The following is a 54,204-nucleotide window of genomic DNA, read 5'->3' on the forward strand; positions in this document are numbered from 1 at the left end:
TCGACGCAGAGATCGGCCCGCAGATGCGCCGCATGGTCGATCAGGCGCTGAAGATCACCGTCGTCGGCAATCCCGCCGAGGTGAAGACGCAGATGCAGGGCTTCATCGACCGCTATGCGCCGGATGAGGTGATCCTGACCGGGCATATCCACGATCAGACCGCCCGTCTGCGCAGCTTCGAGATCGGGGCAGAGGTGATGGCGTCGCTGTAACCGAGCCGCCTAACGGGCATGCAGGGTGATTGTCACCCTCAGCCCCGGACCCGCGTTTTCCAGCGCGACCTGACCATCTGCCGCATCGATGATGTCATGCACGATGGCAAGGCCAATGCCCTGACCCTCGCCCGACTGGTCCAGCCTGACACCACGCTTTGTCATCCGTTGCAGATCGTCCGCCGGAACCCCCGGCCCGTCGTCGCGAATGGTGATCTGCACGCTTGACCCGCTGCCGGTGACATCGATCCAGACCGCGCTTTCCGCATGGCGCATGGCGTTTTCCAGCAGTGCGCCAAGCGCCTCGGTCAGGTCGTCGGGGTCGATGCGGGCGCGCAGATGCGATCCCGCGCTGACATGCCAGCCAAGATCGGCCCCGCGCGGCATCCGGCGCAGAACCTGCACGACGCGGTTGATGACGGTCTCTGGCTCTGCTTCGGCGGTGGTCAGGTCGGATTGAATCCGCGCCCGCGTCAATTCGCGGTCAACCAGCCGCCGCATTGATCCGACCACGGTTTCGATACTGCCGGCCAGCCCGTCCTGCCCCTGATCCCGCAGCTTTTCTGCATCGCCCAGCAGCGCCTGCAGCGGGGTCTTGAAGCCATGGGCAAGATCGGCGGCACGGTGGCGGGCGCGAAGCAGTTCGGCATCCCGTGCGTCCAGCAATTCGTCGATCTGGCGGGACAGCGGCACAACCTCATCCGGCAGATCGGTGCCGATCCGCGCCCGGTCGCCCGTTGTCAGCGCACGGACACGGTTGCTGACCTGAGACAGCGGGCGCAGGCCCACGCGGATCTGCATCCAGAAGGCGGTCAGCAGCAAGGCGCCAAGGATTACCAGAAATGGCATCAGGTCGCGCAGAAATCCCTGTTCCGCCAGATCCAGCGCATCGCGGTCGGTCGCGACAAGGATGCGCAACGGCAGGCGGGTGCCGTCGTGATCGACCAGCAGGCTTTGTTCCACGACCAGCAGTGCCTCGCCCTGAGGGCCGGGCAGCGACAGAACGCGCGTCTGGCCGGGGGCGGCCAGATCATCCGGCGCGGGGAGTTGATAATCCCAGAGAGAGCGTGACCGCCGCATCTCATCGCCAAGGCTCACTTGCCAGTAATGGCCCGAGAAGGGCTGACGAAACAGCGGATCGGGCGGTGGATCGACAAGGCGCGGCGGCGATCCGGCCGAGATTTCGACCATCGATGCCAAGGCCATTGCGCGCGATTGCAGATCGTCAACCGCAACCCGTTCGACATGGCGGACAAAGAGATAGGACAGACCGATCGTGGACAGGCCCAGCGTCAGCACGATCGCCACGGCACCGGCAAGGATCAGGCGCAGGCGAAGTGAGTTCCGGCTCACCCTTCGCCGCCCAGATCATAGCCGAAGCCGCGACGGGTGCGGATGACGCCGGTGCCGATCTTTCGGCGCAGGCGGGTGATGACCGCCTCCAGCGCATTGGCGTCCTTGGCGTCGTCGTCACCGTAAAGGTGTTCCAGCAATTCACCGGGCGGAACCGTCCGGTCGCGGTGCAGCGCCAGATAGGCGAGCAGCCGGTATTCAAGCGGCGTCACCGCCACCGGCACGCCAGCAACCGCGACCGTCATCCGGTTCATATCCACCGACAATCCCCCGACCTGCTGGACCGAGGCCGCGCGCCCTCCGGCGCGTCTGACCAGCGCGCGGGCGCGGGCGATCAATTCCTCCATCCGGAAGGGCTTGGGCAGGTAATCGTCGGCACCGGCATCGATCCCCTCGACCCGTTCGGTCCATGCACCGCGCGCGGTCAGCACCAGAACCGGGCTTTCACACCCCTCGGCCCGCCAACGTTTCAGCACGGTCAGACCGTCCAGCCGGGGCAGGCCCAGATCCAGCACGATCAGGTCGTAATTTTCCGTCCCGCCCTGAAACCACGCGGTTTCACCCTCATCGACATGCTCGACCCTGAAGCCCGCCGATTCCAGCGCCCGCCGGACATCTGCCGCGATCTTCGAATCGTCCTCGACCACCAATGCGCGCATCAGAAAAGATCGTCCTCATCCTCGTCCTCGACCGACAGCACCTCGGCGGTGGCGGCGTCCAGATCGACCTCGATCAGCCGACCATCCTCGGTGATCAGTTCGACCTCATAGACGCGGATTCCATAGCTGTATTCAAGCTCGACCTCGACGATATGACCGGGATGCGTGCGGGCCAGAGCCTCCAGCACCTCTGCCAGCGGCAGGATTTCCCCGCGCGCAACGGCATCCTGCGCCAGTTCGAAATCGGGTTGCGCGGTATCCTGGCCGCCAGAGGTGGCAGGGATCAAAAGGAACAGCAGAAGAAGCGATAGGTGTTTCATGCTGCTCCCCTAGCGGATTTCCGCTGACATTCCGCTGACAGGCGCGAAATCGGCCCGCAAAACCTGCTTCCTGACATTTCGCTGACAGATGCCATCAGAACGCTGTCAGCATCGGGTGCGTATAGCCGGTTGCGTAAACAAGGCAGATCCATTCCGGATCGCCGCGAGATTTTCGAAGGAATGATATCATGGCACGCAAGGTTGGCACCAACGGCTCGGATCTGCTGAAGGGGACTTCGCTGTCGGACTGGCTGTCCGGGCTGAGCGGGAACGACACCATCTTCGGATATGACGGGAACGACGACATCTATGGCGGCGACGGCAATGACCGGCTGCTGGGCGGTCGCGGCAATGACGATATCGAGGGCGGCAACGGTCACGATTACATCGATGGCGGTCTGGGCAATGACGAGCTTGACGGTGGCTGGGGCAACGACACCATCTATGGCGGCGACGGAAATGACGAGCTGGACGGCGACGGCGGCAACGATTTCCTCAGCGGCGGCAGCGGCAATGATGAGCTTGACGGCGGCAGCGGCAATGACCGTCTGTATGGCGGCACGGGTCGGGATGAGCTGGACGGCGGTGACGGCGATGATCGCCTGTTCGGCGGTCAGGGCAACGACACGCTGGAGGGCGGTCGCGGCAATGACATCCTGAACGGCGGTCAGGGCGCTGATGTGTTCGAGTTCGAACTGGGCGACGGTCGCGACACGATCAGCGATTTCCAGAACGGCGTGGACAAGCTGGATCTGGATGATTTCAGCCGCGCGGATGTTCAGCGCGTCATCAACGGCGCCCGTCAAAGCGGCGACGACCTGATCCTGCGCCTGTCGGACAACACCACGATCACGCTGGACGATTTCCGCCGCGCCGATCTGGACATCAGCGACTTCACCTTCTGATCGTCAAGCATTGCGACGATCATAACCCCCGCCTTCCATCGAAGGCGGGGGTTTCTTTTCACGCGATCCGGGTCAGCAACCCCGCCGCCAGCCTCGCCCGTTCGGCAAGGCTGTCGATCTGGATATGCTCGTCCAGCGTATGCAGCCCCTTGCCGCGCACGCCGATCGAATCCAGCGTCGGCACGCCCATCGCGCCGGTGAAGTTCCCGTCCGAGCCGCCGCCCGCGCTGCCCGCATTCAGATCAAAGCCGATCTCGGCAGCGATGCCCTTGGCGATCTCGTAAAGCGCCATCGTGCCGGGTTGCGGCTCCCATACCGGGCGGGTGACGCCTCGGGTGACGATGAAATCGGTGCCGTCTTCCTCGCCCTGCAAATCCAGCATCGCCGCCACGCCGCGATCCAGATCTTCCTGACGCTTGGCCATGCTTAGCACCTCGGCATGGCATTCCGAGCTGACGCAGTTGACCCATTGCCCGGCATGAATGACCCCGACCGAGAAGGTGCAATCCTCGGTCGTCATCCCCTCGATCTGCGGGATGCGGCGGGCCATGGCGGCGATGGCCGAACGACCGTCTTTCAGCGCCCAGCCCGCATGGCTGGGGCGGCCCTTGGTCAGAAGGTTGAAGCGCGCGATGGCATAGCGTCCGATCACCGCGCCGCCATCGGGTGAGGCGGGTTCGGGCAGCAGAACGGCGCGCTGGTTGCGGGCGTGATCTTCGATCAAGCCACGGGTGGCGGGGGTGCCGACCTCTTCGTCAGGGGTGAACAGGAAAGTGACAGGCAGCGGCGTCTGGATGCCCGCTTTCAGGATTTGGCGCATCGCCTCCAGGAAGACGTAATTGCCGCCTTTCATGTCCATGATGCCCGGACCCCAAGCCTTGCCGTCTGCGACCCGGAACGGCAGCTTTTCCAGCGTGCCGAGCGGGTGGACTGTGTCCATATGGCCCGAGACCAGAATGCCCGGCTTGCCCTGATCGGGATGGGGGAAGGTCGCGCGGATGGAATCGCCAAAGCCGCCGGTGCCGGGAATGGTTTCGACATGGGCACCGGCCTCGACCAGATCGGCGGCGGCAAGGGCCATCATGCGGCTGACAGCGGCTGCGTCAAAGGTCGGGCTTTCGCATTCGATCCATGGGCGCAGCCCGTCCAGCATCCGGTTGCTGTCGAAGGGCAGGTTATGGGCGTTCATGCGGTGGTCTCCAAAGGCAGGCGGCGTTCGATCAGGCGGGCATAGATCGAGGCGCCGACGGGAAGGATGCCGGGGTCCAGAACAAACCCCGGATTGTGCAGCGGCACGGTTCCGGCATGGCCGAGATTGCCGTAAGCGCCCGGCACCTGTTGCAGCATATCGGCGAAATCTTCCGAGCCGGTCATGGGTTCGGCATTGTCGGTCATGTTCTCGGCCCCGATCACATCCGCCGCCGCCGCCATCCATTCCTCCGACAGGGCGTCGTCGTTCAGCAGCACATCGAAGATCTCGCGGAAATCGATCTGGATCTGGACGCCGTGGGCAAGGGCAAGGCCCGCGCAAATCTCGCGCATGCGGGTCTGCATCAGGTCGCGAACCTCGGGCTTGAAGAAGCGGACGGTGCCCGCAAGCGTGGCGGTTTCGGGGACCACGTTATAGGCGCTGCCCGCGTGGATCTGCGTGACCGACAGCACGCCGGATTCCAGCGGCGGCAGGTTGCGGCCAAGGATGGTCTGGAATTGCCCGACCAGCGCCGAAGCCACCACCAGCGCATCGCGGGATTGCTGCGGCATGGCGGCATGGCTGCCCTTGCCGGTGACGGAGATGTCAAAGAACGACGCCCCGGCCATTGCCGCGCCCTTGCGAATGGTGGCGCGGCCCGGTTTGCCATTGGGCTGGTTGTGCATTCCGTAAACCTCATCGACGGGGAAGCGCTGGAACAGCCCATCGGCGATCATGCCGCGCGCGCCGCCCAGACCTTCCTCGGCGGGCTGGAAGATGAAGACCGCCGTGCCGTCGAAATTGCGGCTGGCCGACAGGTATTTCGCCGCGCCCAGCAGCATCGTGGTGTGGCCGTCATGGCCGCAGGCATGCATCCGGCCCGGATTTTGCGAGGCATAGTCCAGCCCGCTGGTCTCATCGATCGGCAGCGCGTCCATGTCGGCGCGCAAGCCCACGCGGCGGTTCCCCTGACCCTTGCCGCGCAGAATGCCGACGACGCCGGTTTTCGCGATGCCCTCATGCACCTCGTCAAAGCCGAAATCGCGCAGCTTTCCGGCGACGATGCCGGATGTGCGGACCTCTTCGAAGCCGATTTCGGGATGGGCGTGCAGGTCGCGGAAGATCGCCTGCAGTTCCGGGGTGGCGGCGTCGATTTCAGGCAGGTTGGGCATTTTCGGTCTCACTCATCGAACGGAAGTTCTGGAAGTCCCAGTCACGGCCGGGGGCGGCGTCGATCAGGGCGCGGGTATAGGCATGGGCGGGCGCGCCCAGCACCTCGCCGGCGGGGCCATGTTCCACGACCTCGCCGCGCTGCATGACGATCACATCGTCACAAATCTGGGCGGCGACGCGCAGATCATGGGTGATAAAGACGATGGCGATGCCGAATTCCTGCTGCAACTGATCCAGCAGCGCCAGCACCTGCGCCTGAACCGAGACATCCAGCGCCGACACCGCCTCATCCGCGACCAGCACATCGGGCCGCATCATCACCGCGCGGGCAATCGCGATCCGCTGCCGCTGACCGCCCGAAAACTGGTGCGGATAGCGGTTCAGCGAATCTTCGGGCAGGCCGACGACACCCATCAGCCGCTTCGCCTCGGCCAGCGCATCGCGGCGGCTTGTGCCATAGTTCAGCGGCCCCTCGATCAGGCTTTGCGCGATGGTCCAGCGCGGGTTCAGCGACCGCATCGGGTCCTGAAACACCACCTGCAACTTCTTGCGATGCGGGCGCAGCGCGCCGCGCGACAGGCTGGCAATGTCGCTGCCATCCAGCATGATCCGCCCGGAAGACGGGTCGATCAGCCGCATGATGCAGCGCGCCACGGTAGATTTGCCCGAGCCGCTTTCACCGACGATGCCCAGTGTGCGTCCGCGTGTCAGCGTGAAGGTCACGTCTTTCGCCGCATGGGCCTGAGGCAGTTTCCGCAGGATACCGCCGCCGCCGTAGATCTTGTTCAGCCTTTCGACCGACAGCACGACTTCGGACCCGGCGGGCCGGGGATCGCGGGGCGACAGGCTGGGCACGGCGGATAGCAGCTTGTGGGTATATTCCTCGCGCGGGTGGCGCAGAAGCTGTTCGACCGGGGCGTGCTCCACGATCTCGCCATGTTTCATCACATAGACCGTATCGGCGATTTCAGCGACGACGCCCATGTCATGGGTGATGAACAGAACGGCGGTGCCGTGCTTTTGCTGCAATTCGTCGATCAGCGACAGGATCTGCTTTTGTGTGGTCACGTCCAGCGCGGTGGTCGGCTCGTCCGCGATCAAGAGAACGGGTTCCAGCACCAAAGCCATCGCGATCATGATCCGCTGCCGTTGACCGCCCGACAATTGGTGCGGATAGCTGCGGAAGATGCGGTCCACATCGGGCAGGTGGACCTGCTCCATGATCGCCTTGGCGCGTTTGCGGCGCTCGGATTGGCCCAGTCTGGTGTGAAGCTCCATCACCTCCATGATCTGATCGCCGACCCGCAGGACCGGGTTCAGCGCCGTCATCGGCTCTTGAAAGATCATCGCCACGCGGGCGGCACGCAGTTCGCGCATCTGCGCCTGCGTCAGCGGCAGCAGGTTCTGGCCTTGCAGGTTGATCTTGCCATTGGCGACCTTCAGCGCCTCGGGCAGAAGGCCCATGATCGCCAGCGAGGTGACCGACTTGCCCGACCCGGATTCGCCGACCAGACAGACGGTTTCGCCCTGACGGATGGTGACATCGATCCCCTTCAGCACCTGCGGCTGGCCCGGCGTGTCGGGCAAAGCGACGGTCAGGCTTTCGGCCTGAAGCGCGATGTCGGCATTATCGAAATTGCGTGATTTGAACAGCATGACCTTTACCCCGCCCGTTTCTTCAGTCGCGGGTCCAGCATGTCGCGCGCCGCATCGCCCAGCAGGTTGATGGCAAGGATGCAGAGCGACAGCATCAGCCCCGGATAAAGGATCAGTTCCGGCTTGATGCGGAAGAACATCCGCCCCTCGGCCATGATATTGCCCCATGTCGGGGTCTCGGTCGAAACGCCCGCGCCAAGGAATGACAGGATCGCCTCGGTCAGGATTGCCGAGGCGAGGATATAGGTGCCCTGCACGATCAGCGGGGCCAGCGTGTTCGGGACCAAATGTCGGATCAGGATTTTCGGCATGGATGAGCCAAGGGCGATGGCGGCCTCGACATAGGGTTCCTCGCGCGCGGCAAGGACGACGGCGCGGACCAGCCGCACCACGCGGGGGATTTCGGGGATGGTGATCGCCGCGATGACCGAGCCGACCGAGGGGCCGTTCAACGCCACCAGCGCAATCGCCAGCAGGATCGAGGGGATCGCCATCAGCGCGTCCATCATCCGCATGATGATCGCATCGGCGGTGCGAAAGAAACCCGCGACCATGCCGATCACCAGCCCAAGCGCGACCGCGACAATGGCGGTGGCGATGCCGATGGCCAGCGACAGGCGGCCGCCGATCAACACGCGCGACAGGATATCGCGGCCGAAATTGTCGGTGCCCAGCGGGTGTCCCTCCATCGGGCCTTTCAGGCGCACCAGCGGGTCCATCGCCAGCGGATCATGCGGGACGATCCACGGCGCCAGCAGGGTAAGGACGACGATCACCAGCAGCACCAATGCAGCGATCTTCGGCGCGATGCCGAAATTCGGCAGGCGGATCAGCCGCAGTAGCGGTTGCATGGCGGAAGCGGGTTGCGTGTCTTGCGCCATCAGTAACGGATCCTCGGATCAAAGAAGCTGTAGCTGAGGTCGATGACCAGATTGACCAGCACATAGAGAAAGCTGGTCAGCAGGATCATCGCCTGAATGACCGGGTAGTCGCGGGCAAGGATCGCATCGACGGTCAGCCTGCCGATGCCGGGGATGTTGAACACGGTTTCCGTCACCACGACCCCGCCGATCAGCAGCGCAAAGCCGGTGCCGATCACGGTCAGGATCGGAACGGCGGCATTCTTCAGCGCGTGTCGGAACAGCACCCGACGCTCGGGCGCGCCCTTGGCGCGGGCGGTGCGGATGTAGTCCTCGCCCAGGACCTCCAGCATGTTGGCGCGCGTCATCCGGGCAATCAGGGCCACATAGATCGTGGTCAGGGTCAGCGCGGGCAGGAAGGCGTTCAGCAGGAACGGGCCCAGACCGGATGAGATCGGCGTATAGCCCTGCACCGGGAACCAGCCCAGTTTCAGCGAAAAGATCAGGATGAAGACATAGCCGATGACGAAGACGGGAACCGAAAAGCCCAGCACCGAAAAGCTCATCACCGCGTAATCGGCGGCGCTGCGGTGTTTCCACGCGGCAATGACGCCCATCGGCACCGCAAGGCAGACCGACATCAGGATCGTCAGCAGCGCGATGGACAGCGTCGGCCCGAACCGCGCCGCGATCATCGACGAGACCGGCGTGTTCGAGATCAGCGAGGTGCCCAGATCGCCCCGCAAAAGCTGGCCGACCCAGGTGATGAACTGGATATGCAGCGGCTGGTTCAGGCCCATCGCTTCGCGGATACGCTCTAGCTGGGCGGGGGTCGCCATGTCGCCCGCGATGATCGCGGCGGGATCGCCCGGCGTCAGGCGCAGCAGCGCGAAGACGAAGACGGCAACCAGCAGCATGACCGGGATCACCGCCAGAATGCGGCGCAGGATGTAACCTAGCATCGATGGCCCTTTGGTTCAAAGAAAGGGCAGGGGCAGAGGCCGCCCCTGCGGAAAGGATCATTCGGCCTTTTGCAGGTTCCAGAAGACCGGCACCGGCGAGTTGATCATCTCCGTGATCGTGTTCCGCCGCGCCTGTGGCAGCGAATACTGACCCAAAGGCACCAGCAGGACGTTGTCGATGGCATGCTTCTGGATTTCCTCGCCCACCGCCTTTTGCGCATCGGCATCGGTGGCGGCGATGTAATCCTCTTTCAGGGTCTCGATGGTTTCGTCGGTCGGCCAGCCGAACCATGCATCATTGCCGCGCCCGTTCAGCATCGGGTTCGAGATCGGGTTGGAAATCTCGGGCACCATCCAGTTGGTGATGAACAGGTTCCAGCCGCCATCCGCAGGTGCGCCTTGCGAGGCGCGGCGCGTCACCAGCGTCTGCCAGTCCATCGGCTGCATATCGACGGTAAAGCCCGCATCGCGCAGCGCCTGCGAGATGACGACCGGCTGCGTCACCAGCGCGACCAGATCGGTCGGGGCCATCAGCACGACCGGGGTGCCGTCATAGCCCGCCTCTTCCAGCAGAGCTTTGGCCTCGTCGATGCCGCCGCCCTGGGTCAGGGTCTCGGCGCCGGTTTCGCTGCCAAGCGGCGTGCCGCAGCCCAGCACGGCGCCGCAGATCGTGTAAAACTCGGGATTGCCGATCATCGCCGCCAGAACCGGCTCTTGTGAGATCGCCTTCAGCGCCGCCAGCCGGATCTTTTCATTGTCGAAGGGCGGGTGCAGGAAATTCAGCCGGGCCATGGTCTGCATGCCGGTCGGCTCGCGCACCTCGACGGTGACGTTCGGATCACCCTCCAGAAGCGGCACCAGATCAACCTGCATCTGCTCGATATAGTCGATCTCGCCGCTGGACAGCGCATTCACGGCGGTCTGGATATCGGGCATGTTCACCCATCTGACCTTGTCCACATTCACGACCTTGCCGCCCGCCATCCAGTCGGCAGGCTCATCCCGCGGCACGTAATCGGGGTTCTTGGCATAGGTCACGCTGATCCCCGGCTGGAACTCCTCTTCAACGAAGATGAACGGGCCAGAGCCGGTGTAATCGGTGATCGATTCATCCGCAGGCGTTTCGGCGACGCGGGCGGGCATGATGAAGGGCGGCAGCGCCGATTGCTTCGACAGCACGTCCAGCATCGGGGCGAAAGGCTCGTTCAGGGTCCAGGTGATGGTCTTGTCGTCGGTCGCCTCAAGGCTGGCCGTGCGGTCCATGATGACCTGCCCGCCCGCATCCTTCTGCGCCCAGCGGTTCAGCGAGGCGACCACGTCAGTCGCCGTCACCGGCGCGCCATCGTGGAATTTCAACCCGTCGCGCAGCGTGAACGTATAGGTCAGGCTGTCATCCGAGACGGTCCATTCTGCCATCTGCGGCTGCGGCTGAAATTCGGAATCCTGCGCGATCAGCACGTCATAGATCATATAAGCGTGGTCGCGGCTGATATGGGCGGTGGTGATGATCGGGTCCAGAACGCGCAGGCCCGAATGCATGACGGCGTTGACGGTCGTTTCGGCCCATGCCGCCCCCGTCAGGATGGTCGAGGCCAGCAGCGTGGCGGTGACTTTCTTGAGCATGTTATCCTCTCTGTTGATCGTGGAATGCGAGGGCCGGTCTTGTTGCCAGCTTCACGCGGTCTTGCTGAAGGTCGGTCCGCCGGGCTCCAGCCGGATGCCGGGGCGCAGGTGTCGCCATGGCAGGCTTGCCGGGCTCAACGGCATCGGGCCGGGGGCGGTGCAAGTCAGGATCGTCTCAGCAATGTCGTTGAAATCTGCCCGGAAGTGAACCGAACTTTTGACGACGACGATGTCCTGATCCTCGGGGTCGATGCCGACCATGCGGAAAATCTGGCGGTCTGCCATTTGCGTCTTTTCGCTGCTGACGGCGATGCGGACGCCGCCGATCCGCAGGCAGGCCGAGGGGCCAAGCCGCAGATGCGCGCCGCCAAAATAGCCGCCGGTCGCGTGGCAATTGCCGTCCGACAGCTTCTCGACGGTAAAGGCCGCGATCAGCGGGGCATCGCCCGGAATCCCGGATTTGCCGCCAAGGGCCAGCCGGATCTGGGCACCTTCGCCCGCCTCATGCGCGGCCTTCGCCGCCGCCGGGTCGGCGATCAGCCCAAGGCAGGCGCGGTCGGCATCAGCGGCGATCAGGGCGCGCAAAATGCCGGTCGTGTCCGAATCGCCGCCAGCGCCGGGATTGTCCTGCGTGTCGGCGATGATGACCGGGCGGGTGGTCTTGGCCGCAATTTGCCGGGCCAGCGCGACAGCCTCATCCGGGGCGTAGGATGCCCCTGCAAATTCGGGTTCAGCCTTGTTCACCGCTGCTAGAATCCGGTCTGCCACGGCATCGGCCTGCGCCTGAGTTGAGGCATAGGCCACGACCGAGGGACCGCAATCGGCGAAATCGGCAGCCGGAAACCCCATGAAAAGCGAGGCTGTATGCAGCCCCTCGGCTGGTTCGGCAGAGAGCTGATATAGCCTGCCGCCCGGTTCCCCCAAGGTCGATTGCCACGCAATCGGGATCAGGAAATCAAGCTGCCGGAACGCCTTGAAGTTCGGCCCGCCGCGCATCAGCCGGTCAAGCTCAATGGCCGCGCGCGCGCCTGTTTCGGCCATGTCCACATGCGGATAGGTGCGAAAGCCCACCAGACAATCCGCCGCCCGGACCATCGCTTCACTGATATTCCCATGCAGATCCAAAGCCGCGACGACCGGCACATCGGGGCCGACAGCATCGCGGACGCGTCGCAAGAGTTCGCCTTCACCATCCGGCGCATTCTCGGCCACCATTGCGCCGTGCAGATCCAGAAACACGCCGTCCCACGGGCCTTGGTCGCGCAATGCCGCAATGATTTCGCCAGTGATGGCGTCATGGCAATCGGTGGTCACCGGGGCCGAGGGCACCGCGCCCGCCCAGATCAGCGGCACCAGATCCCAATCCGCCTGCGCTGCATGGGCAATCGCCCCCGCCACCGGCAGGTTCACATCGCTGCCATGCTTCAAAATCTCATCGCCGCGCGACAGCGGCAGATAGCCGCCCCCTTGCCGGAACGCCGCCATATCGGCCGGGCTTGGCGCGAAGGAATTGCTTTCATGCACAAATCCGGCCAGCGCGACCCGCGGCTTTCGGATTTTCTGGCTGTTCTGCTGCATACTGTATTGCACTCCGATACAGGTGCATTGCAAAATGAGCTTAGAGAATAGATTTTTAATCTGTCAACTGCGGAGTGCCGATGTCGTCTGCCGCGCCCGAATTCGCCGATGAATTGCCTGACGATCCGCTTTTCGTTCAGGCGCTTGGCCGTGCGATGCGCGTGATGGAGGCATTTCAGAAAGCCGAACGCCCCCTGTCGCTTGCCGAGATCGCGGCGGCCACAGGCATCACCCGCAGTGCGGCGCAGCGAATCGTTCATACGTTGCGCAAGCTGGGCTATCTGCGGATGGCACCGGACGGGCGGGGGTTTTTGCCCGATCTGGCGGTGCTTAACCTCACCTATGATTATCTGCGGCTGAACCCGCTGATCCGTCGGGCCAGTGCGCCGCTTCTGGAACTGCGCCGAACCGTGCGCGAACGGGTCGATCTGTCGCTCTTCGATGGGCAGCGGATGGTTTACGCCTCGCGGCTTCAAAGCAAACGCGAAATGTTTTTCGCCACGCTGGTCGGGCACAGCGTCCCGACCTATTGCACCTCGGGCGGTTGGGCGGTGATGGCGATGCTGCCGGATGACGAGGTGGATCAATTGCTTGCCGCAGCCGATATGCGCGCCCTGACCCCGCGCACGCTGACCGATCCCGATGCGATCCGCGCGCAGATCGCGTTGGTCAGGCAGAACGGTCACGCGCTGGCATTCGAGCAGATCCTGATGGGCGAGATCGCGCTTGGCGTGGCCATCGCCGACCCGGCTGGTCGCCCGGTCGCGGCGATCCATGTCGCGGCATCCTTGGCCGAATGGGAGCCAGAGGAATTCCGCCGCCGCATTGCCCCCCTTGCCGCAGAGGCCGCGCTTGCGATCTCGCGCTGAGGCGGGTTTCGCAAACTGCCCTAAATCGCCGCAAGCCTGCACCTTTCGCAGGTGGTCGCATGATTCTGCGGCAATCGCCTGCGATTTTTGCAAAGGTTAACGGAGGCTGCGCGGGGGCGTGCTGCAAACGGCGGTCATCGATCAGGTAACTTATTATATAAATCAATATAATACAGTTTATTTTTAATGTATTTTTTCGCCTTTTCGGGGTGAGCATCCCCTGCTTTTCCAATGGTGCTGGCGTGCCATTAAATGTCGCAATTGGTGTTGCCACCTGCCCAAGCCGCCGCTTAACGTGAGAGGGCGCTGAACAACGATATCAAAACAGGGAGAGCGCCCATTGCTGGATGATACCCACGGCGACGCCTTTGTCGCCTTCGAGCATGTGCAAAAGAGCTATGACGGCAAATCGCTGGTCGTGAAGGATCTGAACCTTCGCATCGGCAAGGGCGAGTTCCTGACGATGCTCGGGCCATCGGGGTCGGGGAAGACCACCTGCCTGATGATGCTGGCCGGGTTCGAGACCGCAACCCATGGCGAGATCCTGCTGGACGGTCGCCCGATCAATCAGGTGCCTCCGCATAAGCGTGGCATCGGCATGGTGTTTCAGAACTACGCCCTGTTCCCGCACATGACCGTGGGCGAGAACCTGTCCTTCCCGCTGGAAGTGCGCGGCATGTCGAAGTCCGAGCGCGAGACCCGGATCAAGCGGGCGCTGGACATGGTGCAGATGGGCGCATTCGCCAATCGCCGCCCGGCACAGCTTTCGGGCGGTCAGCAGCAACGGATCGCCTTGGCCCGCGCGCTGGTGTTTGATCCCAAGCTGGTTCTGATGGACGAACCGCTGGGCGCTTTGGACAAACAGCTTCGCGAGCATATGCAGTTCGAGATCAAGCAACTGCACGAAACCCTTGGCATCACCGTCGTCTATGTGACCCATGATCAGGGCGAGGCCTTGACCATGTCGGACCGCGTGGCCGTCTTCAACGATGGCCGTATCCAGCAGCTTGCCCCGCCGGCAGAGCTTTACGAGCGTCCCGAAAACAGCTTCGTCGCCCAGTTCATCGGCGAGAACAACAAGCTGCAGGGCACGATCGAGGAACTGAGCGGCGACAAGGCCTTGGTCCGGCTTGGCAGCGGCGAGCTGATCGACGCGACCCCGGTTAACGTGACCCAGAAGGGGCAGCCGACATTGGTGTCGATCCGGCCCGAGCGGGTCGAGTTCAAACCGGAAATGATGCCCGCCGACGCCCATCTGGTCGATGCGACCGTGCGCGATGTCATTTACATGGGCGATATCCTTCGCGTCCGTCTGCATGTGGCAGGCTCGGACGAGTTCGTGATGAAGATCCGCAATACGCTGGGCCAGACGAAGCTGTCGCCCGGTCAGGAGATCAAGGTTGGATGGCATCCGGCGGATGCCCGTGCGCTGGACCCGGTGTGATCATCGGGCACCAGTCGTGGAAGTGACGATGAGTATGTTGTGCAAGGCTGCGCAGAGCAAAACCGCTGATCGCCGCGAGGGCGGGGCGGATGGCGCTGGCCCGATTTACCTGGATCATCGGCCCTTTCGGGGCCGCGCCTGCCGGGTGGCAGGAGCCTCGTATTTTCATGAAGCTGGGAGAAGTTGATGAAAAGAATGCTTATTCTAAGCACCGCGCTTGGCCTGATGGCATCGCCGGTTCTGGCCGATGTCAATCTGCTGTCCTGGGGCGGTGCCTATGGCAACAGCCATGTCGAAGCCTATGCCAAGCCCTTCGAGGCTGAATCCGGCATCAAGGTGAATGTGGCCGATGCCGATAACCCGGCGACGCCGATCAAGGCGATGGTCGAGGCGGGCAACGTCTCGGCTGATGTGGCTTCGGTCGAATATGCGGACGCGGTGCGGCTGTGCGACGAGGGGCTTCTGGAAGAGATCGATCCCGCGATCCTTGCCGCAGGCGATGACGGCACCGCTGCGGCGGACGACTTCATCGAGGGCGCGATCACCGAATGTTTCGTCGGCACCGACGTTTATTCGATGATCCTTGCCTATGACGACAGCAAGTTTGACGGCGCGAAGCCCGCGACCCCGAACGACTTCTTCGACACCGAGGCCTTCCCCGGCAAGCGCACCATGCGCAAGGGCGCGAAGTTCAATCTGGAATTCGCGCTGATGGCCGATGGCGTCCCCGCAGAAGAGGTTTATGACGTTCTTTCGACCCCGGAAGGCGTCGATCGCGCCTTTGAGAAGCTGGAGTCGATCAAGGGCGACATCATCTGGTGGGAAGCTGGTGCCCAGCCGCCGCAACTGCTGGCCGATGGCGAAGTCACCATGGCCTATGCGTTCAACGGGCGGATCTTCAACGCCTCGCAGGGCGAGGGCAAGCCGTTCAAGATCGTCTGGGACGGCCAGATCTACGAGATGGAAGGCTGGGTCGTGCCGAAGGGTGCGCCCAATCTGGAAGATGCGCTGAAGTTCATCACCTTCTCGACCTCGACCGCGCCGCAGGCCCGCGCCGCTGAATTCATCAGCTACGGTCCTCCGCGCCGCTCGGCAGCCGCAGCGGTCGGCAATATCGAGGGCACCGAAGAGCCGATGGGTCCGAACCTGCCGACATTCGAGGCGAACATGGCCAACGCTCTGGCGTCGAACCTCGACTTCTGGGTCGATCATGATGCCGAACTGAATGAGCGTTTCAATAGCTGGCTTGCCAACTGAACAAGACCCCGTCGGGCGGCCATCGTGCCGCCCGATAACCAACCGGCGTAAGATCGGAACGACGACAAGGCGGCATAAGATCGCCCGTAATCATATCCATCAGGGAGAATAGCAGATGAGATCCATTCTGCTTCTGACAACCACACTTGCGGTCACGACCTACGCCGCCTCTGCGCAAGAGGTGAACGTGGTCTCATGGGGCGGCGCCTATGAGGTCAGTCAGGTCGAGGCCTACAACAAGCCCTTCACCGCCGAGACCGGCATCAAGGTCAACATGATCGCCGCCGACAATCCGGCGACGCCGCTGAAAGCGCAATTCGAGGCCAAAAACATCACCGGCGATGTGTTCGACATCGAAGTCTCGGACGCGATCCGCCTGTGCGACGAAGGTGCGCTGCTGGAGATTGACCCGGCGGATCTGCCCGCGGCGCCCGACGGCACCCCTGCCGCTGAAGATTTCATCGACGGCGCGTTGCTGGATTGCGCTGTGGCGAACATCTTCTGGGGGACCGTGATCGCCTTCGATACCACGAAATTCGAAGGTAACGCCCCCTCGACCGCTGCCGATTTCTTTGACATCGAGACCTATCCGGGCAAACGCGGTCTGCCGAAGAACCCCAAACGCACGCTGTATCTGGCATTGATCGCGGATGGCGTCGCGCCGGATGAAATCTACGACAAGCTGTCCACCGACGAAGGTGTCGAGCAGGCTTTGGCCAAGCTTGATACGATCAAGGATGAGATCGTCTGGTGGGAAGCGGGGGCGCAGCCCGTGCAGCTTCTGGCCGATGGCGAGGTGACGATGGCCACCGGCTATAACGGTCGCTTCTTCGATGCGATGGTTGCCGAAGGCCGCCCGTTCGAGATCATCTGGGACGGGCAATACATGGACATGGATATGTTCGTGATTGCCAAGGATTCGCCCAATCCCGAAGAGGCGATGGAGTATCTGAAATTCGCCACCGATACGCAGCGGCTTGCCGATCAGGCGAAATACATCGCCTATGGTCCGTCGCGCAAATCCTCGGCGGCACTGGTCGGGATGTATCAGGACGGCAAGACCGAAATGGGTCCGCATATGCCGACCAATCCGGAACACATGTCCACCGCCGTCATGGACGACCCGGAATTCTGGGCCGACCACGACGCCGAACTGTCCGAGCGTTTCAACGCCTGGCTTGCCGGCTGACCACGACAGGCGGGCGGCCCTGCGCTGCCCGCCCTTGTTCGACATAACGGGATAATGGCCCGGAACGGCCAAGAATTGCGGACCGATACGGGACGCATCTAACGGGAGACCGAAGAAGATGAAGACTACTCTGCTACTGTCAACAGCCCTGCTCGGGCTGGCGTATTCCGCAAACGCACAGGAAGTGAACGTTGTCTCATGGGGGGGAGCCTATGAGGTCAGCCAGGTCGAGGCCTATAACAAGCCCTTCACCGAGGCGACCGGCATCAAAGTGAACATGATCGCCGCCGACGATCCGGCCACGCCGCTGAAAGCGCAGGTCGAGGCGAATAACGTCACCGGCGATGTCTTCGACCTTGCCATGGCTGACGCGATCCGGCTGTGCGACGAAGGCGCGCTGATTGAATTTGATCCGGCAGATCTGCCTGCTGGCGCCGATGGCACGCCTGCGACCGAAGATTTCGTGGACGGCTCGGTGACCGATTGCGCGGTCGGCAATATCGTCTGGGGCACGGTGATCGGCTTCGACACGACGAAATTCGAAGGTGACGCGCCTTCGACCGTCGCCGATTTCTTTGACACCGAAACCTATCCGGGCAAGCGCGGGCTGCCGAAATCGCCCAAGCGGACGCTCTATCTGGCGCTGATCGCCGATGGCGTGCCGGCGGCTGATGTCTATGACGTTCTCTCGACCCCGGAAGGCGTCGATCAGGCATTCGACAAGTTGGACACGATCAAGAACGACACCGTCTGGTGGGAAGCAGGCGCGCAGCCGGTGCAGCTTCTGGCAGATGGCGAAGTGACCATGACCACGGTGTATAACGGGCGCCTGTTCGACGCGATTGTCGGCGAGGACAAACCTTTCGACGTGATCTGGGACGGGCAGTATCTGGAAATCAACGCCTTCGTCATTCCGAATGGTGCGCCGCATCCTGAAGAGGCCATGGAATACGTGAAATTCGCCACCGGCACGCAGCCGCTGGCCGATCAGGCGAAATATATCAGCTATGGCCCGGCGCGGATGTCCTCGGCTCCGCTGGTGGGTCTGTATCAGGACGGCAAGACCGAAATGGGTCCGCATATGCCGACCACGCCGGAAAATCTTGAAACCGCTGTCATGGATGACCCGGAATTCTGGGCCGACCACGACGCCGAACTGTCCGAGCGCTTCAATAGCTGGCTGGCCGGTTCGTGATCTGACAATCGCCGCCGCCCCGCCATTGGCGCGGGGCGGCGGCCCTGACTTCTGGGGACATCATGGCGAACGCACTTGATCCGCACGCAGCCATCGCGACCACCGCATCGGGCGCGCCCGACGGGCCGTTAAGAACCGCCGACGGCAAACCGCTGGCCCGTGCGCTTGCCCGCTCGCAGGCGCGGGCGAAGCGCCGTGCCTTCTGGCTGGTGCTGCCGCTGCTGGCCTTTATCCTGCTGACCTTCGCCATCCCCATCGGGCAGATGTTGCAGCGGTCCTTCTACAATGCGGGCTTTTCGGACAACATGCCGCAACTGTCGCAATGGTTCGCCGAAAACCCGCGCGGCACCGATCCTGATGAGGCGGCATGGACCGCGCTAGCGCAGGATTTGCAGGCATCTGCCGAGGCCCGGACCATCGGCACCGTCGGCACCCGGATCAACTATGACGTTCCCGGCACGCGGTCGCTGTTCACCTCGACCGGCCGTCAGGTTCGCCGCGGGGTCGAGCCGCCCTATCAGGCCGCTCTGCTGGAGATCGACGAGAAATGGGGCGAGCCGAGGCTGTGGAGCGCGATGCGCGAAGCCTCGAACCCGGTGACGACGAACTTCTATCTGGCCTCGGTTGACCGGACCCGCAACGATCAGGGCGAGATCGTCAAGGTGCCCGAACGCCAGCAGATTTACGGCACGCTGTTCGCCCGCACCTTCTGGCTGTCGCTGCTGATCACGGCGACGACGTTTATTCTTGGCTTCCCGATTGCGCATCTTCTGGCGACGCTGCCGATGCGGAAATCGAACCTGCTGATGATCCTTGTCCTGCTGCCCTTCTGGACCTCGCTTCTGGTCCGAACGACAAGCTGGATGGTGCTGCTGCAACAGCAGGGGGTGATTAACGACATCCTTGTCTGGCTGGGACTGATCGGCAACAGCCAGCGATTGCAGATGATCTATAACCAGACCGGCACGATCATCGCCATGACCCATATCCTGCTGCCCTTCATGGTGCTGCCCTTGTATTCGGTCATGCGGACGATCAACCCGTCCTATGTCCGAGCCGCCCGTAGCCTTGGCGCGACAAGCTGGACCGCGTTCCGCCGGGTCTATTTTCCGCAGACGCTGCCCGGCCTTGGGGCAGGGGCGTTGTTGGTCTTTATCCTTGCTGTCGGCTACTACATCACGCCCGCGCTGGTTGGCGGCTCGTCGGGTCAGCTCATTTCGAACATGATCGCCATGCACATGACCGATACGCTGAACTGGTCGATGGCGGCGGCCCTGGCCTCGCTGCTTCTGGGCGCGGTCCTCATCCTCTACTGGCTTTATGACAAGCTGGTGGGCATCGACAACCTGAAGCTGGGATAAGCGATATGGCACTTCCTACCTATGCATCCCCGCTGGAGCGCGTCTGGCACTACGCCTATCTGGTGATCTGCGGGCTGATCTTCTTTTTCCTGATCGCGCCGATCGTGGTGATCATCCCGCTATCCTTCAACGTGCAGCCCTATTTCACCTTCACCGACAAGATGCTGTCCTTTGACCCCGAGGGTTACAGCCTGCGCTGGTATCGCAGCCTGCTGACCTTCGGGATGCAGAACCCGAATGCCGAGGGGCTGGCATGGTGGGCCGATGCGTGGAACAACGCGCATTGGGTGAAGGCTGCGAAGAACTCGATCATTATCGGCTTCTTCTCGACCATCCTTGCGACGGTTCTGGGCACGCTGGCGGCTTTGGGCCTGTCGCGCCCGGAAATGCCGTTCCGCCGGGCGATCATGGCGATCCTCATCTCGCCGATGATCGTGCCGCTGATCATCACGGCCACGGGGATGTTCTTCTTCTACTCGAACCCCTGTTCGATCCTTGGCTGGTTCGGTCTGCCGACGAATTGCGGACGGCTGGCGGGCACCTATCTGGGGGTGATCCTGGCACATGCCACGCTGGGCATTCCCTTCGTCATCATCACCGTGACGGCAACGCTGGTCGGCTTTGACCAGTCGCTGAACCGGGCGGCGGCCTCGCTTGGGGCCAATCCGCGCACGACCTTCTTCCGGGTGACGATGCCGCTGATCATGCCGGGGGTGATTTCTGGCGCGCTCTTTGCCTTTGTCACCAGCTTTGACGAGGTCGTTGCGGTCCTGTTCATCGCCGGTCCCGATCAGCAGACCATTCCGCGGCAGATGTGGAACGGTATCCGCGAGCAGATCAGCCCGGCCATTCTGGCGGTGGCGACCCTGTTGGTGCTGTTCTCGATTGCGCTTCTGACCACGGTAGAGTTGCTAAGGCGACGGTCCGAGAGGATCAGGGGCGTGACCCCGCGCTGAACGAAGGGCCGGTCCGCGAGGGGCCGGCCTTTTTCTTTCGGTATTTGGACAACGAAGAAGCGGCGGGGTCAGGGCAGGATGGCAAGCCAGAGCCAGATCGAAAAGATCGACAGTGCCGTGGCGACCAGCACCGAAGAGGCCGCGACCCGGCGGGCCGAGCCGTAGAGATCGGCGAAAAGATAGGCGTTGACGCCCGGGGCCATGGCAGCGGTCATCACCGCCGAGCGCATGCCCGCCGTGTCCAAACCGCTGAGACCGCCGATGGCGAAGGCGACGCCGGGATGGATCAACAGGCTACAGGCGCAGCACATGGCGATGGCGGTCATGTCGCCTTCGGGGCGATAGCGCAGCAGGACGCCACCAAGGCCGAAGAGGGCGGCGGGCAGGGCCGCGCCTGCGACCATGTCCACAGCGGCCCAGAAGCCTTCCGGCATCACCAGCCCCGCCTGCATCAGCACGTTCATCGAGATGCCAAGGATGATGCCCACCACCATTGGCGTGCGGAACACACCCACAACCGCGCGCAGCGCCACCGCGCCGATGGACAGGTCGCTGCCGCGGGCGCGGGTGAATTCCATCACCGTGATGCCGAAGGTGTAAAGCAGCGGCGAATGGATCGCGATGATGGCCCAGTTTCCGGCAAGGGCATCGGCGCCATAGGCGCGCTCGGTGATGGGGATGCCAAGCAGCAGGCTGTTCGAGAACAGGCAGACAAAGCCGATCGCCACGCAATCCATCGGCGGGCGTTTCAACCAGAACCGCGCGCCCGCCCAGCCGATGAAATAGCTGGCGAAGGCCCCCGCATAGAAGGGGATCAGCAGGATGAAGCGGAACTCGGTCTGCAAATCCAGATTTGCCATCGAGGAAAACAGCAGCGTCGGGACGGCGAAGCTTTGGGCGAATTTCATCAGCCCATCGACGGCGGCGGGGGTGAAAAGGCCGCGCCATGCGACGATGTAGCCGAAGCCCACGACAAGAAAGACCGGCAGAATGATGGTGAAGAGGGCGCTCATGGCGTCTCGGCCTCGGTTTCCAGCACCATGCCATCATGCGCCGGGATGACGTAATCGGGCGTCTGGTCCAGCACGGTCTGGTAATCCATGTCGATATGCATGTTCGTCAGCACGCCCAGACGCGGTGCCGCCCGTTCCAGCCATTCCAGCGTCTGTGCCAGATGGGCATGGCTGGGATGCGGTTCGGGGCGCAGGGCGTCGCAGATGAAGATATCGGCGCCCTCGATCAGCGGCCATGCCTTGTCGGGGATGTCCGAGACATCGGGCAGATAGACCAGCCCGCCGATGCGAAAGCCCAGCGAGGTGATCTCGCCATGCTGGACCCGGAACGGCCGGAAGATGATCGGGCCTCCGGGACCGTCGATGGTGACCGGGCCGTCAAGGTCGTTCAGATCGCAGATCGGGGGGTAATGGCTGCCCTCGGGCGTCCAGAAGATATAGCCGAAGCGTTCGACCAGCGCCTCGGTGGTGGGTTTGTCGGCCCAGACCGGCATGTTCCGGCGGGCGTTGTAGACAAGCTGGCGCAGGTCGTCGATGCCGTGGACATGATCGGCATGGGCGTGGGTGTAGATCACCGCGTCCAGCGTGGCGATGCCCGCATCCAGAAGCTGCGGCACCAAATCGGGGCCGGTATCGATCAGCACCTGCGTGATGCCGTCGGGGCCGGGGCGTTCCACCAGCAGCGAACAGCGGCGGCGGCGGTTCTTTGGATTGGCGGGGTCGCAGGCGCCCCAACGATCCCCAAGCCGTGGCACCCCGCCGGATGAGCCGCAGCCAAGGATCGTGGCGCGGATCATGATCTCGCCCCGGCGGCCTTCCAGAACAGCCGGTCAAAGTTTTCCGAGGTCAGCCGGGCGAAGTCGGCATAGTCGAGACCGTAAAGTTCCGCACCCACGGCGGCGGTCTTGGCGACATAAGCGGGCTCGTTCCGTTTCCCGCGATAGGGCGGCGGCGCCAGATAGGGGCTGTCGGTTTCGACCAGTACCCGGTCCAGCGGCGTGGCGGCAAAAATTTCGCGCAGCTCGGTCGAGCGGGGGAAGGCGGCAATGCCCGACATTGACAGATAAAAGCCCAGATCAAGCGCCGCCCGTGCCAGTTCCGCGCCCGAGGTGAAGCAATGCATCACGCAGGAATAGGGTGCGGCGCGGTATTCCTCGGTCAGGATGCGGGCCATGTCGTCGTCGGCATCGCGGGAATGGATGATCAGGGGCAGGCGGGTCTGGCGCGCGGCCTCGATATGGATGCGCAGGCTGTCCTGCTGCTGGGCGGCGCTTTCGGCGGTGTAATGGTAATCAAGCCCGGTCTCGCCGATGCCGACCAGTTTCGGGTGGCGGGCGATCTCTACCAACTGCTCGACCGTGACCGGGGCTTCGGTGGCGACGCTCATCGGGTGGATGCCGAAGGCGTAGAAGATGCCCTCATGCGCCTCGGCCAGCGCGCGGACGACCGGCTCTTGCCGCAGTTTGGTGCAGATCGACACCATCCGCGTCACCCCGGCCTCGCGGGCGCGGGCGATGATTGCGTCATGTTCGCCGTCGAAATCGGGGAAATCCAGATGGCAATGGCTGTCGACGATCGGCGAGGGGGCCGCTTCGGTCATGGGTCAACTCTTGGCAGGCGATGCGGATTGGGCAGGCGACAGGCGCGCCAGTTCGGTCAGCATATCCATCACCAGCGCGGCGGGGTCAAGGTTGACCGCCCGTCCAGCCCGCGCCCGCGCCGAAAGCCGCGCCTGCGCATCGGCCCAGATCCGGGCGGCGTGGTCATCGGGGGAAAGCCGCGCCAGCAGCGCGCCTTCGCCCTTCGCGGCCTGCGGCAGCGGCGGTCCCATCAGCCCGGCGCGGGCGGTGCGGGTCAGGAAACGGTCGAGCAGGGTGATCGACAGATCAAAGGGATCGCCATCGGCCCCGGCGCGGCCCGCCGCCTGATCCGAGAATTTCGCGGCGGCAAGGCGGTCCATCCGGGGCAGGGTGGCGAACAGATCCACGATCTGCTGATAACGGTCCAGCCCGTCCTGACCGACCAGCCGCAGCGCCTCGCCGACCGAGCCGTCGGACAGGGCGGCCAGCGCCTCGGCATCGTCGTCGATCCCGGCATCGGCAAGGGCGTTGCCGACCTGCGCCGGGTTCAGCGGGTTCAGCCGCAGCGTCCGGCAACGAGAGCGGATCGTCGGCAGAAGCCGTGCGGGCTGATGCGCGATGATCAGGATCAGGGCGTCTTTCGGCGGTTCCTCCAGCACCTTCAGCAGGGCGTTGGCGGCAGCGATGTTCATGTCGTCGGCGGCATCGATAATGGCGATGCGGCGGCCACCCTCGGCAGAGGAGAGGTGGAAGAAGGACAACAGTTTGCGGATTTCGTCCACGGTGATCTGGGCGGAAAGGCGGCCTGCCTTGTCGTCCCAGGGGCGGCGGATCAGGTTCAGGCGCGGCTCTGACAATGCCTTGAGGCGGCGCAGTTCAGGGGCGTCGTCGGGGACGGTGAGATTGGGTGAGGTCGCGCCCGACAGAACCCAACGGGCGATGGCCCATGCCAGTGTCGCCTTGCCGATGCCGCGCGGGCCGGTCAGGAGCCAGGCGTGATGCAGGCGGCCACCAAGTGCTGCCTCGGTAAAGGCGGCGATGGCGTGGTCCTGACCGATGACGCGATTGGTCATGCGCGGATGCGGCGCGCCGGGCACCCGGTCGGGTTCGGGGATATCGTCGGGATCGGTCTTCACAGCGCGGCCCGGACGCGGGCGGCGACATCTTCCGGGCTGCCGCTGCCATCGATAAGGCGGACGCGGGCTGGGTATTCCTGCGCCAGCGCGCGGAAGCCAGTCGCCAGCTTTTGCTGGAAGGAAAGGCCGAGGCTTTCGAAGCGATCCTCGGTGCCGCCGCGCGCCTTGCCGCGCGCAAGGCCGATTGCGGGGTCGATTTCGATGACGAAGCTGCGGTCGGGTTCGATGCCGATGGACAGATCATGCAGCTTGTCCACCATGCCGCGAAGATCGCCGCGGGTCGCGCCCTGATAGACGCGGCTGGAATCGCTGAAGCGGTCGGTGATGACGGTTTTGCCTGCGGCGAGTGCCGGGCGGATGGTGCGTTCAAGGTGATCGCGGCGGGCGGCGAAGAAAAGCAGACACTCGGTTTCCGCCGACCAGCGTTCGCCCGTGCCTTCGACCAGCAGACGGCGGATTTCCTCGGCTCCGGGCGAGCCGCCGGGTTCACGGGTCAGCAGGACCTCGCGGCCCTCGGCGCGCAGGGCTTCGGCCAGACGCTTGGCCTGCGTGGATTTGCCGGAACCGTCGATGCCTTCAAAGCTGATGAACATTTCAGATTGGCCTGACGGTCGGAAGGTTCAGCCTGGATTTTACCGGATCTGAGGAGTGGCCCCGCCCGGAATCAAGGTGCCGCAGGCACCGCCGGGCAGTGCCCGTCCGCCCCACCGGACGGGCACTTCGGTGATGTTCCGCGCCACGGATATGTTCGACGGGGTGGCGCCATAAAGTGTGCAGTACGACTGTTGCAGTGCCCATCCGGCGGACGGGCGCTGCCCTTTGCTCTGGGCGGAGAAAATGAAGGGCGTCTCGGTGCATCCCCTAAAGCCCCGCAGCCTCGATGGCCTTGTTGCTCAGCCGAAAAACGGCGCCCTTCATCCGCCCTGCAAAACCCGCCTCGGCCACGTCGCTGGTGGCCAGCAGGGGCGTCACTGCATCCTGCGCGCCGGGAACGGTGACGATCAGCCGCCCGATCTGATCGCCGGCCGCAATCGGCGCGGGGATCGGGGAATCGTAGACCGCCTCGACCTTCACCTGATCGCGCGCGCCAGCGGGAACCAAGACGTTCACGCCATCCTTGGTGGTCAGGCCGACGCGGGATTCGGTGCCCAGCCAGACCGGAGCCTCGACCACGGTTTCACCGGCGGGCACCAGCGTCTCCATGGTGAACTGGCGGAAAGCCCAGTTCACGATCCGCTCGGATTCCTCGGCCCGCGCGGTTTCGCTTTGCAGGCCGCTGATCACGAAGATTACCCGTCGCCCGTCCTGAATGGCAGAACCGACCAGCCCGTATCCGGCCTCTTGCGTATGGCCGGTCTTCAGGCCGTCGGCACCGATGCCCAGCTTCAAGATCGGGTTGCGGTTGAAGCGGTTCGAGGGAACGCGGTCGCCATAACGGAACTCGGTCAGGGCGAAGTCGCTGTAATATTGCGGGAAATCCTCGATCAGGCGCAGCGCGACGGTGCCCAGATCCTCTGCCGACATGCGATGTTCAGGATCGGGCCAGCCGGTCGAGTTGCGGAACACCGAATGCTTCAACCCCATTTCCTGACCGCGACGGGTCATCTGGGTGGCAAAGGCTTCTTCCGTCCCGGCCAGATGCTCGGCCACGACAACGCAGGCATCATTGCCAGACAGCACGATGATCCCCTTGATCAACTGCTCGACCGTCGGATTGTCGCGCGGTTCAAGGAACATCTTCGAGCCGCCCATCCGCCACGCCTTGGTCGAGACCGGCATCGTATCGTCCAGCTTCAACCGCCCGTTCTCCAGCGCCTCGAACAGCATGTAGAGCGTCATCAGCTTCGACATCGAGGCGGGCGGGATCGGCGTGTCGGCATTTTTCGACAGCAGCACCGTGCCCGTGTTGACGTCATAGATCCATGCCGAGGTCGCATTGGTCTCGAACGCCTGCGCCGAGGGTGCGGCCAGACAGAGAAGGGCGACAAACCGCAGCAGAAAAGCGCGCATGGGTATTCCTTTGCCTGTTTGAGGCGAATGGTTACAGTAACGCTGGCCTTGCCGCAACGCGGCAGCCTGCCTGTCCGCGCGAAATTGAACGGCGGTGGGTCAACCGGAGGGACCAAATGCCGCTTTCCGATTCAGATCTGGATTTCACTGTCTGGGCAATCATGGATGTCCCGCCCGCGCGCGCCTATGAGGCGGTGGCCGATCCCGCGCAATTGCAGCAGCATTTCACCATGGGCGGTGCGCAGGGCAGGATGCAGACGGACGCCACCGTCACATGGGAATTCGCCGATTTCCCCGGCCCGTTCGAAGTGGATGTAATCCGGGCAGAGCCGCCGCGGCTGTTGGAATTCGACTGGGGCCATCCGTCAGGGCAGGGGACGAATCGCGTCACCTTTACCTTCGATCCGGTCGAGGACGTGCGCTGCAAGGTCAGCGTGGCCGAGACCGGCTGGACCGCCGAAAAGGCCGATCTGCAGGCCGCCTATGGCAACTGCATGGGCTGAAGCTTCATGCTGGCTGCGATGAAGGCATGGCTGGATCACGGCATCGCGCTGAGGCCGGGTATGTTCAAGTAGGGGCGACAGCGGGCCGATGGCCGGGTCCGTCAGCCCATCCCCGACGGATCGCGGCGGCGGCTGGCGCGTTTGGCGTCCTGTTGCTCGCTGATGATCGCGATGGCGCCCCATGTGACGCAATAGATCGCGCCCGTCGTCAGCACCAGCCAGCCCGGCACCGGGCCAATGGCGGCGCGGTCCAGAAGCTGGCCAAAGGATTCCAGCGGCGTCGGGTGAACGATCAGCTTGCCCATATAGGCGGCGGCTTGGATCAGCAGAATCCAGAAATAGTTGCGCCGGATCCTTCGTCCGATAGCCGTCCACATGCTGACATGATAGCTCGGGTGGCGATAATCCTCGGCCAGACGGTCTTGCCAGTGATCCTCAAGATGCAGGTCGCCCTCGCGCAGGATCGGGGCCATGAAATGCAGCTCCATCCAACGGCAGCGCGCGCGCCAGACGTTGAAATAGCGATAGCGCCGGGCTTCCAGCATCAGGAAGAAGACGATCAGGATTCCGACCAGCACCAGCGGCAGGGGCGATGCCTGTGGCGACGAATAGGTGATCGACAGCGCTACGCCCAAGGTGACGACGGACCAGTTGGTCGTGGTGTCCAGCCGGGTGCGCCAGATGGTCGAGCGGTAAACCTCGCCGCGATAAAGATGTGCTATGACGCCCATCTCTGCGGGATCAAGTTTCTTCCGAGGCGGGTTGATACCATCCATTTATTCTCTCCCTGCCTTTTACGTTGGCAGGCGAAAATCGGTTCGGCAAGTTTTTTGCATCGCGAGCTTGCGGAGAAAATCAACGCGCGGAGGGTGAAGATCCGGCCCGGAACGAGGTGCCTTCAGGCACCGCCCGGCGCGCATCGTGGCGTGCGGGGAGTTTAGTTCCCCGTCGCCTCTCGCCAATGGCGGCGGCAGAGCGAGACATAGGTTTCATTGCCGCCGACCTGCACCTGCGCGCCTTCGGTGATCGCGTGGCCCTGTTCGTCGCGGCGGATGACCATGGTTGCCTTGCGTCCGCAATGACAGATGGTGCGAACCTCGCGCAGATCGTCGGCCAGTGCCAGCAGCGCCGCAGAGCCGGGGAACAACTCTCCCCGGAAATCGACGCGGAGGCCGTAGCACATCACCGGGATGCCCAGATCGTCGGCCACCCGAGCCAGTTGCCAGACCTGACCAGCCGTCAGGAACTGAGCCTCGTCGATGAAGATGCAGGCGCAGCTTTCGCCATGCGTTTCGATCAGCGTGAAGAGATCGGTCGTCTCGTCAAAGGTCAGCGCGTCGTCGCCGATGCCGATCCGGCTGGCGATGCGACCCTGACCTGCGCGGCTGTCCAGCGCAGCCGTCAGCAACAGCGTCTGCATGCCGCGTTCGCGGTAGTTGTAGGACGCCTGCAGCAGCAGCGTGCTTTTGCCCGCGTTCATCGTTGAATAGTGGAAATAAAGTTTGGCCATGCGATCAGATAACGGTGCAGGCAGGACGCGGCAAGCGGCGGATTTCCGTGCAGCGGACGATCAAAGATTGCAATCTGTGCAAGTTGGTGGCACATAGCGCGTTCGGCGGCGGGCGTTCCCTTCTTCGGCGTGATTCTACGCCCCTCCTTATCATATCTACATTGCAGGTTATTCCGATGCGTGACCCATTGTTCCGCATGGCCCTGATCCTTGGGCTTCTTTCCGCAGTCGGTCCGTTCGCGATCGACATGTATCTTCCCGCGCTGCCCCATCTCGCGGTGGACCTTGGCACGACCAAGGCAAGGGCGGCGCTGACGCTGACCTCTTACTTCATCGTCTTCGGCCTTGCGCAGATGATCTACGGGCCGATGTCCGATGCGATCGGGCGCAAAAAGCCGCTGATCATCGGTGTGGTCATTTTCCTGATCGCGACGATTGCGGCCTCGATGGCGCCGTCAATCGGCTGGCTGATCGTGGCGCGCGGCCTGCAGGGGCTGGGCGCGGCGACGTTGATGGTGGTGCCGCGTGCCATCGTCCGCGACATGGCGACCGGACCGCAGGCGGCGAAGATGATGGCGGCAATCATGATCGTCATCTCGATCTCACCGATGCTTGCGCCGCTGACGGGCTCTATCGTCATGGCCTGGGGAAGCTGGCGCGAGATCTTCGCGGTGCTGGCCGTGGCCTCTTTGCTGAGCCTTGGGCTGATCCTGTTCGTGCTGCCGGAGACGCTGTCGGTTCAGCGCCGTCAGCCGGTCGAGTTGGAGCCGATGCTGGCAGGTGCCAAGCGGTTGTTGACCGACCGGCGGTTTGTCGGGCTGACGCTGATCGGCGGATTCGGGATGGCGAGCTTCTTCGTCTTCCTGTCCACGGCGAGCTTTGTCTATACGAGCCAATACGGGCTGAGCGCGACCGGCTTTTCGATAGCCTTCGCCGTCAATGCGATCGGCTTCTTCAGCGCCTCGCAATTCGCCGGAAAGCTGGCGATGCGCTACGGGATGGAGCGGGTGATCTCGCTGGCGATTACGGGTTTTGCCGGGGTGATGATCTCGCTGGCAGCCGTGGTTTTGCTGGGGATAGACGCCTTGCCGGTGGTGATCGCGGGGCTGTTCATGGGCAATGCCTGTCTGGGGCTGGTGATGCCCACGGCCATGGTGATGTCGCTGGACCCGCATCCCGATATTGCGGGATTGGCCTCGTCTCTGGGCGGGACGATCCAGATGCTGACCGGAGGTGTGATGATCGCCGCGACCGGGCCGTTCATGGACAACACGGTCGCGACCATGGTTCCGGGCATCGCGCTTTGCGCGGGGTTGGCATGGCTGACGGCGGCTTTGTCGTTGCCGAGGTTGCGGTTGCGGATGGTCTGATAACGGGGCGGGCCCAAGCGCCCGCCCTGCTGCGCCGCAACAGGTTGCGGGCGTTGCAGACGGTATTTGTGCAACGAAGAAGCCCGGCGCGGCGCGAGCCAGCAAATGCTGGGTTTTGGGCCGCACAGGGTATGCACCGTGGGTGCAGGGGATGTGCACAGGGCGTACACAGCTTGCGAACGGTGGTGTTGCGTGGACGGGACGGCATTGCGGCGAAAGCAGCCGGACATGAAAAAACGCCGCAGGATCAAAATCCTGCGGCGCTTCTTTTTACCTTGGCGTGATCTTACGCTTGTTGGCTTTTCGGCCGGCGCGAGGGGCGACGTGCGGGGCGTTTGTTGCCGCCGCTGTCGATCCGCTTCGACGGGCCACGCTGGCCGCGCGGTGCCGCGGCGGCACCTGCCGGAACCTCGCCGCCAATGACCGGGATCGAGGATTTCATTGCCTTTTCGATGGCGCGAAGTTCGCCGACCTCGGCAGGCGCACAGAAGGCCACGGCGCGGCCATCGCGACCGGCGCGGGCGGTGCGGCCGATGCGGTGGACATAGTTCTCGGGGACGTTCGGTAGGTCGTAGTTATAGACATGCGCAACCTCGGGGATATCGAGACCCCGTGCCGCGACATCCGTTGCCACCAGCACCCGGGTTTCGCCCTTGCGGAAAGCGTCAAGCGCCCGTTCGCGTTGACCCTGCGACTTGTTGCCGTGGATCGCGGCGACCGCGAAGCCCCATTTCTCCAAAAGCTTCGCCAGCTTCTCGCAACCATGCTTGGTGCGGCCAAAGACCATTGCCAGCTCGGACGTATGTTTCGAGAGGTATTCGGCCAGCAGCGCGGCCTTGTCCCCCTGACCCACGAAATGTACGCCCTGTTCGATCTTCTTCGCAGCCTGACCCGGAGGGTTCACCGCGACCCGGACCGGATTGGTCAGGTAGGTGTCGGCAAGCTCCTCCATCAGTTTCGGCATGGTGGCCGAGAACAGAAGGGTCTGACGGTCGCGCGGCAGCATCCGGGCGATCTTGCGCAGCGTGTGGATGAAGCCGATGTCGAGCATCTGGTCAGCCTCGTCGAGCACCAGATAGGTGGTCGCTTCAAGGCTGATCGCGCGACGCTCGATCAGGTCCATCAGACGGCCCGGCGTGGCGATCAGCACGTCCACGCCGCGCGACAGCCGCTCGGTCTGGACGTTGATCGAGGCGCCGCCGACGACCCGGAACGACCGGATCGGCGTGCCTTCGGCATAGGCGTCGATATTGGTGGCGATCTGTGTGGCCAGTTCCCGCGTCGGCGCAAGGATCAGCGCACGGCAGGTCTTGGGATCGGGTTTCTTGCCATACTTGATCAGGCGGGTCAGCATCGGCAGCCCGAAAGCTGCGGTCTTGCCGGTTCCGGTCTGGGCAAGGCCCAGCACGTCGCGCCCTTCAACCACCGAGGGGATCGCCTGTGCCTGAATCGGCGTCGGCCGGGTCAGGCCCATGGCCGCGATATTGGCGTTGATGCGGGCATCGATGCCCATATCGGCAAAAGGCCCGGTCGGCAGCGGTTCGCGCGAGGGCGCGCGGCGGCCGTCATTGCTGCCAGCATGCTGCGGCACCGAGCGGGGAGTGCCCTTGCCGCCACGAAAACCGCGACGGCGGGATTGGTTCTGTTCCATCAAATACTTTCGTCCCGCATCCCCCGTATCGGAAGCGGGCAGGGGCCGCGCGATCTGTGCGCGGCAATCAGCAGGGATGCGGGCGTGATACGAGATGCCCGCAAGCCTCCCCGCGTGAATGGGAAACTGGGAAGAATGGTGCGCCCTGGCGAATATTCGCGGCTGCTCACGCGGCAGCGGGCGACGACTGGCCTCAGATGGGGGAGACGCGGCGATAAGTCAAGCGCGATCAGCGGTATCAAGCCAGATCGTCACCGGACCGTCATTCGTCAGCCGCACCTTCATGTCGGCACCGAAGCGTCCCTCTTCGACGGCGATCCCGTGGCTGCGCAGGCTGTCCGCGAAGTGGTGATACAGCCGCTCGCCATCTTCCGGGTGGGCGGCGCTGGAAAAGCCGGGGCGGTTGCCGGTGCGGGTATCGGCGGCAAGGGTGAACTGGCTGATGACCAGCGCGCTGCCGCCCGCATCAAGGACCGAACGGTTCATCCGCCCCTGATCGTCGCGAAAGATGCGCAGCTTGGCCGTGCGGGCGGCCAGTTTTTCGGCTGCGGCTTCGTCATCGCCCTGCATGGCGCAGATCAGCACCATCAGGCCGGGTCCGGTCTGGCCGATGATGTCGCCATCTACCGTAACCGTGGCTTCCGTGACGCGCTGGATCAGGGCTCGCATGATCGCGCCTTATGGTTTCAGGAAGATGCCAACCACGACCAGCATCAGCCCGATGGTCGACGCCGCAAGCGAGGCCATGTTCACCGTCACGGCGCGCTGCATCCGGATGCGCAGTGCGGCGTCGTCCAGCCCGCCCTTGCGTGCGCGGGCGATGGCGATGATGCACCAGATGATCCCGGCAAGCCCGGCAAGGGTCAGTGCTGCCCCGGCCCAGATCAGGATGTCGAAGATGGTCATGATGTCTCTCCGGATCGTTTCGGCTGGCCTAGCGGCGATTGCACCCCGGAACAAGACCGCCTAACAATCCCGCCCTGAAAAGAGGCAGGCCCGAACGGGCAGGAAAGGACGAATCGAGATGCAGGACGATCAGGCCTATAGCGTCGCCGCCGACGAGCTGCGCCAGTTCATCGAACAGTTCGAGCAACTGGAGGCCGAGAAGAAGGACATCGCCGAGCGCCAGAAGGAAGTGATGGCCGAGGCCAAAGCGCGCGGCTACGACACCAAGGTGATGAAGAAGATCGTCGCTTTGCGCAAACGCGACCGCGACGATGTGGCCGAGGAAGAGGCGATTCTGGAAATGTACAAGTCCGCGCTGGGAATGCAGTAAGCGTCACTGATCGCGCGGCGAGGCTTACAGGGTCTGGTCGCGCGCAGTTGGCTGCGGTCAATGCGCCGGATCGGTGGGAATGTCGTGACAGCCGCGAAGGCAGGCAGCTATGTCCGCAGCGCTTTTCCGGTCTGGTTGAAGGGGGGCTGAGGGGCTGTTTTGGGTTCCATTGATGGGAACGTAGAATACGGTTCGCGGCCTGTCGAAACTCTTTAACATGACACATCCTCGGGGAAGAGGATGAAAACTTCGCACGCCGCGAACCGTCTCTGAAGTGCCTCACACCCGAGGAACGGCGGAGATATGAAGCTGATTGACCCGCCGGTCAATCCGGCTCGTGCGGGGTTGGGGCTGTGCTTTTGGACAGGTCTTGCAGAAGGTGCAATATCGGTTGAGCAAAATGAGGGCGATTTCGGCCAGCGCGGTGGGATCGCCGCAAATTTGAAAGCACATCCGTGAGTTGCGACTTCGCAAGCGGGTGACCTTGGGCATGCAGGAGTGGCGGAGAATAATATTCTCTTTTCGGGATGAAACTCGCATTCCGCCGTTCCTTGGCATTGCCAGGGGCCGTTGATACCTCTTCCGGGTATCATCGAAAGTCTGCCGCCATGACGCTGTCGCTGTCCCATATCACCCGCCGCTTCGGCAAGACCGAGGTGCTGCGCGGCATTGATCTTGAGATCGACAAGGGCGAATTAATCGCGCTTCTGGGGCCGTCGGGATCGGGCAAGACCTCGCTGTTGCGGATCATCGCGGGTTTGGATTGGCCGGATGCCGGGACGCTGGCCTTTGACGGGCAGGACTGGCTGAGCCGCTCTGCCGCCGAGCGCAAGATCGGGCTGGTGTTTCAGCATTACGCGCTGTTTCCGCATATGAAGGTGCGCGACAATATCGCCTTCGGGCTGAACGTGCTGCCGCGTGCCGAGCGTCCGGGCAAGGGTGCCGTTGCCGAAACCGTCGATCGGTTGCTGAGTTTCCTTCAGATCGCGCCTTTGGGCGATCGTTATCCGGCGGAATTGTCGGGCGGGCAGCGGCAGCGGGTGGCGCTTGGCCGGGCGATGGCGATTCAGCCGCGGGTGTTGCTGCTGGACGAACCCTTCGGCGCGCTGGATGCGCAGGTGCGCCGCGATTTGCGACGGTGGCTGCGTGGCGTGCATGACAGCGCCGGGATCACCACGATTTTCGTCACCCACGATCAGGAAGAGGCGTTCGAGCTGGCCGACCGCGTGGTGGTGATGAATGAGGGCCGGATCGAGCAGACCGGCCGCCCCGATCAGATTTACGACCACCCGGCGACGCCGTTCGTGGCGCGTTTTCTTGGGCTGAACGTGGAATTGCCGGTAACGCTGAATGCGGGCCGGATCGAGGCGCATGGGCTGGACCTGTCGGCCCTGCCGCGCCGGGCAATGCCCGATGGTCCGGCGACGTTGTTCCTGCGCCCTGCCGATATTCTGCCGCTGCCCGATCCGAATGCGCCGTTCCGCCTGACCGAGATCGCCTCGACCGGCGCGCTGCTGCGGATCGTGGCCGAGGACGGCACCGGCTGTCGGATCGAAGCCGAGGTGCCGCGCCGCGCGGGAACGCGGCTTGAAACCGGAATGAATGTACTGCTGCGCGCGGAGGCCGGACAGGTCTTCCCCGGCAGCGCCCAAGGCCGGGCTACCGCGCCCGCCGCCGCCTCTGACATCACACATGCTCTCAAGGAGAACCGCCCGTGACTTTCCGTCTGACCACCGCCCTTGCCGTTATTCTGGGGCTGGCAAGCCCCGCCGTCGCGCAGGACAAGATCCTGAACGTCTCTTACGATGTCGCGCGGGAACTCTTCGCCGAAATCAACCCGGTCTTTGCCGAGAAATGGCAGGCCGATACCGGCCGCACCGTGACCATCGATCAATCGCATGGCGGTTCCTCGAAACAGGCGCGGGCGATTCTGGAAGGGCTGCCCGCCGATGTGGTGACCTTCAATCAGGTGACCGATATCGACGTGCTGGCCGAGGGTGGCCTGCTGGAGGAAGACTGGCGCGAGGCCTTCCCGAATGACGCCTCGCCCTTCTATTCGCTGCCGGCCTTCCTTGTGCGCGAGGGTAATCCCAAGGGCATCGAGGATTGGGACGATCTGGCCGCCGAAGGCGTGCAGGTGATCTTCCCGAACCCCAAGACCAGCGGCAATGCCCGCTATACCTATCTGGCGGCCTATGCCTATGCGCTGGACCAGAATGGCGGCGATCAGGAAGCGGCGCAGGAATTCGTCAAGAAAATCTTCGCCAATGTGCCGGTCTTTGACACCGGCGGTCGCGCCGCCACCGCCACCTTTGCCGAACGCAATATCGGCGATGTGCTGATCACCTTCGAGGCCGAAACCGGCGGGATCGCCGCGCAATATGCCGATGCGAAATTCGAGCGTGTTGCCCCGTCGCTGTCGGTTCTGGCTGAATTCCCGGTCGCCGTGGTGACCGAGAATGCGGAAAAGAACGGCTCTGCCGAGGTGTCGAAAGCCTATCTCGATTATCTCTACACGCCCGAGGCGCAGCGCATTCTGGCCAAGCATTATTACCGCGTGAACGATGAAACCGTCGCCGCCGAAGTCGCAGCCGACTTCCCCGAGGTGAAGCTGGTCACGGTCGAGGACGTCTTCGGTGGCTGGGAACAGGCGCAGGAACAGCATTTCGCCGAGGGCGGAATTCTTGACAGCGTCTTCGTCAACCAATGACGACACTGGCGATCACCGCGGCACCTTCCGGCAGGACCAAACGCGTCCTGCCGGGCTTTGGGCTGACCATGGGGTTGACGCTGACCTATGTGGGCATCGTCATCCTGCTGCCGGTCATCGCGCTGATGCTGAAAGGGGCCGAGATCGGTCCCGCCCGCTTCTGGGAGATCATCACCGCGCCCCGCGCTATGGCCGCCCTGCGGCTGACCGTCACGGCGGCGGTGATCGCCACCATTTTCAACGCGCTTTACGGCCTGCTGATGGCATGGGTGCTGGTCCGATATCGCTTCCCCGGTCGCCGGATACTGGATGCGATGATGGACATTCCCTTTGCCCTGCCGACTGCCGTGGCGGGGCTGTCGCTGACGGCGCTGTTTTCGGCGAATGGCTGGTATGGGCAATTGCTGGAGCCTGCCGGGATCAAGGTCGTCTATACGATCTGGGGGGTGGCGATTGCCATGTGCTTCACCTCGATCCCCTTCGTGGTGCGCACGGTGCAGCCGATCCTTGAGGATCTGGACCCGCAGCTTGAGGAAGCCGCGCGGTCACTGGGCGCGACCCCGTTTACCATCTTTCGCAAAGTGGTCTTTCCGCAGATCCTGCCCGCTTTCCTGATCGGTACGACCATCGCCTTCGCGCGATCCTTGGGCGAGTTCGGCGCGGTGATCTTTATCGCCGGGAACCTGCCGATGAAGACCGAGATCGCCTCGCTTCTGGCGGTGATCCGGCTGGAAGAATACGATTATAACGGTGCCGCCGCCATCGCGCTGACGCTGATGCTGATCGCGCTGATCCTGTTGGCGCTGTCGAACGGTCTGCAATGGCAGATGAACCGCCGCAGGGGGCAGCCATGAGAGCCGCCTCCACCCCCGGCGCTTTGGCCCCGCGTGAGGACCGGACGGCGCAATATGTGCTGATCGGGCTGGCCTTTCTGGGCACGGCCTTCATCGTTGCGGTGCCTTTGGCCTATATCTTCTGGCGGGCGCTGTCTGACGGGGTCGCGGCCTTCGCGGCGAATATCATCGCCCCCGATACGCTGCACGCGATCTGGCTGACCAGTGTGGTCGCGCTGATTACCGTGCCCGTGAACATCGTCATCGGCCTGTCCGCCGCATGGCTGATCGCCCGCTTTACCTTCCCCGGTCGCAAGCTGCTGCTGACGATCATCGAACTGCCCTTCTCGATCTCGCCGATCATTGCCGGGGTTTGTTACCTGCTGCTTTACGGACGGCAGGGGCTGCTTGGCCCGACCCTGGGCGCGGCAGATATCCAGATCCTGTTCGCGCTGCCGGGGATCGTGCTGGTGACGCTGTTCGTCACCGCGCCCTTCGTCACCCGCGAGGTGTTGCCGCTGATGCAGGCGCAAGGGTCCGAGCAGGAACAGGCGGCGCTGACGCTTGGCGCGACGGGTTTCCAGATTTTCCGGCTGGTGACGCTGCCGAATATCCGCTGGGCCTTGCTTTACGGAGCGGTGCTGGCGACGGCGCGGGCGGTCGGGGAATTCGGCGCGGTCTCAGTCGTGTCAGGCTCGATCCGGGGGCAGACGAACACGCTGCCTTTGCAGATCGAGCTGCTGTTCAACGACCTGAACATCGTCGGCGCCTTTGCCGCCGCATCGACGCTGACCCTGATCGCGCTGATCGTGCTGATCGTGAAAACCGTGATCGAGGGGCGCGTCGGGCGCGAAGAGTGACGGGCTGCGCCTAGCTTGCGCAGCCTCGCCCGCACCGTCGTCGCGCCATCCGGCCTCAGCCCCGCTCTGGCTTCGTCTTGTTGCCGATGATCAGAGAAACGCCCGCCGAAATCCCCTCTGCCACTTCCAGCGAGAAGCGTTCGGCGTCGCGGGCGCGGAAGCGTTCCATGACCTCGTCGGCATCGTCAGGATCGTCGCCCAGCCGGATCAACGCCTCGCGGCCCATCGAGAACGCGCTCTCGACGGTTTCGCGGATCTGGTAGTCGGCCCCTGCCTCGACCAGTTTCAGCGAATGTTCGCGGTCGAAGGCGCGGGCAAGGATCGGGGTCAGGGGGTATTCCTCCTTCACAAGTTCGACGATCCGCGTCACGGCTTTGGGGTCGTTGGCGGCGGCGATGATCAGGCGCGCATTACCCGCCCCCGCAGCGTGAAGGATGTCAGGACGGGTGCCGTCACCGTAGAAGACCTTGAAGCCGAAATTGCCCGCGTCGTGGATCATTTCGGCGTCGGTATCGATCAACGACAGGCTGTAGCCGCGATCCAGAAGCGGTTGGCTGACGATCTGGCCGAAACGTCCGAAGCCGATCAGAAGGACGCTGCCGTGAAGCTCTCGGACCTCTTCGACGCCGTCGAACTGCTGGATCGCTTTTGGGGCGAAGCGGTCGTGAAGGATCATCATGAACGGGGTCAGCACCATCGAGCAAATGATGATCGCGGTCAGGTTGGCGTTCCAGATCGGGGTGAGAATGCCGAATTGGGTGGCCGAGGCGTAGAGGACGAAGGCGAACTCGCCGCCTTGGGCCATCATCACCGCGCGCTCCAGCGCCTCGCTGCGCGATGCCTTGAGCAGCCGCCCGACGATATAGATCACCAGCGTCTTCAGGATCATGTAGGTCGGCACGCTGATCGCGATGACCACCCAGTTCTCGGCGATGACCTTGAGGTCCAGCGCCATGCCGACGCCCATGAAGAAGAGGCCCAGCAGCAGGCCGCGGAACGGCTCGATCTCGGCTTCAAGCTGGTGGCGGAAGCTGGATTCCGACAGCAGGACACCGGCGAGGAAGGCGCCCATCGCCATCGACAGCCCGCCCTCCTGCAACAGCACCGCTGCGCCAAGGACGACCAGAAGCGCCGCCGCCGTCATCACCTCACGCGCGCCGAATCGGGCCAGCAGGCGGAACATCGGATCAAGCAGGTAGCGCCCGGCAAGGACCAGCACCGCGATCGAGGCAAGGCCGATGGCGATGCCGGTGAGGCGGTCGGACATGGTTGCCTCTTCTGCGCCCGGCGCGAGGAAAGCGACCAGTGCCAGCAGCGGCACGATGGCCAGATCCTCGAACAGCAGGATCGAAACGATACGGCGGCCCTTGGGTTGGGACATCTCGCCCCGCTCGTCCAACATCTGCATGACGACCGCGGTTGAGGTCATCACGAAGCCCGCACCGGCGACGAAGCTGGCGGCCCAAGGGTAGCCAAGAATGACGCCGACCCAGACCAGCACCGCGATGGCGCCGCCGACCTGAAGAAGCCCGAGGCCGAAGATCTCTCCCCGCATCGACCAGAGGCGCGAAGGCTGCATCTCAAGGCCGATGATGAAGAGGAACAGCACAACGCCCAGTTCGGCGACATGGATGATGGATTGCGGATCGTCGAATATGGCAAGCACCGAAGGTCCGACCAGCAGCCCAGCTGCCAGATAACCAAGGATCGAGCCAAGGCCCAATCGTCGGAACAGGGGCACCGCAATCACGGCAGCGGCCAGAAGCACCACCACGGCTGTCAGATTCATCCCGCCATGCGCGACGGCACTTTCCGCCGCATGGGCGGCCTCGGTCACTTCCCCTGCCACGAAATACGTCCCCTGTTCTTGCGTTGTCCTGTTGTCTCGCGATGCGGCAAGCATTGGCATCGCAGAGCTTATGGTCGATTTGTGACCGTATTCTGGCGGGGGATCAATGATCTTTGAAGCAGGGGTAGGGATGGTGCCGGGTTTGGGTGGGTGAGCGGCTGTGATATGTCTTCGATGCGGGTTTTTCTGCTTATGCTGCAGGTGTTTGCGTCAATGGGCCTTGGCTATATTCAGCTATGCTCGCTGTGTGATGTTCAGCGCTTTGCCTGAGCGGGCATGTTTTTTGGTTTTCCCTCTTGCAACCCCCCGAAGGTGGCGCTAGATCACCGCCCTACGACGGACCCGTAGCTCAGCTGGATAGAGCACCAGACTACGAATCTGGGGGTCGGGCGTTCGAATCGCTCCGGGTCCGCCATATTTTCCAGATACTTAGACAAGTGCCCTGCGGGGCGGTTGAGACACGGTTGAATTGCCAGTTGATTCATCTGTTCTCAACCAGTTCTCGTGCGGAGCTGAATCACCTTGTTCACCGACGTACTGCGCTCGCGGATATAGCGATCTGTGGTCGAGGCCTGAGCATGGTTTGCCTGATGCTGCAGTTCGATGTGGGACGCGCCGGCGCGCTTGGCGTGGTTGATCGCGCCCGCTCGTGTATCCATGCACCAGATATGGTTGGGAACCTTCGCCGACTTCCGGTAGCGGGCGAACAGCGTTGCCCATCTGCGCTTTGAATACGGGACACCGTTCCGCTGCACGATCACCGGTCCGACGCGGTTTTCATTGGAGATATCGGCCAGCCGCCTGCGAAGATCGGGCACCAGCATAAGGTCGTAGACCAGTTCGTCGGGAAGCACCTCTTCGGTCTTCGACGGTGTCTTGCGTAAGACGGTAAGGTCGCGATCGATCATGTCCCACGTCAAACCATCGGCCCAATACTTGCCGTTCTTCCTGATGCCGCTCGCATCCCCGGCCAGCCACTGGCCGCGCACATCGACAGCCCGGAGGGTCAGCCACCACTGAAGTGACAAGCCGAGGGCGAACATGTGATCCTTCGCATCATCAGCGGCCTTTATGATCGCTGCGATCTGCGCCTCGGTCGGCGAGATTGCCCTGGCGCGAACGCCCTTCACGCGGATTTTGCGCACCACGTCCTCAGCTGCCTTTGCGCCCTCGAAATGGGTGGATACGCCATAGCTGATCAGGATGCGAAGCGCTGTGAACTGGCGCTTCTGGTAGGCTGCTGATCGACCGTTGGTCGCCATGGCGCGCTGCCAGCCCTTGATTTCGGGCAGCGTGCCGTCGCGGACCAAGGCAGTGCCGATTGCCTCTTCCCATCGTGTCATATTGCGCCGGTATTCGGCCTTGGTATTTTCCTTCAGGTCCTGAAATGGGCTGAAATCGTCGGTAAGATAGGCCGCGATTAGGTGTTTCCATGATCCTGGCTCAATCTTGGGTTCGGCACTATCGAACCACCGCAGCATTTCTCGCGTGTATTCTCGCGCCAGCTGCGCGCGCATCGCGTCGTTGCCATCGCCGATACGACCGGGAAGCCGCCTCGGGATTTTCGGAAAGCCCGCGTCCACGAATTTCTTGGTCGGCTTCCAGTATAGCCAGTCCTTTGTTCTGGCGGTGTTTGGGGCATACAGCGGATCGCTGCCGTCCCAGAGGGCAGGGCGATAGTCCATCGCGTTTCCTCCTAGAGCTTGGCGAGATTGACCCCGCCGATTCTGTCAGGGAAATCCTGACGACCGGCAGGGTCGGCAACGCGCCGCCTCTTGGCAAGCCAAGCATCGACATCAGCCTTGAGCGTGTAGCCCGTCAGGCGGTCGCGGGGCGGAAAGCCTTCTGCCTCCAACCGCGGCCGTTCGCGCTTCAGCCAGTCGTGGGATCGACCAAACCGCGCGGCGACCCAGTGCTCCGAGCCGTAGGCGGCTACAGCGTCAAAGGTTCTATCTTTCGCGGGCATCCCCATCACAAAAGCCCCCCTTGGTTATTTGCATCAGCCATCGGCTGGTTCAGTCCGGCTTGATCCATCCACTCGCCAAACGCCCCCGCGAGCGCGCCTTGCGCTGCCTCGACAGACTTCGCCTCGCCGCGCTGTTCAGTGACGTAACACCACCACGTCGCCCGGCCGTCCCCGAGGGGATAGACAGCACCGATCCTCGCGGCTCTGCTGAGGGCGTGGATCCGTCCCGTCGGCGGCTCAGGCTGGTCGAAGGCCAGGCGCGGAATCATGACGCGGCCTCGAATTTATCAGTCTGGTTGCCCCAGACGTCGCGGCCTTCCCACGGCTCGCGCGCGAACAGCTCGCATCCCCAGATGTCGGGCAGCAGCTTGTCGATCATCTGCCGCATCTCGGGCGGCTTGCGGCTGTGCTCGCGGCGGATACCTTCGATCGCATCAGGGATCGCCTCAGGCGCGACGATCAGGTTGCGCTGGCCCTTGTCCCTGATTTTGGGCTGGCCGATCTTACCGACGATGAACGGCTCGGTTGCAGAACGTAGGCAATAGCCGGTGCCCATGTTCACGTTCCAGTGCCGCGTCCGCTTGGTCCAACTGCCGCCGGTCACATATTTGAAGCCCCACTCCTTCATGACTTCCAGCGCTGCCGGCAGATGCGGCCACGTCGACCACATGAACAGCAGGCAGTCTGGACCGGCCAGATGGGCCACAGGCAGTGCAGCGATCGCCTCGGTCGGCATGGTGGCATATTGCGCTTCTGGCGATTTCGCATAGCCCGCCTCGGAACGCATCTCATAGGCCCACGGTGGGTCCGCGAGGATCGCGCCGTATTTCATCTGGGTGAGGTTGGTGAAGGGCCAATCGGTCTTCATGCTGTACCTCGGCCCCTTGCGGAGGTGATGGGCTTGCCTTTCTGCTGCCGAATGTCCACATAGCGCCAATGATAGAAATTAATTGGGGCAAACCCCTGCACTACGTTGTCGCCGAAACAGGTGACGTTCAGAAATTCTCCACAATCGAACAAGCACGCTACTGGCTTCGGAAAAAATGGCCTGTGATGGATGCTGCTCGAGACGATGCTTTGATCAAGATCGACGCCACCATGGAGTGCCTTGCGCCCGTTGGTGCCGCGCGACAGGCCTTCTCGGCTGCCGCACGCTCTGCCGGTTTTCGACCGGCGGATCCTGTCCAACGGCTGGACTCGTGAGTGATCGCGCCTATATTCCACCGCATGTGGACATCTATTAAGACGATTGTCGACGGCACCGCAGTCCCAAATGATTGGACCGTTTGCCGCGACGGCGTCCCGGTTGGACGAGCATATTTCTCCAAGCAAAACCCTGGTGTTGGTTCGTGGTTCTGGGAGGTCTGGAAGAATCCGGGCTTCTCTGGACAAGCATGGACCGAAGAGGCTGCCATGAGTGCTGTGCGGGAACACGCATCGCGTGATGAAGCTGAGCCAGCCTGACATGAAATGAGTGCTGCGGGAGGCTTTCATCCCTAGGTCCCCCGCCGCTTCCGAAGAATCCGGCCCAACTCGAGCCGCGTCACCTCGACCGCTCCGGCGGCGACCGCGAGGCGGCGCTTTGACATTGCGATGTCGAAATGCTCGTGATGCGTGCCCGCGTGCTGAAGCCACTTCCTCTGCACGCCGATGCGGTCGGCCATCTGCAACAGCTCATCGGAGCTATCGGCGATCATGTGGCACATTTTCATGCGGCCGAAATCGTCTGGGATCGCGCAGAGGTCTGGGTGGCCGTCGAAGCCGAGGCAACGCTAGAGATTGGTGTTGCGGGTTCGCGCACTTCCTTCAGTCCCGCCACCGGATCGGTTCAGAAGCTGACCTATGCTGCACCGGGGGCCGCAGAGCAGGTGTTGGAGCTTGCCCGCGTTACCGGGCCGGTGCGGATTATCGGTTGGCATTGCTATGACAGCACGTCGCCCGGTCTCGACGTGCTGAACTGCGGTCGCACCTCGTGGCGTACAGACCAATATGCCGATCAATCGGCATATCACAGCCCGCTATCGGCGCTGCCATCCTTGGACGCGGATCTTTGGTTGGTGCAGTTGGGGCTGAACGATTTCAACCAGAACCGATCTCCGTCTGACTATCAGGCGTCGCTCACTGCAATCGTGGACCGCGCCGCCGCGATCGGAGTGCCGGTCGTCTTGATCGTGTCCATGTCGCCCGGTGTATCGCGGGATCATCCGTGGCAGGCCTATGCCGATGTCATCCGCAGCCTCGGGGCCGAGCGCAACCTTCCCGTGCTTGATGTCGGCGTGAGGTTCGGCCCCTTCGTGGAGGGCGCAGCCAGTGGGTTCATCGCCGATACTTTGCATCCCAACGCCTACGGCTACGCGGAGACCGCGCGGCTGATCTACAACCTTCTGAATTTGTGAGACAGCTATGGATCTGATCATTCAGGCCGATGCGCGTAACAGCGCGGGCTTTTCGATGCCATTCGCGGGCTTCGAGTATCTGAACTTCTTCACCGCAGGGCAGATGGGAAGAAACCTTGTTTCTGGGTCAGTGCTGCCGAGCATCGTCGGCGCGCCGGTGCAGAGCCAAGGCTATATCAGTTGCACCGGGCAAGTGAACTTCGTGGATACCGGGATTTTGGAAACGGGCCCAGCGATGACGTTGGTTGTGGTCAGCCGCCTTGCGGGTGGCCAGAATAGCATGTTCCTCGGCAACTATAGCGGGTCCAGTCCGGGCAATCCGGGATTAAGCCTCTACGGTGTCGCCAGTGGAAATTATGTCAAGGGCGGCGCTGCCGGCACAGCCATCGTCGGCCCGACGATTTCAGGCGCCGCTGATGGGTGGGCGTGTCGTGCACTGCTCGTCAATAATGCCTTCGTCAGAGTGGATGATTTGACAAACGGAACGACCGACAACTTACCGATTCCGGGTGGCGCGCGAGTCATGAACACGCACGCCAGCCTGAAGATCGGAAGCTCTCATACCTCATTCCCCGGTCAGTGCGACATTGCGGCGGCGGCAATTGTTCGGCGGCGAATCTCGGACGCAGAACTCGCTACGCTCTATCAGCGGATGAAGGTCAGCGCCGGAATGGACGGCATTTCCATCTAATCGCGGCCGGCCGCCAAATAAACCCACCCGTCTCGTGCGGGCATCCTTATGCGCAGCGGAGGCGGCGCCACCGAAACACTAACCACCGGGGGCAGAATGCTGGAAGCGCTGCGGGATTTCTGGGCCATCATCATGGCCTTCGTCGGGCTTGGCGTCTGGCTTGTCAAACTGGAGGCGAAGATGGGAGGCAACTCAAAGGACATCGCGCGTCTCGAAAAGCAGATTGAGCGCGAACGCCTCGATACCCGCGAAAAGCTGGAGGATCTGACCGATATGATGCGTGAGCAAAACCGCGACATCAAGATCCTGCTGGGGCGCGGGCACATTCAGCATTGGGATGACCGCACGCAGCCGCCAGGTCGCGCACGCTAGACAGCCTGCTTGGCTCGATACGCGAAGGGCCGCCCCTCTCGATATAAGGGCCGGCGTTGGCGGCGAGCTCCATTAGAGGCCTTTGTTGCGGACGGAAACCTGAGCGTAGGCAAGTTGCGCGACAGGGCTTTGCCTTTTCGCAGCAGGATGTTCTTCGATCCACGTCAAGGCGCGCTGAAACGCGATTGCAATAAGGCTGCCGGGGTTGGCGAGGTTCGCGACCTCTATCGATTTGATGAGGTTGGCGCGCTCTTGGCGCCATTTTTCATAGGTAAGACGCATCTTCATTCCATTCTTTTGGTTGAGATGAATGTTAAAAATCGCGCAAAAAAAGGCGGGTCTCCCCGCCCAACTCATCACGCGATCAACGCCTCAAGCTGCAGATTTTATCCTGGCAGCCGGTTCTTCTTCTCAGGCGCTTCGCCTTCGTCGCCGGTCTTCTTGGAATCAGCGTTGTCCTGATCCTGCTGGCGCCGATTGTCGCCATAGACACCCTCGGTCTCGGCGGATTTCGGATCGTTCGAGTTGTCTTGATCTTGTTCGGTACCCATCTAGGGACCTCCATAAGTCTGGCCGGGAGATACCAGCCTGACTGTTAGGATATGGGGCTACGGCGGACCCGTTACATCAGCCTCGCGGAAACTATCTCATAGCACCTAGTTATCGCTTGAAAGAAAAGTCTACGCCCTGAAATGCCGTCAGATTCTGATCCCCGAAAACGAACGGCACCTGTGGCCGTGGCGCTGAAATGGCGGCGGGAACCTTAACGACCGGGCGGCGAACTCGTAACCAATCACACAAGCCATCCGGTCTTTGATGGTGATGAAATCGTCTCTAACGTGCGCGTCATATTGTCTTTTCGGATAGGAAAATCGGACCGGGTCTCGGTGGAACGCGGGAACCCGGCCCGGCGCCGACCGCAAAAAGCGGGCTATCGGCGCGCGAAAGTGATGCGCCAATGTGCATGACTTGTCCAGTTCGGCGCGGTCGCGGCGGGATGGTTCCTGCCAGCCGCGACCGTCCCTCTGTCGCCAGAGCGAATGGAAAAGTACAACGGGCCCGCTAGCCGCGCGACATAATTTTTGTGGGCCGTTCAAACTCAGCGATGGTCTCATCATAGGTCTTGCCGGACTTGGGATACTCTTCCCTCAGCATGCGATAAAACGCCGGTTGCTCCGGCAGTTCCTCGAGCGGGTAGATTCGAGAACGATAGCGCCTCGCCAGTGTGAATGTCTTGTCGTCGTGAGTCGCCTTCATGGCGGCAATCTGTCCGGCCAGATTAGGGCGTCAACTTCCTCGCCTAGATTCAATCACTGGAGCTCACGTCGCATCCGCACGGCTGCTCGGCGCGAGCCAAAGCTCGACCTCAATATCGTGATGCGCCAAATCCCGCGCTAATGGGTGAGTATGAATGAGGACTGAGCGCACTGTCTCCGCCAACATCTCAAATCCAATATTGCGCAGGTCTTCGATGGTATCGCTGAGGATATCGGCGCCGTCTGTTCTACGACTCGCCCTGTACACATACGTGGTCATGCCAGCCCCCTATAAGAACACATCAATTAGCGGAAGCGCCCTCACAGCCCTCCCGCCATCACTCGTTAATCTAGCAACCAATCAGCAAACAGGATCATCCCGGAAGCCGGTTCTTTTTCTCGGACGATCCGCCTTCGTCGGCCATTTTCTTGGATGCAGAATTGTCTTGATCTTTCACCGGCTGATTGTCGCCGATAACACCCTCCTTATTCGAAGGAGCGGGATTGGTAGATTTATCTTGGTTCTGTTCGGTGCCCATATCGGGACCTCCATAAATCGAGCCGGGAAATACCAGCCTGACTCTTAGAGAGATGGGGGTGCCCGGCGCCTATTGCACTGGCCCGTCAGCAACTATCGCGTAGCAGCCGGTTATTGCCGGAAACTTTGTTACCCGCCCGCCTCGCGCGGGCTTTTTCATGGAGATACCAATGACCGCCGTGATGAACGCGGTGCGCGCGCAGCAAGCGCGCTGCGCCGCCTTGGGCTTCTGGCCCGGCCCTATTGATGGAATTGACGGCCCGCGCACCCGCGCCGCCTATGCCGCCGCCGTGGCGTCGCAGAAGGCCAAAGGTCTGCCGTTCCGCCACCCGACAGGGATCACCCGAATCCATTGGCACTGGACCGGCGGCGGGCATGAGCCGAACGCCACCGATCTGAAGGCCTATCATGCGCTGATTGACGGTGCGGGCAAAGTGCGCTGGCCGGTTGATCCGACCACGCCGCGCTCGCACACGCTCAACGCCAGCAGCGGGGCGATTGGCCTGTCGCTCTGCGCCATGCTCGGCGCCAAGGAGCGGCCCTTCGACTGGGGCAAGGCACCGATCACCGCGCAGCAGGTGTCCACCTTGGTCCGCGAGACAGCCCGTCTGTGCCGGGTCTATGACATTCCTCTGTCGCACTGGTCGGTGCTGTCGCACGCCGAGATCCAGCCGAGCCTTGGCGTCATCCAGAAGAACAAATGGGACATCGCCGTCCTGCCCGACATCCCCGGCCCGGCCGATCCCATCACTGTCGGCGACCATCTGCGCGAGATGGTCCGCTGCGAACTGTTCGCGCTTTCCTGAAAGGAGCCTGACATATGCTTTCCGTTGCAATCTTTCTGCTGGCCTTCGTGGTCACCGTTTTCATCCTGCCGATCCTCAGGCGCGTCGCCGTGGCCCTGATCGCGCTGCTGACCTTCACCATGCCCGCCACCGCCGGCGCGATCGGCGACCTCTTCGAAGCGGCAAGGCCTGGTCTGCTGGAGCTGTTCGGCGCCGCCATCACCCTGCTGATTGGCTGGGCTGCGGCCAAGGCCCGCCAGAAATGGGGCATTGATATCGAGGCACGACATCGCGAGGCGCTGCATTCGGCGCTGATGAACGCTGCCCGGCTCGCGCTGGCTAACCAGCTGACGGGCGACAAGGCGGTGACGATGATCCTCGACTATGCCCGGCAGAGCGTCCCTGACGCGATCGGGTCATTGCGACCTTCGATCGGTGTCCTGGATGATCTTGCACGGTCGAAGCTGGAACAGGTGACCGGCGAGAAGACTGGGCCTGCGGTTGATGCGCTAGCCGTGGCCCTAAAGCGGGCCGGGGTGGCTTGAGCCAAGCATCCAATACGTTTCAGCCCTCGGCCTCAAACCGGGGGCGGTAAGTTATTGATTCGAGGTAAGGTGTGTAATCGTGGCCGGTAGTCACACTCTCGCTCTGGAAGCCGCTCGACGGTTTGCAACGGCGCGATGTGCGATCTCCTGCGCCTTTATCTTTTCGACACCTATATGCAGGCAATTCTCAAGAATTGTGAGGTAGACTTCCTCGTCCGTTAAGGCTGGCGCTTTTGTCATGTTGATCGGTCTCGTTACTTTCATCGTCGGCCTCGCTCATGCAGAATTTCGAGCGAACGCAGAGCTATTGCGGTAGCGCCTTCCTCATCTATGCCGAATTCTTTGCTGGCTGCGATGATCGCCTCATAGATCGAGCCGTAGGCCTTGCGCGCTTCAAGGTCGATAATTTCGCCCACCATGCTGTCTCCCAATTAACGGTGAGGCAGAATTGCCAAGGAAGCAGCCGATACACCGCCGCCTCGCAGAGCTCGTCAAGCTCGGCTAGCGTTCATTTTTTCTTCTTAGTTGGCGCCTGTGCGCTGACAGGTTGCGCTGCGCGGAGAGCGCGTAAGCGGCTGACATTCGCGTCGCGAAGACTAACTTCATCCGAGATAATCTGTCTCGCGACATCATTGGTTCGATCCCAAGGGGTGTCAGGCTTTGTGACCTTGAAAAAAGCTTCGGCGGCGGATTTGGAGGTCAAGCTATTGCTCCTTCAGTAATGGTCCGGCCCATTGGGCCGGACTCACGGCGGCATAGTTCAGGAAAGCGCCAGATTGATCGCGGCCTCCCGACCGTCACGACCGCGTTCGATATCGAATGAGACAGCCTGACCATCGGCAATTTGATGAATTCCAGCACGATCCAATGCCGAAACGTGCAGGAAAACGTCCTTGGAGCCACTCTCAGGCGCGATGAAGCCGAAGCCTTTAGTTGCGTTGAACCATTTCACGGTGCCATTGGCCATCGTGATATCTCCATAATTTTGGGGCCGCTCGCAGGATGCAGCGGTTTGGCAGGTCAGTTCGAGTGGCAAACTGAAGCCAAAATTAAGGAGACAGGGTGCGGTTGGAAGCAACGTAGCCCTAACGATATAGGGATCATCGATCGTATTTCAATGTGCCAGCTCACGACACTCTCCGAAATGAGTACAAAATTGACGGTCGTGCCACGACAACATTGCCCCGCATCACGGAAACGCCTAGCGTCCCCACTTTCACTGATCCGGGAGACGGCAAGTGGCTTTCATGATTCTCCACCTGAATGAACCCGGAAGGTCGCCAAGCAGAATAGCCTTAGCTGTCGAGCACATTATCTCGGTGCGGGAGACCGTTGACGACGCCGGCACCGAAATCAAGCTTTCTGACGGCACCATCATCAACGTCACTGAGCCTTACATGGTCATCGTCAACGATCTCGGCCATCTCGGGGTCAAGTTCGCTTCCTAGTAACACCAGACAAGGACGGCCTATGTTCATAGAAGTCACTCGCCTGTCATTTAATGTGCCGGGCCAAAAGGTCACCGTCAACGTCGAGCATATCATCTACTTGGAGCAAAAAGGCGAAGGGGCCGAAATATTGCTGAACAACCCGTATCAGCATGGGTCACATCTGCTTGCAGTGATCGAAAGCTATAACGAGGTGCAGCAGAGGATCGGTGCTGCAGGCGCGAAGTTCGGATGAGTGATGGCAGTTCCTCATCAGTCGGTTGATGTCTTGAAGCTCAGGATCAGTGCTGCCTTCTGTCACCAAGCAAATTCGCGGAACATACGGGCAACGGTGATCTCTATGCCTTCCTAACCTGCGATCCCAACTTCGAGGTGAAGGCCGTTCACCCGAAAGCGATGCCGGTGATCCCGACCGAGCCGGATGAGTGGGAGGCGTGGATAGGCGGCATCCTAGGACGTGTTGACAAAAGGGATTCCACTGATCGGCGTCCTGTGATTCAAGATCACCTCTACGTGGGAGATGAACTTGGCGCGCAACCAGATATCCGACGATGAATGGGCATTTTTTGAGGGCTTCAGTCGAGCCGTCCGGCATCAGAACGGGCGCAAGCCTGTGGACCATCGATTTGTTCTGGATGGCAATTTCTGGATAGCACGGATCGGTACGCCCTGGCGTGACCTGCCAGAGGAGTTTGCCAAGTGGTCGTCGGTCTATCAGACTGTGGCTCCTACATTTGTCAACATGACCTAAGTCCGCGTGGAATTAGTCAGTGTTGAGTAAAGCACCGCACACCTTCATGGCGCAATTTCGCTTGATGAGCATTTGCCTGCGCGCTGAGCTATTGATCGAATCAGATATTTTTGCAACAACGCCATTTCTGCGCTCTTCCGACGGGAAGAATTCGGAGATTATAGGCAGACGAGGAGGTTTTGATATGAACGTTTCGGCAACGGATAACCCGCAGAACAGGCCGCTGGAAAATCGCGCGAACCTTCCCGAAAAACCTATACTTTTGGCTACTACAGGCAAATCAAACGACAAACCGAATCCTGATAACGACAAAGATAAGAATATAGACAACGAGGGCGGAAAGACCCTTGGCGAAGATGATGTCCTGCCACCGCTGAATAACCTCGACCCCAAAAAGCAAAACGAGGACAAGATCACCTATCAATACGAGGGCAAGACTTACACGGTTGACCGTAACGAAACGCCGTTCAAACACTCGATCCTGGAAGGCAAGCTTCTGGGAACCGAAATCGACAAGACCGATAACAATGTCGAGGTGAAGGTTCCGCCCTCCAGCACCACCGACTTCATGGAAGCGAAGACCACCGAAGACGGTAAAACCGTCGGTGAGTTGTTCCACGACAACATGAAGAAGGAATGGGGTGATCTGGATCTGGACGATCCGCGCCGTCAGTATTTCGAACTGATGGAAGCCAAATCGGCGCTGGTCGCGGGTTACGACTACCTGCCGCATCAGGTCGAAAAGGATGCTTTCGCTTGGGACGGTGACACCAGCACCTATCTCAAAGATTCCGTTATCATGGATCAGGCCAGCACCTACGGCCTGCTGAAAGAAGAAGAGATCGCCGAAAAGCTGGCGACGCTTGCCGAAAAGCCTGAGATCGTCGAAGGCGTCGACAAGCTGATGCGCGATGCCACATCGAAGATCGAAGACAAGCGCGGTCTGACGGAAAACGTCTACGAGACGATGTCAGACGAAAAATACATGAAGATGCTGGAGGAGATGGATCCGGATGCCGCCAAGGTCCGCTTCGCCAACGACCTGAAGTCGCTTGACTTTCTGGACAAGGAAAAAGCGACCGATATCCGCAACAAGTTCCTTGATCAGGGTCTGGTTGATGAGTTGTCAAGTGTCCTCGAAAGCGGAGAATTCGATCCGGAATCGTTCGAGGTTGCGGTCAGCGATACCGTTCAGCAGGCATTGCAGGGCACGTTTTCATCCATCTTTGGCATCGGTTTTGCTGATAAAGCGGTCCAGAACTATCTCAAGGATGGCACAGGGAATCTCCCCGACGATATCAAGAAGGGCTTAGACAGCTATAAGGATGCAGTTAAGATCGCGAATAACGCGGTCAGTGACTCCTTCAAAGAACACAAGAAATTTGACATCAAAGATGTCACTTCACGCATCAATGAAGTGATCAAGGGAAACAACCCTGATGTTCCGAAAGGCGTCAGGAACGGCGCCGCCGCGCTGCTGAATGGCAGCCTGATGAACGGCGCGCTGCCTGCCGCTGGCGGGATGCTGGCAGGGACAGCGGCTGTCTATGGCCTGATGAAAAACAAGGGCGACACGCTGGAAGAGCGCATGGCTGCGGCCCGGGCTCTGCTCATCACGGTCGCGACTACACCTGCGCTGGCGCAGGCGGGCGCATCGGTCTGGGGAGCGGTCTTCGACAATCCCGGCATGACCAAGATGCTTGGCCTGGAAGACAACACCCAGCTACGTGAGGTGTTCGAGAAGCGCTTTACCAATGCCGGGAACAGCCCGGTTGATATCGAACTGGAGTCCCTGGATCCCGACCGCCCGTCTTCCGCAGGCTCTGAACGTCCGCCGGTGCTTGCATTGGATGACATCGAGATGGACGACTGGAGCAGGGGTCTGGTCAATGATCTGAACGGCGTCATCGACCGCGAAGGCGAGCGTGCGTTCTCTGTCACGATGAGTGATGTGGACGAGCGAATTTCCGACGTCGAAAGCGCCCGTGCCGAAAGTTTGGCAGCGACGCTAGATGACGCCAGTGATGCTAGTCGTCGTAGCATCGTTGGAACTATGGACAGCCGTGTGAGCTCGATAGGCCTTGATCCCAGCGACATGGACACCGCGAGCAAGTTGCGGATCGTCGGCAGTGTGATGGGCACGGTCGGCGGTCTGGCCGACCTGACCGGCGGTGTTCTGGACATCGCGTTGGGCGCAATGTCGATCGACAAGCTGATGAAGAATCCCGACGCGATGCCGGAAGAGTATGCAGGCGCCACGATGCAGCTTCTGGGCGGGGCCAGCATCGCCGGCATGGCTGGCACCAGCCTTGCCAGCATGATCGCGGGTCCGGCCACGGCGGCAACGCTGGGCGTCGTGTCAGGCGCGCTTGGCATCGCCGGGGTGGCCTTTGGCGGTATTTCCGCAATCATCGCAGGCGTTGTCGCCAAGAAGAAGCAAGACCAGAAGGCCGAGGATGTCCGTCAGGACTTCCGCGATTGGGGCACGCTTGGCGTGACCGAGGACAACTGGGGCGACAAGCTGAACTACACAATCCACGCCCGCCACGAATACAACTATCACCACGGCACAGCAGAATATTACGACCTCTACCCGGAAGGAAAACCGGTCTGGGAAGCGCGTCCCGAACAATACAAAGACTTCACCGACTATGTCAGCAAACATGGCAATGTCAGTGATGACTGGTTCGATAAATGGGACAAGAAACACGATCAGGAAATCGAAGATCAGGAGGGCACGAAAGACCCGTCAGGCCTGCCGCGCTTCGGCGATGAGGGCAAGCCCGGCACGTTCAAGGATTTCAAGCACGATGTTGATCGCGTCGATGTCGGCTCGATCGAGATGGCCGATGACGGCCGGGTCATCTTTGAAAAGGATGGCGTGAAGCAAGTGATCGATCCGCAGATCGGCGGCAAGGCCGGGGATAACGAACGCCGTCAGATCATCGACTACCTGAAGGATCTGTATCAGATCAGCCATCCGGGCGGGAAGAAAGATCAGGGCATCGTCGACAAGATCACCAAGCTGCACGACGAATCCGACAATTATAACGAGATCGACGATCTGAAGCGGGCGATCGACGATTCACAGCCGCCGCTGTTCGGCAAGGACGGGAACCGCAAGGTCGGCACCTTCAATGATTTCCGCGAAGACATCGACCGGGTCGATATCGGCTCGATCAAGCCGGATTCGAAAGACAGCAGCGTCATCTATTTTGAAAAAGACGGGCAGAAATGGCAGTTGGACAAGGATGACAGCGGCGAGCTTGGCGACAAGGAAGCTGAAAAAATCTACGACTATCTGAATAATCTGTATGTGATGACCCATCCAGACGGGAAAGCGGATCAGAAACTGATCAACCAGATTTCAGAACTGTTCGGCAAGTCTGACGATTACAATGATCTGGACGATCTGAAAGACGAGCTGGAACTGGACAAGGATTCCTCGGGTCTGCCGGTCTTCGGGGATGGCGGAAGTCCGGGGACGTTCGGTGATTTCAGGGAAGACATCGACCGCGTCGATGTCGGTTCGATCGAACTGGCGGAAGGCGGGCGCGTCATCTTTGAAAAGGATGGCGTCAAACAAGTCATCAACCCCTCTGACGGCACCGATGCTGATCAGAAGACCCGCAAAGAGATCATCCGCTATCTGGAAGGCCTGCACGATCTGGCAAGGCCCGATGGCAAGCTGGACGACGACCGGGTGAAGATGATGAACGACATCTTTGGGCGGACCGACAAATACAACGATCTGGATAAGATCCGGAACAAGATCGACATGGAGGAAAGCGCTGACGGGCTGCCCTTCTTCGGTGACGGCGGCAAGCCTGGCAAGTTTGGCGATTTCCGAGAAGATATAGATCGCGTCGATGTGGCCTCGATCGAGGTCCTGGATAATGGCAACGTCATTTTTGAAAAGGACGGCGTGAAGCAAGTCGTCTCTGTCAGCTACGGCGATGACGCAGGCAAGGGGACGCGCGAAGATATCGTGAAGTATCTGAAAGAACTTCACGAGATTGCCAATCCTGATGGAAAGTTCGATCAGCGGATCGCGGATGAGATGAACGATGTCTTCGGGCGGACCGACAAATACAACAAATCAGACAAGATCCGCGACTATATCGATAATGAGGATTGGCGATGAGGCCGAATATATCCGATTGAGAGCAAATCTCAGGCTCGACATGCTCGGCCTAGGTCATGTTGACAAATGGCGGAGCCATAGCCTGATGCAGGCGACGTCTACGAAGCCGAGGAAACTGTCTGCAGTTTTGTCGTAGCGGGTTGCCAGCCGGCGGCTGTTTTTCAGCTTGTTGAAGGAGCGCTCGACCATGTTGCGCAGGGTGTAGATGGTCATATTGACAGATTTACGCACCTTTCGGTTCTTTCGCATC

Annotated in this window: 60 protein-coding genes, 1 tRNA gene and 2 pseudogenes (2 of these 63 running past the window's edge); 28 read left to right on the forward strand and 35 right to left on the reverse strand. The window is 61.9% G+C overall.

What is annotated here, in order from left to right; all coding sequences use genetic code 11:
* On the forward strand, positions 1-212 hold the 3' portion of the coding sequence (locus JJJ17_RS13675) for an LLM class flavin-dependent oxidoreductase (RefSeq protein ID WP_200687387.1). 778 nt of this gene lie to the left of the window's left edge; the window shows 212 of its 990 coding nt (coding positions 779-990); the start codon falls outside the window, past its left edge; it ends in the stop codon at positions 210-212.
* A gap of 9 nt (positions 213-221) precedes the next feature.
* On the opposite strand, the gene JJJ17_RS13680 is transcribed toward JJJ17_RS13675, so the two are convergent.
* From JJJ17_RS13680 to JJJ17_RS13690, 3 genes are read right to left on the reverse strand one after another with little or no spacing between them, the layout of a single operon-like run.
* Entirely contained in the window at positions 222-1,565 is a 1,344-nt protein-coding gene (locus tag JJJ17_RS13680; RefSeq protein WP_200687388.1) for a sensor histidine kinase, read from the reverse strand.
* Entirely contained in the window at positions 1,562-2,224 is a 663-nt protein-coding gene (locus JJJ17_RS13685) for a response regulator transcription factor (protein ID WP_200687389.1), read from the reverse strand. Before JJJ17_RS13685 ends, JJJ17_RS13680 begins: the two co-directional genes overlap by 4 nt.
* Positions 2,224-2,544, reverse strand: coding sequence for a PepSY domain-containing protein (locus JJJ17_RS13690; protein WP_200687390.1), 321 nt, complete (start codon positions 2,542-2,544; stop codon positions 2,224-2,226). The genes JJJ17_RS13685 and JJJ17_RS13690 overlap by 1 nt, the downstream gene beginning before the upstream one ends.
* Before the next feature lie 188 nt (positions 2,545-2,732).
* On the opposite strand from JJJ17_RS13690, the gene JJJ17_RS13695 reads away from it, so the two are divergent.
* A complete protein-coding gene (locus JJJ17_RS13695; protein ID WP_200687391.1) occupies positions 2,733-3,449 on the forward strand; it encodes a calcium-binding protein in 717 nt (238 codons plus the stop codon).
* A gap of 58 nt (positions 3,450-3,507) precedes the next feature.
* On the opposite strand, the gene JJJ17_RS13700 is transcribed toward JJJ17_RS13695, so the two are convergent.
* The 7 genes from JJJ17_RS13700 to JJJ17_RS13730 are packed head-to-tail and all read right to left on the reverse strand — an operon-like array spanning position 3,508 to position 12,490.
* Complete coding sequence (locus tag JJJ17_RS13700) at positions 3,508-4,638, reverse strand: M20/M25/M40 family metallo-hydrolase (RefSeq protein ID WP_200687392.1); 1,131 nt, start codon at positions 4,636-4,638, stop codon at positions 3,508-3,510.
* Positions 4,635-5,810 (reverse strand): M20 aminoacylase family protein, encoded by a 1,176-nt coding sequence (locus JJJ17_RS13705; RefSeq protein ID WP_200687393.1) that lies wholly within the window; start codon positions 5,808-5,810, stop codon positions 4,635-4,637. The genes JJJ17_RS13700 and JJJ17_RS13705 overlap by 4 nt, the downstream gene beginning before the upstream one ends.
* A complete protein-coding gene (locus JJJ17_RS13710) occupies positions 5,794-7,467 on the reverse strand; it encodes an ABC transporter ATP-binding protein (RefSeq protein ID WP_200687394.1) in 1,674 nt (557 codons plus the stop codon). Before JJJ17_RS13710 ends, JJJ17_RS13705 begins: the two co-directional genes overlap by 17 nt.
* A gap of 5 nt (positions 7,468-7,472) precedes the next feature.
* On the reverse strand, positions 7,473-8,348 hold the full coding sequence (locus tag JJJ17_RS13715; RefSeq protein ID WP_200687395.1) for an ABC transporter permease: 876 nt from the start codon (positions 8,346-8,348) through the stop codon (positions 7,473-7,475).
* Entirely contained in the window at positions 8,348-9,289 is a 942-nt protein-coding gene (locus JJJ17_RS13720; protein WP_200687396.1) for an ABC transporter permease, read from the reverse strand. The genes JJJ17_RS13715 and JJJ17_RS13720 overlap by 1 nt, the downstream gene beginning before the upstream one ends.
* 57 nt (positions 9,290-9,346) lie before the next feature.
* Complete coding sequence (locus tag JJJ17_RS13725; protein WP_200687397.1) at positions 9,347-10,912, reverse strand: ABC transporter substrate-binding protein; 1,566 nt, start codon at positions 10,910-10,912, stop codon at positions 9,347-9,349.
* A 51-nt stretch (positions 10,913-10,963) separates the two neighbouring features.
* On the reverse strand, positions 10,964-12,490 hold the full coding sequence (locus JJJ17_RS13730) for a M81 family metallopeptidase (RefSeq protein WP_200687398.1): 1,527 nt from the start codon (positions 12,488-12,490) through the stop codon (positions 10,964-10,966).
* 80 nt (positions 12,491-12,570) lie between these two features.
* Between JJJ17_RS13730 and JJJ17_RS13735 the strand changes: the two genes are divergently transcribed.
* The 7 genes from JJJ17_RS13735 to JJJ17_RS13765 all read left to right on the forward strand — a co-directional run bounded on the left by JJJ17_RS13735 (position 12,571) and on the right by JJJ17_RS13765 (position 20,761).
* Complete coding sequence (locus JJJ17_RS13735; protein ID WP_200687399.1) at positions 12,571-13,359, forward strand: IclR family transcriptional regulator; 789 nt, start codon at positions 12,571-12,573, stop codon at positions 13,357-13,359.
* 340 nt (positions 13,360-13,699) lie between these two features.
* Complete coding sequence (locus JJJ17_RS13740; protein WP_200687401.1) at positions 13,700-14,803, forward strand: ABC transporter ATP-binding protein; 1,104 nt, start codon at positions 13,700-13,702, stop codon at positions 14,801-14,803.
* A 186-nt stretch (positions 14,804-14,989) separates the two neighbouring features.
* Complete coding sequence (locus tag JJJ17_RS13745) at positions 14,990-16,060, forward strand: ABC transporter substrate-binding protein (RefSeq protein WP_200687403.1); 1,071 nt, start codon at positions 14,990-14,992, stop codon at positions 16,058-16,060.
* Positions 16,061-16,175: 115 nt separating this feature from the next.
* Complete coding sequence (locus JJJ17_RS13750; RefSeq protein WP_200687405.1) at positions 16,176-17,249, forward strand: ABC transporter substrate-binding protein; 1,074 nt, start codon at positions 16,176-16,178, stop codon at positions 17,247-17,249.
* Between the two features lie 118 nt (positions 17,250-17,367).
* Positions 17,368-18,444: an ABC transporter substrate-binding protein gene (locus JJJ17_RS13755; RefSeq protein WP_200687407.1), complete on the forward strand. Its 1,077-nt coding sequence runs from the start codon at positions 17,368-17,370 to the stop codon at positions 18,442-18,444.
* A gap of 62 nt (positions 18,445-18,506) precedes the next feature.
* Entirely contained in the window at positions 18,507-19,805 is a 1,299-nt protein-coding gene (locus tag JJJ17_RS13760; RefSeq protein ID WP_200687409.1) for an ABC transporter permease, read from the forward strand.
* 5 nt (positions 19,806-19,810) lie between these two features.
* Positions 19,811-20,761, forward strand: a complete 951-nt coding sequence (locus tag JJJ17_RS13765) for an ABC transporter permease (RefSeq protein WP_200687410.1) — start codon at positions 19,811-19,813, stop codon at positions 20,759-20,761.
* A gap of 68 nt (positions 20,762-20,829) precedes the next feature.
* On the opposite strand, the gene JJJ17_RS13770 is transcribed toward JJJ17_RS13765, so the two are convergent.
* The 6 genes from JJJ17_RS13770 to JJJ17_RS13795 form a co-directional block, all read right to left on the reverse strand.
* Positions 20,830-21,774: an AEC family transporter gene (locus JJJ17_RS13770; protein ID WP_200687412.1), complete on the reverse strand. Its 945-nt coding sequence runs from the start codon at positions 21,772-21,774 to the stop codon at positions 20,830-20,832.
* Positions 21,771-22,571, reverse strand: coding sequence for an MBL fold metallo-hydrolase (locus JJJ17_RS13775; RefSeq protein WP_200687414.1), 801 nt, complete (start codon positions 22,569-22,571; stop codon positions 21,771-21,773). Before JJJ17_RS13775 ends, JJJ17_RS13770 begins: the two co-directional genes overlap by 4 nt.
* Positions 22,568-23,374: a TatD family hydrolase gene (locus JJJ17_RS13780; protein WP_200687415.1), complete on the reverse strand. Its 807-nt coding sequence runs from the start codon at positions 23,372-23,374 to the stop codon at positions 22,568-22,570. Before JJJ17_RS13780 ends, JJJ17_RS13775 begins: the two co-directional genes overlap by 4 nt.
* 3 nt (positions 23,375-23,377) lie before the next feature.
* Complete coding sequence (locus JJJ17_RS13785) at positions 23,378-24,490, reverse strand: DNA polymerase III subunit delta' (RefSeq protein WP_325168812.1); 1,113 nt, start codon at positions 24,488-24,490, stop codon at positions 23,378-23,380.
* Entirely contained in the window at positions 24,487-25,083 is a 597-nt protein-coding gene (gene tmk, locus JJJ17_RS13790; protein ID WP_200687417.1) for a dTMP kinase, read from the reverse strand. The genes JJJ17_RS13785 and tmk overlap by 4 nt, the downstream gene beginning before the upstream one ends.
* Before the next feature lie 268 nt (positions 25,084-25,351).
* Positions 25,352-26,500, reverse strand: coding sequence for a D-alanyl-D-alanine carboxypeptidase family protein (locus JJJ17_RS13795; protein WP_200687419.1), 1,149 nt, complete (start codon positions 26,498-26,500; stop codon positions 25,352-25,354).
* Positions 26,501-26,616: 116 nt separating this feature from the next.
* Between JJJ17_RS13795 and JJJ17_RS13800 the strand changes: the two genes are divergently transcribed.
* Positions 26,617-27,003, forward strand: a complete 387-nt coding sequence (locus JJJ17_RS13800) for an SRPBCC domain-containing protein (protein ID WP_200687421.1) — start codon at positions 26,617-26,619, stop codon at positions 27,001-27,003.
* Between the two features lie 101 nt (positions 27,004-27,104).
* On the opposite strand, the gene JJJ17_RS13805 is transcribed toward JJJ17_RS13800, so the two are convergent.
* Together JJJ17_RS13805 and JJJ17_RS13810 are read right to left on the reverse strand one after the other, a co-directional pair.
* Positions 27,105-27,779: a DUF2270 domain-containing protein gene (locus JJJ17_RS13805; RefSeq protein WP_234464102.1), complete on the reverse strand. Its 675-nt coding sequence runs from the start codon at positions 27,777-27,779 to the stop codon at positions 27,105-27,107.
* A 161-nt stretch (positions 27,780-27,940) separates the two neighbouring features.
* A complete protein-coding gene (locus JJJ17_RS13810; protein ID WP_200687423.1) occupies positions 27,941-28,513 on the reverse strand; it encodes a thymidine kinase in 573 nt (190 codons plus the stop codon).
* A gap of 176 nt (positions 28,514-28,689) precedes the next feature.
* Here JJJ17_RS13810 and JJJ17_RS13815 point away from each other — a divergent pair, with 176 nt between their 5' ends.
* On the forward strand, positions 28,690-29,883 hold the full coding sequence (locus JJJ17_RS13815) for a multidrug effflux MFS transporter (protein ID WP_200687425.1): 1,194 nt from the start codon (positions 28,690-28,692) through the stop codon (positions 29,881-29,883).
* Between the two features lie 286 nt (positions 29,884-30,169).
* Here JJJ17_RS13815 and JJJ17_RS13820 read toward each other — a convergent pair whose 3' ends face one another.
* From JJJ17_RS13820 to JJJ17_RS13830, 3 genes are all read right to left on the reverse strand, one after another.
* Positions 30,170-31,396 (reverse strand): DEAD/DEAH box helicase, encoded by a 1,227-nt coding sequence (locus JJJ17_RS13820; RefSeq protein ID WP_200687676.1) that lies wholly within the window; start codon positions 31,394-31,396, stop codon positions 30,170-30,172.
* 357 nt (positions 31,397-31,753) lie between these two features.
* Positions 31,754-32,203, reverse strand: coding sequence for a D-aminoacyl-tRNA deacylase (gene dtd, locus JJJ17_RS13825; protein WP_200687427.1), 450 nt, complete (start codon positions 32,201-32,203; stop codon positions 31,754-31,756).
* A 9-nt stretch (positions 32,204-32,212) separates the two neighbouring features.
* The gene (locus tag JJJ17_RS13830; protein WP_200687429.1) at positions 32,213-32,440 is read right to left on the reverse strand and encodes a hypothetical protein; all 228 of its coding nucleotides are present in this window, start codon (positions 32,438-32,440) and stop codon (positions 32,213-32,215) included.
* 118 nt (positions 32,441-32,558) lie between these two features.
* On the opposite strand from JJJ17_RS13830, the gene JJJ17_RS13835 reads away from it, so the two are divergent.
* From JJJ17_RS13835 to cysW, 6 genes are all read left to right on the forward strand, one after another.
* On the forward strand, positions 32,559-32,810 hold the full coding sequence (locus JJJ17_RS13835; protein WP_200687431.1) for a DUF2312 domain-containing protein: 252 nt from the start codon (positions 32,559-32,561) through the stop codon (positions 32,808-32,810).
* 303 nt (positions 32,811-33,113) lie between these two features.
* Positions 33,114-33,269: a hypothetical protein gene (locus tag JJJ17_RS13840; protein ID WP_200687432.1), complete on the forward strand. Its 156-nt coding sequence runs from the start codon at positions 33,114-33,116 to the stop codon at positions 33,267-33,269.
* 149 nt (positions 33,270-33,418) lie between these two features.
* Positions 33,419-34,528, forward strand: a complete 1,110-nt coding sequence (locus JJJ17_RS13845; RefSeq protein WP_200687434.1) for a sulfate/molybdate ABC transporter ATP-binding protein — start codon at positions 33,419-33,421, stop codon at positions 34,526-34,528.
* Entirely contained in the window at positions 34,525-35,520 is a 996-nt protein-coding gene (locus JJJ17_RS13850) for a sulfate ABC transporter substrate-binding protein (RefSeq protein WP_325168813.1), read from the forward strand. The genes JJJ17_RS13845 and JJJ17_RS13850 overlap by 4 nt, the downstream gene beginning before the upstream one ends.
* A complete protein-coding gene (gene cysT / locus JJJ17_RS13855) occupies positions 35,517-36,374 on the forward strand; it encodes a sulfate ABC transporter permease subunit CysT (protein WP_200687436.1) in 858 nt (285 codons plus the stop codon). Before JJJ17_RS13850 ends, cysT begins: the two co-directional genes overlap by 4 nt.
* Positions 36,371-37,213 carry a sulfate ABC transporter permease subunit CysW gene (gene cysW / locus JJJ17_RS13860; protein WP_200687438.1) on the forward strand — a complete coding sequence of 281 codons (843 nt, stop codon included), beginning with the start codon at positions 36,371-36,373 and terminating at the stop codon, positions 37,211-37,213. The genes cysT and cysW overlap by 4 nt, the downstream gene beginning before the upstream one ends.
* 55 nt (positions 37,214-37,268) lie before the next feature.
* Here cysW and JJJ17_RS13865 read toward each other — a convergent pair whose 3' ends face one another.
* Positions 37,269-39,062, reverse strand: coding sequence for a monovalent cation:proton antiporter-2 (CPA2) family protein (locus JJJ17_RS13865; protein ID WP_325168814.1), 1,794 nt, complete (start codon positions 39,060-39,062; stop codon positions 37,269-37,271).
* A gap of 338 nt (positions 39,063-39,400) precedes the next feature.
* Here JJJ17_RS13865 and JJJ17_RS13870 point away from each other — a divergent pair.
* Positions 39,401-39,477, forward strand: a tRNA-Arg gene (locus JJJ17_RS13870).
* Positions 39,478-39,553: 76 nt separating this feature from the next.
* Here JJJ17_RS13870 and JJJ17_RS13875 read toward each other — a convergent pair.
* The 3 genes from JJJ17_RS13875 to JJJ17_RS13885 form a co-directional block, all read right to left on the reverse strand.
* The gene (locus JJJ17_RS13875; protein WP_200687440.1) at positions 39,554-40,747 is read right to left on the reverse strand and encodes a site-specific integrase; all 1,194 of its coding nucleotides are present in this window, start codon (positions 40,745-40,747) and stop codon (positions 39,554-39,556) included.
* 11 nt (positions 40,748-40,758) lie between these two features.
* On the reverse strand, positions 40,759-41,034 hold the full coding sequence (locus JJJ17_RS13880; RefSeq protein WP_234464103.1) for a hypothetical protein: 276 nt from the start codon (positions 41,032-41,034) through the stop codon (positions 40,759-40,761).
* Positions 41,035-41,293: 259 nt separating this feature from the next.
* A complete protein-coding gene (locus JJJ17_RS13885; RefSeq protein ID WP_200687442.1) occupies positions 41,294-41,896 on the reverse strand; it encodes an MT-A70 family methyltransferase in 603 nt (200 codons plus the stop codon).
* A gap of 68 nt (positions 41,897-41,964) precedes the next feature.
* Between JJJ17_RS13885 and JJJ17_RS13890 the strand changes: the two genes are divergently transcribed.
* Positions 41,965-42,231, forward strand: a complete 267-nt coding sequence (locus JJJ17_RS13890; RefSeq protein WP_200687444.1) for a DUF982 domain-containing protein — start codon at positions 41,965-41,967, stop codon at positions 42,229-42,231.
* Between the two features lie 293 nt (positions 42,232-42,524).
* On the opposite strand, the gene JJJ17_RS13895 is transcribed toward JJJ17_RS13890, so the two are convergent.
* Entirely contained in the window at positions 42,525-42,740 is a 216-nt protein-coding gene (locus tag JJJ17_RS13895; protein WP_325168816.1) for a DUF4031 domain-containing protein, read from the reverse strand.
* Between JJJ17_RS13895 and JJJ17_RS13900 the strand changes: the two genes are divergently transcribed.
* The 3 genes from JJJ17_RS13900 to JJJ17_RS13910 all read left to right on the forward strand — a co-directional run bounded on the left by JJJ17_RS13900 (position 42,651) and on the right by JJJ17_RS13910 (position 44,487).
* Complete coding sequence (locus JJJ17_RS13900; RefSeq protein WP_325168817.1) at positions 42,651-43,424, forward strand: SGNH/GDSL hydrolase family protein; 774 nt, start codon at positions 42,651-42,653, stop codon at positions 43,422-43,424. The genes JJJ17_RS13895 and JJJ17_RS13900 overlap by 90 nt on opposite strands.
* A gap of 7 nt (positions 43,425-43,431) precedes the next feature.
* Complete coding sequence (locus JJJ17_RS13905; protein WP_200687450.1) at positions 43,432-44,115, forward strand: hypothetical protein; 684 nt, start codon at positions 43,432-43,434, stop codon at positions 44,113-44,115.
* A 96-nt stretch (positions 44,116-44,211) separates the two neighbouring features.
* Complete coding sequence (locus JJJ17_RS13910) at positions 44,212-44,487, forward strand: hypothetical protein (RefSeq protein WP_200687452.1); 276 nt, start codon at positions 44,212-44,214, stop codon at positions 44,485-44,487.
* Between the two features lie 72 nt (positions 44,488-44,559).
* Here the strand turns inward: JJJ17_RS13910 and JJJ17_RS13915 are convergent, their stop codons facing one another.
* The 5 genes from JJJ17_RS13915 to JJJ17_RS13935 all read right to left on the reverse strand — a co-directional run bounded on the left by JJJ17_RS13915 (position 44,560) and on the right by JJJ17_RS13935 (position 46,282).
* Complete coding sequence (locus JJJ17_RS13915; RefSeq protein ID WP_200687454.1) at positions 44,560-44,775, reverse strand: hypothetical protein; 216 nt, start codon at positions 44,773-44,775, stop codon at positions 44,560-44,562.
* A 98-nt stretch (positions 44,776-44,873) separates the two neighbouring features.
* A complete protein-coding gene (locus tag JJJ17_RS13920) occupies positions 44,874-45,038 on the reverse strand; it encodes a hypothetical protein (RefSeq protein ID WP_200687455.1) in 165 nt (54 codons plus the stop codon).
* 511 nt (positions 45,039-45,549) lie between these two features.
* Complete coding sequence (locus JJJ17_RS13925) at positions 45,550-45,744, reverse strand: hypothetical protein (protein ID WP_200687457.1); 195 nt, start codon at positions 45,742-45,744, stop codon at positions 45,550-45,552.
* A 63-nt stretch (positions 45,745-45,807) separates the two neighbouring features.
* Complete coding sequence (locus JJJ17_RS13930; RefSeq protein WP_200687459.1) at positions 45,808-46,023, reverse strand: hypothetical protein; 216 nt, start codon at positions 46,021-46,023, stop codon at positions 45,808-45,810.
* A 94-nt stretch (positions 46,024-46,117) separates the two neighbouring features.
* The gene (locus tag JJJ17_RS13935; RefSeq protein ID WP_200687461.1) at positions 46,118-46,282 is read right to left on the reverse strand and encodes a hypothetical protein; all 165 of its coding nucleotides are present in this window, start codon (positions 46,280-46,282) and stop codon (positions 46,118-46,120) included.
* Between the two features lie 169 nt (positions 46,283-46,451).
* Here JJJ17_RS13935 and JJJ17_RS13940 point away from each other — a divergent pair, with 169 nt between their 5' ends.
* Together JJJ17_RS13940 and JJJ17_RS13945 are read left to right on the forward strand one after the other, a co-directional pair.
* The gene (locus JJJ17_RS13940) at positions 46,452-47,087 is read left to right on the forward strand and encodes a peptidoglycan recognition protein family protein (RefSeq protein WP_200687462.1); all 636 of its coding nucleotides are present in this window, start codon (positions 46,452-46,454) and stop codon (positions 47,085-47,087) included.
* Between the two features lie 14 nt (positions 47,088-47,101).
* A complete protein-coding gene (locus JJJ17_RS13945; RefSeq protein ID WP_234464105.1) occupies positions 47,102-47,611 on the forward strand; it encodes a hypothetical protein in 510 nt (169 codons plus the stop codon).
* A gap of 260 nt (positions 47,612-47,871) precedes the next feature.
* Here the strand turns inward: JJJ17_RS13945 and JJJ17_RS13950 are convergent, their stop codons facing one another.
* The 3 genes from JJJ17_RS13950 to JJJ17_RS13960 form a co-directional block, all read right to left on the reverse strand.
* A complete protein-coding gene (locus tag JJJ17_RS13950; RefSeq protein ID WP_200687464.1) occupies positions 47,872-48,030 on the reverse strand; it encodes a hypothetical protein in 159 nt (52 codons plus the stop codon).
* Positions 48,031-48,119: 89 nt separating this feature from the next.
* Complete coding sequence (locus tag JJJ17_RS13955; RefSeq protein ID WP_200687466.1) at positions 48,120-48,314, reverse strand: hypothetical protein; 195 nt, start codon at positions 48,312-48,314, stop codon at positions 48,120-48,122.
* Positions 48,315-48,371: 57 nt separating this feature from the next.
* A complete protein-coding gene (locus JJJ17_RS13960) occupies positions 48,372-48,578 on the reverse strand; it encodes a cold-shock protein (protein WP_200687468.1) in 207 nt (68 codons plus the stop codon).
* A 271-nt stretch (positions 48,579-48,849) separates the two neighbouring features.
* Here JJJ17_RS13960 and JJJ17_RS13965 point away from each other — a divergent pair, with 271 nt between their 5' ends.
* The 4 genes and pseudogenes from JJJ17_RS13965 to JJJ17_RS13980 all read left to right on the forward strand — a co-directional run bounded on the left by JJJ17_RS13965 (position 48,850) and on the right by JJJ17_RS13980 (position 53,954).
* Positions 48,850-49,059, forward strand: coding sequence for a hypothetical protein (locus tag JJJ17_RS13965; RefSeq protein WP_200687470.1), 210 nt, complete (start codon positions 48,850-48,852; stop codon positions 49,057-49,059).
* Positions 49,060-49,081: 22 nt separating this feature from the next.
* Entirely contained in the window at positions 49,082-49,294 is a 213-nt protein-coding gene (locus JJJ17_RS13970; protein WP_200687472.1) for a hypothetical protein, read from the forward strand.
* A gap of 285 nt (positions 49,295-49,579) precedes the next feature.
* Positions 49,580-49,777, forward strand: a pseudogene (locus JJJ17_RS13975) (transposase); the annotation flags it as partial.
* A 55-nt stretch (positions 49,778-49,832) separates the two neighbouring features.
* Positions 49,833-53,954, forward strand: coding sequence for a hypothetical protein (locus JJJ17_RS13980; RefSeq protein WP_200687473.1), 4,122 nt, complete (start codon positions 49,833-49,835; stop codon positions 53,952-53,954).
* A 54-nt stretch (positions 53,955-54,008) separates the two neighbouring features.
* Here JJJ17_RS13980 and JJJ17_RS13985 read toward each other — a convergent pair.
* Positions 54,009-54,204 (reverse strand): annotated as a pseudogene (locus JJJ17_RS13985) (transposase) (its annotated part continues 32 nt past the right edge of the window); the annotation flags it as partial.

Source organism: Paracoccus caeni, from assembly GCF_016629665.1.
GTDB classification, from domain to species: domain Bacteria; phylum Pseudomonadota; class Alphaproteobacteria; order Rhodobacterales; family Rhodobacteraceae; genus Paracoccus; species Paracoccus caeni.

What these genes read in the sequence shown, in the direction of transcription:
- JJJ17_RS13780 (WP_200687415.1), bottom strand. Translation starts at nt 23,374, where the DNA reads ATGACCGAAGCGGCCCCCTCGCCGATCGTCGACAGCCATTGCCATCTG.
- JJJ17_RS13690 (WP_200687390.1), bottom strand. Translation starts at nt 2,544, where the DNA reads ATGAAACACCTATCGCTTCTTCTGCTGTTCCTTTTGATCCCTGCCACC.
- JJJ17_RS13715 (WP_200687395.1), bottom strand. Translation starts at nt 8,348, where the DNA reads ATGGCGCAAGACACGCAACCCGCTTCCGCCATGCAACCGCTACTGCGG.
- JJJ17_RS13800 (WP_200687421.1), top strand. Translation starts at nt 26,617, where the DNA reads ATGCCGCTTTCCGATTCAGATCTGGATTTCACTGTCTGGGCAATCATG.
- JJJ17_RS13775 (WP_200687414.1), bottom strand. Translation starts at nt 22,571, where the DNA reads ATGATCCGCGCCACGATCCTTGGCTGCGGCTCATCCGGCGGGGTGCCA.
- JJJ17_RS13845 (WP_200687434.1), top strand. Translation starts at nt 33,419, where the DNA reads ATGACGCTGTCGCTGTCCCATATCACCCGCCGCTTCGGCAAGACCGAG.
- JJJ17_RS13930 (WP_200687459.1), bottom strand. Translation starts at nt 46,023, where the DNA reads ATGACCACGTATGTGTACAGGGCGAGTCGTAGAACAGACGGCGCCGAT.
- tmk (WP_200687417.1), bottom strand. Translation starts at nt 25,083, where the DNA reads ATGTTCATCAGCTTTGAAGGCATCGACGGTTCCGGCAAATCCACGCAG.
- JJJ17_RS13950 (WP_200687464.1), bottom strand. Translation starts at nt 48,030, where the DNA reads ATGGTGGGCGAAATTATCGACCTTGAAGCGCGCAAGGCCTACGGCTCG.
- JJJ17_RS13920 (WP_200687455.1), bottom strand. Translation starts at nt 45,038, where the DNA reads ATGGGTACCGAACAAGATCAAGACAACTCGAACGATCCGAAATCCGCC.
- JJJ17_RS13875 (WP_200687440.1), bottom strand. Translation starts at nt 40,747, where the DNA reads ATGGACTATCGCCCTGCCCTCTGGGACGGCAGCGATCCGCTGTATGCC.
- JJJ17_RS13750 (WP_200687405.1), top strand. Translation starts at nt 16,176, where the DNA reads ATGAGATCCATTCTGCTTCTGACAACCACACTTGCGGTCACGACCTAC.
- JJJ17_RS13880 (WP_234464103.1), bottom strand. Translation starts at nt 41,034, where the DNA reads ATGGGGATGCCCGCGAAAGATAGAACCTTTGACGCTGTAGCCGCCTAC.
- JJJ17_RS13695 (WP_200687391.1), top strand. Translation starts at nt 2,733, where the DNA reads ATGGCACGCAAGGTTGGCACCAACGGCTCGGATCTGCTGAAGGGGACT.
- JJJ17_RS13725 (WP_200687397.1), bottom strand. Translation starts at nt 10,912, where the DNA reads ATGCTCAAGAAAGTCACCGCCACGCTGCTGGCCTCGACCATCCTGACG.
- JJJ17_RS13770 (WP_200687412.1), bottom strand. Translation starts at nt 21,774, where the DNA reads ATGAGCGCCCTCTTCACCATCATTCTGCCGGTCTTTCTTGTCGTGGGC.
- JJJ17_RS13910 (WP_200687452.1), top strand. Translation starts at nt 44,212, where the DNA reads ATGCTGGAAGCGCTGCGGGATTTCTGGGCCATCATCATGGCCTTCGTC.
- JJJ17_RS13970 (WP_200687472.1), top strand. Translation starts at nt 49,082, where the DNA reads ATGTTCATAGAAGTCACTCGCCTGTCATTTAATGTGCCGGGCCAAAAG.
- JJJ17_RS13960 (WP_200687468.1), bottom strand. Translation starts at nt 48,578, where the DNA reads ATGGCCAATGGCACCGTGAAATGGTTCAACGCAACTAAAGGCTTCGGC.
- JJJ17_RS13755 (WP_200687407.1), top strand. Translation starts at nt 17,368, where the DNA reads ATGAAGACTACTCTGCTACTGTCAACAGCCCTGCTCGGGCTGGCGTAT.
- JJJ17_RS13885 (WP_200687442.1), bottom strand. Translation starts at nt 41,896, where the DNA reads ATGAAGACCGATTGGCCCTTCACCAACCTCACCCAGATGAAATACGGC.
- JJJ17_RS13700 (WP_200687392.1), bottom strand. Translation starts at nt 4,638, where the DNA reads ATGAACGCCCATAACCTGCCCTTCGACAGCAACCGGATGCTGGACGGG.
- dtd (WP_200687427.1), bottom strand. Translation starts at nt 32,203, where the DNA reads ATGCGAGCCCTGATCCAGCGCGTCACGGAAGCCACGGTTACGGTAGAT.
- JJJ17_RS13795 (WP_200687419.1), bottom strand. Translation starts at nt 26,500, where the DNA reads ATGCGCGCTTTTCTGCTGCGGTTTGTCGCCCTTCTCTGTCTGGCCGCA.
- cysT (WP_200687436.1), top strand. Translation starts at nt 35,517, where the DNA reads ATGACGACACTGGCGATCACCGCGGCACCTTCCGGCAGGACCAAACGC.
- cysW (WP_200687438.1), top strand. Translation starts at nt 36,371, where the DNA reads ATGAGAGCCGCCTCCACCCCCGGCGCTTTGGCCCCGCGTGAGGACCGG.
- JJJ17_RS13745 (WP_200687403.1), top strand. Translation starts at nt 14,990, where the DNA reads ATGAAAAGAATGCTTATTCTAAGCACCGCGCTTGGCCTGATGGCATCG.
- JJJ17_RS13685 (WP_200687389.1), bottom strand. Translation starts at nt 2,224, where the DNA reads ATGCGCGCATTGGTGGTCGAGGACGATTCGAAGATCGCGGCAGATGTC.
- JJJ17_RS13945 (WP_234464105.1), top strand. Translation starts at nt 47,102, where the DNA reads ATGCTTTCCGTTGCAATCTTTCTGCTGGCCTTCGTGGTCACCGTTTTC.
- JJJ17_RS13935 (WP_200687461.1), bottom strand. Translation starts at nt 46,282, where the DNA reads ATGGGCACCGAACAGAACCAAGATAAATCTACCAATCCCGCTCCTTCG.
- JJJ17_RS13820 (WP_200687676.1), bottom strand. Translation starts at nt 31,396, where the DNA reads ATGGGCATCGATGCCCGCATCAACGCCAATATCGCGGCCATGGGCCTG.
- JJJ17_RS13840 (WP_200687432.1), top strand. Translation starts at nt 33,114, where the DNA reads ATGAAGCTGATTGACCCGCCGGTCAATCCGGCTCGTGCGGGGTTGGGG.
- JJJ17_RS13940 (WP_200687462.1), top strand. Translation starts at nt 46,452, where the DNA reads ATGACCGCCGTGATGAACGCGGTGCGCGCGCAGCAAGCGCGCTGCGCC.
- JJJ17_RS13810 (WP_200687423.1), bottom strand. Translation starts at nt 28,513, where the DNA reads ATGGCCAAACTTTATTTCCACTATTCAACGATGAACGCGGGCAAAAGC.
- JJJ17_RS13760 (WP_200687409.1), top strand. Translation starts at nt 18,507, where the DNA reads ATGGCGAACGCACTTGATCCGCACGCAGCCATCGCGACCACCGCATCG.
- JJJ17_RS13735 (WP_200687399.1), top strand. Translation starts at nt 12,571, where the DNA reads ATGTCGTCTGCCGCGCCCGAATTCGCCGATGAATTGCCTGACGATCCG.
- JJJ17_RS13730 (WP_200687398.1), bottom strand. Translation starts at nt 12,490, where the DNA reads ATGCAGCAGAACAGCCAGAAAATCCGAAAGCCGCGGGTCGCGCTGGCC.
- JJJ17_RS13915 (WP_200687454.1), bottom strand. Translation starts at nt 44,775, where the DNA reads ATGAAGATGCGTCTTACCTATGAAAAATGGCGCCAAGAGCGCGCCAAC.
- JJJ17_RS13895 (WP_325168816.1), bottom strand. Translation starts at nt 42,740, where the DNA reads ATGAAAATGTGCCACATGATCGCCGATAGCTCCGATGAGCTGTTGCAG.
- JJJ17_RS13705 (WP_200687393.1), bottom strand. Translation starts at nt 5,810, where the DNA reads ATGCCCAACCTGCCTGAAATCGACGCCGCCACCCCGGAACTGCAGGCG.
- JJJ17_RS13890 (WP_200687444.1), top strand. Translation starts at nt 41,965, where the DNA reads ATGATAGAAATTAATTGGGGCAAACCCCTGCACTACGTTGTCGCCGAA.
- JJJ17_RS13720 (WP_200687396.1), bottom strand. Translation starts at nt 9,289, where the DNA reads ATGCTAGGTTACATCCTGCGCCGCATTCTGGCGGTGATCCCGGTCATG.
- JJJ17_RS13905 (WP_200687450.1), top strand. Translation starts at nt 43,432, where the DNA reads ATGGATCTGATCATTCAGGCCGATGCGCGTAACAGCGCGGGCTTTTCG.
- JJJ17_RS13805 (WP_234464102.1), bottom strand. Translation starts at nt 27,779, where the DNA reads ATGGATGGTATCAACCCGCCTCGGAAGAAACTTGATCCCGCAGAGATG.
- JJJ17_RS13710 (WP_200687394.1), bottom strand. Translation starts at nt 7,467, where the DNA reads ATGCTGTTCAAATCACGCAATTTCGATAATGCCGACATCGCGCTTCAG.
- JJJ17_RS13830 (WP_200687429.1), bottom strand. Translation starts at nt 32,440, where the DNA reads ATGACCATCTTCGACATCCTGATCTGGGCCGGGGCAGCACTGACCCTT.
- JJJ17_RS13835 (WP_200687431.1), top strand. Translation starts at nt 32,559, where the DNA reads ATGCAGGACGATCAGGCCTATAGCGTCGCCGCCGACGAGCTGCGCCAG.
- JJJ17_RS13765 (WP_200687410.1), top strand. Translation starts at nt 19,811, where the DNA reads ATGGCACTTCCTACCTATGCATCCCCGCTGGAGCGCGTCTGGCACTAC.
- JJJ17_RS13815 (WP_200687425.1), top strand. Translation starts at nt 28,690, where the DNA reads ATGCGTGACCCATTGTTCCGCATGGCCCTGATCCTTGGGCTTCTTTCC.
- JJJ17_RS13925 (WP_200687457.1), bottom strand. Translation starts at nt 45,744, where the DNA reads ATGAAGGCGACTCACGACGACAAGACATTCACACTGGCGAGGCGCTAT.